Annotated in this window: 41 protein-coding genes, 3 pseudogenes and 1 CRISPR repeat array (2 of these 45 running past the window's edge); of the genes and pseudogenes, 25 read left to right on the forward strand and 19 right to left on the reverse strand. The window is 41.7% G+C overall.

The genetic code is table 11. The features are described 5' to 3' along the window. From B7709_RS05895 to B7709_RS05905, 3 genes are all read right to left on the reverse strand, one after another. Positions 1–568 carry the 5' portion of a sugar ABC transporter permease gene (locus B7709_RS05895; protein ID WP_001065641.1) on the reverse strand. 275 nt of this gene lie to the left of the window's left edge, so the window shows 568 of its 843 coding nt (coding positions 1–568); it begins with the start codon at positions 566–568; its stop codon lies beyond the left edge, outside the window. A gap of 1 nt (position 569) precedes the next feature. Beyond that, a complete protein-coding gene (locus B7709_RS05900) occupies positions 570–1,862 on the reverse strand; it encodes a carbohydrate ABC transporter permease (RefSeq protein ID WP_162279164.1) in 1,293 nt (430 codons plus the stop codon). Positions 1,863–1,986: 124 nt separating this feature from the next. Further along, the gene (locus B7709_RS05905; protein WP_084972074.1) at positions 1,987–3,255 is read right to left on the reverse strand and encodes an extracellular solute-binding protein; all 1,269 of its coding nucleotides are present in this window, start codon (positions 3,253–3,255) and stop codon (positions 1,987–1,989) included. A gap of 479 nt (positions 3,256–3,734) precedes the next feature. On the opposite strand from B7709_RS05905, the gene malQ reads away from it, so the two are divergent. Continuing rightward, positions 3,735–5,252: a 4-alpha-glucanotransferase gene (malQ, locus tag B7709_RS05910; RefSeq protein ID WP_084972075.1), complete on the forward strand. Its 1,518-nt coding sequence runs from the start codon at positions 3,735–3,737 to the stop codon at positions 5,250–5,252. Positions 5,253–5,276: 24 nt separating this feature from the next. After that, complete coding sequence (gene glgP, locus B7709_RS05915) at positions 5,277–7,535, forward strand: glycogen/starch/alpha-glucan family phosphorylase (protein ID WP_084972076.1); 2,259 nt, start codon at positions 5,277–5,279, stop codon at positions 7,533–7,535. A 70-nt stretch (positions 7,536–7,605) separates the two neighbouring features. Here the strand turns inward: glgP and B7709_RS05920 are convergent, their stop codons facing one another. Both B7709_RS05920 and tyrS read right to left on the reverse strand, forming a co-directional pair. Further along, on the reverse strand, positions 7,606–8,454 hold the full coding sequence (locus B7709_RS05920) for a putative RNA methyltransferase (RefSeq protein WP_084972077.1): 849 nt from the start codon (positions 8,452–8,454) through the stop codon (positions 7,606–7,608). A gap of 53 nt (positions 8,455–8,507) precedes the next feature. Continuing rightward, a complete protein-coding gene (gene tyrS, locus B7709_RS05925) occupies positions 8,508–9,764 on the reverse strand; it encodes a tyrosine--tRNA ligase (RefSeq protein ID WP_084972078.1) in 1,257 nt (418 codons plus the stop codon). 140 nt (positions 9,765–9,904) lie between these two features. Here tyrS and pbp1b point away from each other — a divergent pair, with 140 nt between their 5' ends. The 6 genes from pbp1b to B7709_RS05955 all read left to right on the forward strand — a co-directional run bounded on the left by pbp1b (position 9,905) and on the right by B7709_RS05955 (position 16,516). After that, positions 9,905–12,328, forward strand: coding sequence for a penicillin-binding protein PBP1B (pbp1b, locus tag B7709_RS05930; protein ID WP_084972079.1), 2,424 nt, complete (start codon positions 9,905–9,907; stop codon positions 12,326–12,328). Positions 12,329–12,407: 79 nt separating this feature from the next. Then, on the forward strand, positions 12,408–13,319 hold the full coding sequence (locus B7709_RS05935) for a DMT family transporter (protein ID WP_084972080.1): 912 nt from the start codon (positions 12,408–12,410) through the stop codon (positions 13,317–13,319). An 84-nt stretch (positions 13,320–13,403) separates the two neighbouring features. Continuing rightward, the gene (gene dapD, locus B7709_RS05940; RefSeq protein ID WP_084972081.1) at positions 13,404–14,102 is read left to right on the forward strand and encodes a 2,3,4,5-tetrahydropyridine-2,6-dicarboxylate N-acetyltransferase; all 699 of its coding nucleotides are present in this window, start codon (positions 13,404–13,406) and stop codon (positions 14,100–14,102) included. 68 nt (positions 14,103–14,170) lie between these two features. After that, positions 14,171–15,301, forward strand: a complete 1,131-nt coding sequence (locus tag B7709_RS05945; protein WP_084972082.1) for an N-acetyldiaminopimelate deacetylase — start codon at positions 14,171–14,173, stop codon at positions 15,299–15,301. Between the two features lie 11 nt (positions 15,302–15,312). Beyond that, positions 15,313–15,852 (forward strand): 5-formyltetrahydrofolate cyclo-ligase, encoded by a 540-nt coding sequence (locus B7709_RS05950; protein WP_084972083.1) that lies wholly within the window; start codon positions 15,313–15,315, stop codon positions 15,850–15,852. Then, positions 15,836–16,516 (forward strand): rhomboid family intramembrane serine protease, encoded by a 681-nt coding sequence (locus B7709_RS05955; RefSeq protein ID WP_084972084.1) that lies wholly within the window; start codon positions 15,836–15,838, stop codon positions 16,514–16,516. The genes B7709_RS05950 and B7709_RS05955 overlap by 17 nt, the downstream gene beginning before the upstream one ends. 48 nt (positions 16,517–16,564) lie before the next feature. Next, positions 16,565–18,382: a CRISPR direct-repeat array (repeat unit 36 nt; unit sequence GTTTTGGAACCATTCGAAACAACACAGCTCTAAAAC). Positions 18,383–18,472: 90 nt separating this feature from the next. On the opposite strand, the gene csn2 is transcribed toward B7709_RS05955, so the two are convergent. The 6 genes from csn2 to B7709_RS05985 all read right to left on the reverse strand — a co-directional run bounded on the left by csn2 (position 18,473) and on the right by B7709_RS05985 (position 26,083). Continuing rightward, the gene (csn2, locus tag B7709_RS05960) at positions 18,473–19,135 is read right to left on the reverse strand and encodes a type II-A CRISPR-associated protein Csn2 (protein WP_084972085.1); all 663 of its coding nucleotides are present in this window, start codon (positions 19,133–19,135) and stop codon (positions 18,473–18,475) included. Beyond that, positions 19,125–19,469, reverse strand: a complete 345-nt coding sequence (cas2, locus tag B7709_RS05965; protein WP_084972086.1) for a CRISPR-associated endonuclease Cas2 — start codon at positions 19,467–19,469, stop codon at positions 19,125–19,127. Before cas2 ends, csn2 begins: the two co-directional genes overlap by 11 nt. Continuing rightward, positions 19,466–20,332, reverse strand: coding sequence for a type II CRISPR-associated endonuclease Cas1 (cas1, locus tag B7709_RS05970; protein WP_084972087.1), 867 nt, complete (start codon positions 20,330–20,332; stop codon positions 19,466–19,468). The genes cas2 and cas1 overlap by 4 nt, the downstream gene beginning before the upstream one ends. Next, the gene (cas9, locus tag B7709_RS05975; RefSeq protein ID WP_084972088.1) at positions 20,332–24,441 is read right to left on the reverse strand and encodes a type II CRISPR RNA-guided endonuclease Cas9; all 4,110 of its coding nucleotides are present in this window, start codon (positions 24,439–24,441) and stop codon (positions 20,332–20,334) included. Before cas9 ends, cas1 begins: the two co-directional genes overlap by 1 nt. A 746-nt stretch (positions 24,442–25,187) precedes the next feature. Then, complete coding sequence (locus B7709_RS05980) at positions 25,188–25,646, reverse strand: DUF3021 domain-containing protein (RefSeq protein ID WP_084972089.1); 459 nt, start codon at positions 25,644–25,646, stop codon at positions 25,188–25,190. Beyond that, positions 25,643–26,083, reverse strand: a complete 441-nt coding sequence (locus B7709_RS05985) for a LytTR family DNA-binding domain-containing protein (RefSeq protein ID WP_084972090.1) — start codon at positions 26,081–26,083, stop codon at positions 25,643–25,645. The genes B7709_RS05980 and B7709_RS05985 overlap by 4 nt, the downstream gene beginning before the upstream one ends. A 204-nt stretch (positions 26,084–26,287) precedes the next feature. Here B7709_RS05985 and mutL point away from each other — a divergent pair, with 204 nt between their 5' ends. Beyond that, positions 26,288–28,237: a DNA mismatch repair endonuclease MutL gene (mutL, locus tag B7709_RS05990; RefSeq protein WP_084972091.1), complete on the forward strand. Its 1,950-nt coding sequence runs from the start codon at positions 26,288–26,290 to the stop codon at positions 28,235–28,237. A gap of 327 nt (positions 28,238–28,564) precedes the next feature. Beyond that, entirely contained in the window at positions 28,565–30,334 is a 1,770-nt protein-coding gene (locus tag B7709_RS05995; RefSeq protein ID WP_084972092.1) for a glycoside hydrolase family 13 protein, read from the forward strand. A 298-nt stretch (positions 30,335–30,632) separates the two neighbouring features. Here B7709_RS05995 and B7709_RS06000 read toward each other — a convergent pair whose 3' ends face one another. The 4 genes from B7709_RS06000 to B7709_RS06015 form a co-directional block, all read right to left on the reverse strand. Further along, positions 30,633–35,657: an SIALI-17 repeat-containing surface protein gene (locus B7709_RS06000; RefSeq protein WP_084972093.1), complete on the reverse strand. Its 5,025-nt coding sequence runs from the start codon at positions 35,655–35,657 to the stop codon at positions 30,633–30,635. A gap of 322 nt (positions 35,658–35,979) precedes the next feature. Further along, the gene (locus tag B7709_RS06005; RefSeq protein WP_084972094.1) at positions 35,980–36,276 is read right to left on the reverse strand and encodes a rhodanese-like domain-containing protein; all 297 of its coding nucleotides are present in this window, start codon (positions 36,274–36,276) and stop codon (positions 35,980–35,982) included. After that, on the reverse strand, positions 36,266–37,921 hold the full coding sequence (locus tag B7709_RS06010; protein ID WP_084972095.1) for an FAD-dependent oxidoreductase: 1,656 nt from the start codon (positions 37,919–37,921) through the stop codon (positions 36,266–36,268). Before B7709_RS06010 ends, B7709_RS06005 begins: the two co-directional genes overlap by 11 nt. 20 nt (positions 37,922–37,941) lie before the next feature. After that, positions 37,942–38,250 (reverse strand): rhodanese-like domain-containing protein, encoded by a 309-nt coding sequence (locus tag B7709_RS06015; protein WP_084972096.1) that lies wholly within the window; start codon positions 38,248–38,250, stop codon positions 37,942–37,944. Between the two features lie 176 nt (positions 38,251–38,426). Here B7709_RS06015 and B7709_RS06020 point away from each other — a divergent pair, with 176 nt between their 5' ends. From B7709_RS06020 to rpsD, 9 genes and pseudogenes are all read left to right on the forward strand, one after another. Beyond that, positions 38,427–38,990: a sugar O-acetyltransferase gene (locus B7709_RS06020; protein WP_084972097.1), complete on the forward strand. Its 564-nt coding sequence runs from the start codon at positions 38,427–38,429 to the stop codon at positions 38,988–38,990. Between the two features lie 281 nt (positions 38,991–39,271). Beyond that, positions 39,272–40,506, forward strand: a pseudogene (locus B7709_RS06025) (carbohydrate-binding domain-containing protein). 125 nt (positions 40,507–40,631) lie between these two features. Continuing rightward, entirely contained in the window at positions 40,632–41,396 is a 765-nt protein-coding gene (locus tag B7709_RS06030; protein WP_084972099.1) for a nucleoside phosphorylase, read from the forward strand. 33 nt (positions 41,397–41,429) lie between these two features. Beyond that, a complete protein-coding gene (locus B7709_RS06035) occupies positions 41,430–42,809 on the forward strand; it encodes a TrkH family potassium uptake protein (protein ID WP_084972100.1) in 1,380 nt (459 codons plus the stop codon). A gap of 13 nt (positions 42,810–42,822) precedes the next feature. Then, positions 42,823–43,488 carry a potassium channel family protein gene (locus B7709_RS06040; RefSeq protein WP_084972101.1) on the forward strand — a complete coding sequence of 222 codons (666 nt, stop codon included), beginning with the start codon at positions 42,823–42,825 and terminating at the stop codon, positions 43,486–43,488. 161 nt (positions 43,489–43,649) lie between these two features. Further along, positions 43,650–46,184, forward strand: a complete 2,535-nt coding sequence (locus B7709_RS06045; RefSeq protein ID WP_084972102.1) for an SSURE domain-containing protein — start codon at positions 43,650–43,652, stop codon at positions 46,182–46,184. An 80-nt stretch (positions 46,185–46,264) separates the two neighbouring features. Further along, entirely contained in the window at positions 46,265–46,963 is a 699-nt protein-coding gene (locus B7709_RS06050; protein WP_084972103.1) for a response regulator transcription factor, read from the forward strand. Further along, a complete protein-coding gene (locus B7709_RS06055; protein ID WP_084972104.1) occupies positions 46,960–47,994 on the forward strand; it encodes a sensor histidine kinase in 1,035 nt (344 codons plus the stop codon). The genes B7709_RS06050 and B7709_RS06055 overlap by 4 nt, the downstream gene beginning before the upstream one ends. 202 nt (positions 47,995–48,196) lie before the next feature. Continuing rightward, a complete protein-coding gene (rpsD, locus tag B7709_RS06060; protein WP_000092756.1) occupies positions 48,197–48,808 on the forward strand; it encodes a 30S ribosomal protein S4 in 612 nt (203 codons plus the stop codon). Between the two features lie 156 nt (positions 48,809–48,964). On the opposite strand, the pseudogene B7709_RS06065 reads toward rpsD, so the two are convergent. Next, positions 48,965–49,472: pseudogene (locus B7709_RS06065) on the reverse strand (site-specific integrase); the annotation flags it as partial. A gap of 211 nt (positions 49,473–49,683) precedes the next feature. Between B7709_RS06065 and B7709_RS06070 the strand changes: the two are divergent. The 6 genes and pseudogenes from B7709_RS06070 to B7709_RS06090 form a co-directional block, all read left to right on the forward strand. Continuing rightward, positions 49,684–51,405, forward strand: a complete 1,722-nt coding sequence (locus B7709_RS06070) for a hypothetical protein (RefSeq protein WP_084972105.1) — start codon at positions 49,684–49,686, stop codon at positions 51,403–51,405. Between the two features lie 13 nt (positions 51,406–51,418). Next, on the forward strand, positions 51,419–51,595 hold the full coding sequence (locus B7709_RS10125) for a hypothetical protein (RefSeq protein ID WP_164497055.1): 177 nt from the start codon (positions 51,419–51,421) through the stop codon (positions 51,593–51,595). Then, positions 51,595–52,062, forward strand: coding sequence for a hypothetical protein (locus B7709_RS06075; protein ID WP_084972106.1), 468 nt, complete (start codon positions 51,595–51,597; stop codon positions 52,060–52,062). The genes B7709_RS10125 and B7709_RS06075 overlap by 1 nt, the downstream gene beginning before the upstream one ends. After that, on the forward strand, positions 52,059–53,636 hold the full coding sequence (locus B7709_RS06080) for an AAA family ATPase (RefSeq protein WP_084972107.1): 1,578 nt from the start codon (positions 52,059–52,061) through the stop codon (positions 53,634–53,636). Before B7709_RS06075 ends, B7709_RS06080 begins: the two co-directional genes overlap by 4 nt. A 147-nt stretch (positions 53,637–53,783) precedes the next feature. Then, complete coding sequence (locus B7709_RS06085; protein ID WP_084972108.1) at positions 53,784–54,260, forward strand: hypothetical protein; 477 nt, start codon at positions 53,784–53,786, stop codon at positions 54,258–54,260. Positions 54,261–54,591: 331 nt separating this feature from the next. After that, positions 54,592–55,715 (forward strand): annotated as a pseudogene (locus tag B7709_RS06090) (toxic anion resistance protein); the annotation flags it as partial. A 237-nt stretch (positions 55,716–55,952) separates the two neighbouring features. Here the strand turns inward: B7709_RS06090 and B7709_RS06095 are convergent. The 3 genes in view from B7709_RS06095 to sdaAB are tightly spaced (at most 27 nt apart) and all read right to left on the reverse strand, a layout consistent with a single transcriptional unit that may run on beyond the window. Continuing rightward, positions 55,953–56,582 carry an HAD hydrolase-like protein gene (locus B7709_RS06095; RefSeq protein WP_084972109.1) on the reverse strand — a complete coding sequence of 210 codons (630 nt, stop codon included), beginning with the start codon at positions 56,580–56,582 and terminating at the stop codon, positions 55,953–55,955. A gap of 27 nt (positions 56,583–56,609) precedes the next feature. Further along, on the reverse strand, positions 56,610–57,482 hold the full coding sequence (sdaAA, locus tag B7709_RS06100) for an L-serine ammonia-lyase, iron-sulfur-dependent, subunit alpha (protein WP_084972110.1): 873 nt from the start codon (positions 57,480–57,482) through the stop codon (positions 56,610–56,612). An 8-nt stretch (positions 57,483–57,490) separates the two neighbouring features. Next, positions 57,491–57,671 carry the 3' end of an L-serine ammonia-lyase, iron-sulfur-dependent subunit beta gene (sdaAB, locus tag B7709_RS06105; protein ID WP_084972111.1) on the reverse strand. It continues 491 nt past the right edge of the window, so the window shows 181 of its 672 coding nt (coding positions 492–672); its start codon lies beyond the right edge, outside the window; it ends in the stop codon at positions 57,491–57,493.

Consider the following 57,671-nt stretch of genomic DNA (forward strand, 5'->3'; position numbering starts at 1 on the left):
CGATTTGCCAGAAACGGCGGAAGTGTCCTGCACCATCTAGTTTCGCTGATTCATCAAGAGACATTGGCACGGTATCGAAGTAACCTTTCATCAGCCAAGCATTCATCGGAATGCCTCCACCGACGTAGAGGAAGATGAGGAACCAGCTATGGTTAAGGGCGTTTAACATAAGCGCCATAACGAAGAAGGCGGTCAATGCGGCCATGGTTGGCACCATTTGGATGATCAAGAAGAAGACCAAACTTTGTTTACGGGCCAAGAAGTTGTAACGGCTGTAGGCATAGCCAGCTAGTACGATGATACTTGTTTGAACAACCATGGTAATCAATGCGATGATCAAAGTATTGAGATACCAAGTGCCGTATAAGGTTTCAGTAAAGAGTCCTTTAAAGTTATCAAAATTGAAGTCGATGTTAGTATCTAGTTTAAAGGCTGCGACATTACCTGCTTTAAAGGCTGACATGATGGTAATCAAAAGTGGATAGATAATGACAATTGATAGGCCAATCAAGTAGAGGTAAGTGAGGGTTTGAGTCAGTCTACGTTTGAGTTTGATTGAGTTATTCATCTTAGACGTCCTCCATATCAAATGCGTGTAGTTTCTTGAATGCGATCATAGAGATAGAGATGACAATGATTGAGATAATCAAGGTAACAGCTGCCGCCATAGAGTATTGAGGAGATGTACCTGTTGTCAAACGGTAAATCCATGAAATCAAGATATCAGTTGAACCGGCTCCGCCTCCGACAGTACCAGGACCTCCACCATTAAAGAGATACATGATAGAGAAGTTGTTAAAGTTGAAGGTGTATTGGCTAATCAATGTTGGAGCTGCAACAGCTAAGATCATTGGGAAAGTGATGTTACGGAATTTTTGCCAAGCATTAGCACCATCGATGTAAGCCGCTTCGTAGAGGTCGTTAGGAATAGACTGCAAGATACCCAAGGTCAAGACGTAGATGTATGGGAATCCTAGCCAGCCTTGCATCATAATCAAGGCAACCTTAGTCCAAGTTGGATTTGTTTTCCAAGGGATAAGAGCTCCATCTAGGAAAGGAAGGACCTTAGACAAAAGAGGCAAGACTTGGGTGTTGATGGCTCCGACACTATCATTAAACATGTTTGAGAATGTCAAGATAGTGATGAAGGCTGGAACAGCCCAAGGAAGAAGGAAAATAACACCAAAGATACGTTTTCCTTTGATAAATGGTTGGTTGGCAATGATTGCTGTAAAGATACCAATGACAATCTGCAAGGTAGAAGCAGCCAAGGCCCAGATAATGGTCCAAGAAAGAACGGAACCAAAGGCTGAACGGAAGGTGCTCAAGCTCCAGATATTTGTGAAGTTCGTCAAACCAACCCAGTCCAACAATTTGTTTGGTGGCAAGTGTTGGAAGTCGTAGTTGGTAAAGGCAATCATCAAGGTTACGATAACAGGGAAGATAATCGCAAATGTCATCGCTACATACGATGGGATGATTAAAAGGTATGGGAATCCATTCTCATAAATTCCTTTAATCATGTCCTTGAAGGTACGAGCTACAGGAATTCCGTTATTGATACGTTTAGCAATTGTATGTGCATCTTTGATATTAAAGATATAAAAGAGTAAGTAAACGACAACAAAGATAGAATGGAAAGCACCACGAATCAGCATGAAAAGTGAATTATCACGACCAGCCTTTTCACCAAGTGTGATCAAATTGCTCAATTCAGGGCTTGCAAGTGTTAGAAAATACAGAACAAATAGAACAGTAACACCAAGAAAAATAAATCCTTTAGCTTTTTGTTTGTTATAGATTTGTCCTAAACCAGGAATGATTGACAGCAAGGCTGCTTTGCGAGGCTGTTGTTTTTCCATGATTACTCCTTTCATAGGATGCGAGATAAAACTCGGATTCGATTGTAAGATACGTGCGTATGATAATAGGCGTATCTATAAATTCAAAGGGGGATTTTGTTTCCACCCCCCTTGAACAAATCAATTATTCACCAAATTTTTGTTTGATTGTTTCCTTGATCAATGTTACAGCATCGTTAGCAGCTGTTTTTGCATCTTTCTTACCACTTACAGCTTCAAAGAGCATTGTTTTCGCTGGATCCCAAACAGCTGACATTTGTGAGATGTTTGGCATTGGTTGAGCGTTCTTGAACTGTTTGATAACAGATGTTGTCAACTCATCGTTTTTACCTTCAGCATAAGTACGAGCTTCAGTATTAGCTGGGATTTCGTTAGTAGTATCGTAGAATGCTTTTTGTTGTTCAGTTGATACAAGGAAGTCTACAAATTTTTGAGCTCCTTCAAGGTTCTTAGTGCTTGCTGGGATAACCCAAGCCTTACCACCACCAAATGTTTCATAGTTTTTACCGTTTGGAAGAGTTGGGATAGTCGTAACACCGTAGTTTACTTTAGCATCTTTGAATGCTTGAGCTTTCCAAGGACCATCGATGATAGCAGCAGTTTTGCCTTCTTGGAATTGAGTCTGGATTAAGTTTGGAGCTCCTTCAGTATCTTGCATACCTTTAGGCCATTTTTCATACCAAGATTTAGCATAGTTGATAGCTGTAATTGAACCTTCGTTTGCAAGTCCGATATCTTTAGGATCTTTACCGTTTTGACCAAATACATAACCACCATTACCAGCAAGGAGTCCGTATGCGTAGTAGAAGTTTGTCCAGTCAGCTAGGAAGGCAGTAGTTTTGCCATCTTCACCAGCGAAAGCGTATTTGCTGTCTTTAGCAAGGTTTTCCAAATCAGCAAATGTTTTAGGAGCTTCTTTGAGCAAATCTTTGTTATAGTACAAAACGAGTGATTCGATAACAGCTGGAGCACCATAGACTTTACCACCGACAGTTACAAGTGATTTTGTTTTATCGTCTGTCTTTGCACCGTCGCTAAGAGTAACTTCTGAAAGTTGTCCGTCAGTACCAAGGCTACCTACACGGTCGTATGGAGCCATCATAACGTCAGCAGCTTTACCAGATTGGTTGTCAAGTGAAAGGTTATCAAGACCACCCATTTGGTCACCTGTTTTGATAGTAACTTTTACGCCGGATTCTTTTTCGTAAGCTTTTGCAGCAGATTCAGCGAAGGCTTTATATTGGTCTTCAACGTAGAAAGTAAGTTCTTTTGCTTCTGAAGAGCTAGTATCAGCAGCTTTGTCAGCAGATTTGCTTCCGCAAGCTACCAAGAGCAAGCTAGCGAGAGTAGCAGTTCCGAGCACAGCAGCGCTCTTCATGAATTTAGATGACATAGTGTATTCCTCCTAAAGAATAACAAAAATAATTTGATGAGAAAACGCAAACGTTTTCTTTTACGAACCTAGTATAACACAAATAGAAAACGGTTGCAAGCTTTTTTAGAAAAATTTTTAAAAAAATTTTAAGGTTTCAAATTTTTATCAATGCATTTATATAGGTAAAAACTTCAACTTTTAGGTTTTCTTGCTTTGAAAATATCTAAGGGAAACGATTGCATTGATTAGGCTGATTTCTTAGCAAAAATGAGGCTGTTTTTTATTTCAACTATCTTAAATTAGAAAAACTTTATAAGAAAAGTGTTCGTTTCATAAAATAACAGTGGAACCAAGATCCATTCAAAGAAAAAGAAATCAAAAAAAAGTTTCTAAAACCGCTTGCATTTGTTTTTGAAATACGTTATACTTAAACCGACGCAAACGTTTGCGCCTTGATTTGCGCAACGTTTTATTACAAAAATACATGAGGTGCTATTATGAAAAAACGTCAGAGTGGTGTGTTGATGCACATCTCTTCTCTTCCAGGAGCTCACGGGATTGGATCATTTGGCCAAAGCGCCTATGATTTCGTTGATTTCTTGGTTCGTACCAAGCAACGTTACTGGCAAATCCTTCCTCTAGGAACAACTAGTTATGGAGATTCTCCATACCAATCATTCTCAGCCTTTGCTGGGAACACACATTTTATCGACCTTGACATCTTGGTAAAGCAAGGCTTGTTGGAAGCTAGCGATCTTGAAGGTGTTGACTTTGGAAGCAATCCAGCAGAAGTTGACTATGCTAAGATCTATTATGCACGTCGTCCTCTTTTGGAAAAGGCGGTCAAACGTTTCTTGGAAGTGGGAGATGTCAAAGCGTTTGAGAGATTTGCTCAGGAAAACCAATCATGGCTTGAACTCTTTGCTGAGTATATGGCGATTAAAGAGCATTTTGACAATCTAGCATGGACAGAATGGCCAGATGCAGATGCTCGTGCTCGTAAAGCTTCAGCACTTGAAAGCTACCGTGAGAAATTGGCAGACAAGTTGGTTTACCACCGTGTGACTCAATACTTCTTCTTCCAACAATGGTTGAAATTGAAAGCTTATGCTAACGACAACCACATCGAAATTGTTGGAGATATGCCAATCTATGTTGCGGAAGATTCAAGCGATATGTGGGCAAATCCACATCTCTTTAAAACAGAAGAAAACGGAAAAGCGACTCACATTGCAGGTTGCCCTCCAGATGAGTTTTCTGCGGATGGTCAACTTTGGGGGAACCCAATCTATGACTGGGAAGCAATGGACCAAGACGGCTACAAATGGTGGATTGAACGCTTGCGCGAAAGTTTCAAGATTTATGACATCGTTCGTATCGACCACTTCCGTGGTTTCGAATCTTACTGGGAAATTCCTGCTGGTTCCGATACAGCAGCCCCTGGTAAATGGGTGAAAGGTCCTGGCTACAAGCTTTTTGCAGCCGTTAAGGAAGAGCTTGGTGAGCTAAACATCATCGCAGAAGACCTTGGTTTCATGACAGATGAGGTTATCGAGCTGCGCGAACGTACTGGCTTCCCAGGGATGAAGATTCTTCAATTTGCCTTTAATCCAGAAGACGAAAGTATCGATAGCCCACACTTGGCACCTGCCAACTCGGTTATGTACACAGGAACACACGATAACAATACGGTCCTTGGTTGGTACCGTAATGAGATCGACGATCCAACTCGTGAGTATATGGCGCGTTACACCAACCGTAAAGAGTACGAAACAGTGCCACATGCAATGCTTCGCACAGTATTTTCATCCGTTAGCTTCATGGCCATTGCAACTATGCAAGATTTGCTAGAACTAGATGAGTCAGCTCGCATGAACTACCCATCTACTCTTGGGGGAAACTGGTCATGGCGTATGACAGCAGACCAACTCACACCAGCTGTTGAAGAAACTTTGCTTGACTTGACTACAATTTATCGCAGAATTAATGAAAATTTGGTAGAATTAAAGAAATAAGACAATATCAGGAGACACAAAAACATGTTACCATTAAACGAATTTGTACAAAAACGTTACAATAAAACTATTGCAGAATGTAGCAATGAAGAGCTTTACCTTGCTCTTCTCAACTACAGCAAGCTTGCTAGCAGTCAAAAACCAGTCAACACTGGTAAGAAAAAAGTTTACTACATCTCAGCTGAGTTCTTGATCGGTAAACTCTTGTCAAACAACTTGATTAACCTCGGCCTTTACGACGATGTCAAAAAAGAACTTGCAGCTGCAGGTAAAGAGTTAATCGAAATCGAAGAAGTAGAATTGGAACCATCACTTGGTAACGGTGGTTTGGGACGTTTGGCAGCCTGCTTTATCGACTCAATCGCTACACTTGGTTTGAATGGTGACGGTGTTGGATTGAACTACCACTTCGGTCTTTTCCAACAAGTTCTAAAAAACAACCAACAAGAAACGATTCCTAACGCTTGGTTGACTGAGCAAAACTGGTTGGTTCGCTCAAGCCGTAGCTACCAAGTGCCATTTGCACACTTCACATTGACATCTACCCTTTACGATATCGATGTACCTGGTTACAAGACAGAAACTAAGAACCGCTTGCGTTTGTTTGACTTGGATTCAGTTGATTCTTCTATCATCAAAGATGGTATCGACTTTGACAAGACAGATATCGTTCGCAACTTGACACTCTTCCTTTATCCAGACGACAGCGACAAGCAAGGTGAATTGCTCCGTATCTTCCAACAATACTTCATGGTTTCAAACGGTGCGCAATTGATCATCGACGAAGCAATCGAAAAAGGAAGCAACTTGCATGACCTTGCAGACTACGCAGTTGTACAAATCAACGATACTCACCCATCAATGGTGATCCCTGAATTGATCCGTCTTTTGACTGCGCGTGGTATCGAGCTTGACGAAGCAATCTCTATCGTTCGTAGCATGACTGCCTACACTAACCACACCATCCTTGCTGAAGCCCTTGAAAAATGGCCTCTTGAATTCTTGGAAGAAGTGGTTCCTCACTTGGTACCAATCATCAAAGAATTGGACCGTCGTGTGAAAGCAGAATACAAAGACCCAGCTGTTCAAATCATTGATGAAAACGACCGTGTACACATGGCTCACATGGATATCCACTACGGATACAGTGTTAACGGGGTAGCAGCCCTTCACACTGAGATCTTGAAGAACTCAGAGTTGAAAGCATTCTACGACATCTACCCAGAAAAATTCAACAACAAAACAAACGGTATCACATTCCGTCGTTGGCTCATGCATGCCAATCCAAGACTGTCTCACTACTTGGATGAGATTATTGGAGAGGGATGGCACCATGAAGCAGATGAGCTTGAAAAACTCTTGTCATACGAAGACAAGGCTGCTGTCAAAGAAAAATTGGAAAGCATCAAAGCTCACAACAAGCGCAAATTGGCTCGTCACTTGAAAGAACACCAAGGTGTGGAAATCAATACAAACTCTATCTTTGATATCCAAATCAAACGTCTTCACGAGTACAAACGCCAACAAATGAATGCTTTGTATGTGATTCACAAATACCTTGACATCAAGGCTGGTAACATCCCTGCTCGTCCAATTACAGTATTCTTTGGTGGTAAAGCAGCTCCTGCCTACACAATCGCTCAAGACATCATCCACTTGATCCTTTGCTTGTCAGAAGTGATTGCGAACGACCCAGCAGTAGCTCCACACTTGCAAGTCGTAATGGTTGAAAACTACAACGTTACTGCAGCAAGCTTCCTTATCCCAGCATGTGACATCTCAGAACAAATCTCACTTGCTTCTAAAGAAGCTTCAGGTACTGGTAACATGAAATTCATGTTGAACGGAGCTTTGACTCTTGGTACTATGGATGGTGCTAATGTGGAAATCGCTGAGTTGGTTGGCGACGAAAATATCTACATCTTTGGTGAAGATTCTGAAACTGTTATCGACCTTTACGCAAAAGCAGCTTACAAATCAAGCGAATTCTACGCTCGTGAAGCTATCAAACCATTGGTTGACTTCATCGTCAGCGACGCTGTTCTTGCAGTAGGTAAGAAAGAACGCTTGGAACGTCTTTACAATGAGTTGATTAACAAAGACTGGTTCATGACTCTCCTTGACTTGGAAGACTACATCAAGGTGAAAGAGCAAATGTTGGCTGACTACGAAGACCGTGACGCATGGTTGGATAAAGTTATCGTTAACATTTCTAAAGCAGGATTCTTCTCATCTGACCGTACAATCGCTCAGTACAACGAAGACATCTGGCACTTGAACTAAGATTCTTTACACGAGACTATAAAACAAAACGCATCTTAAAAAGGTGCGTTTTTTGATTATGTAGATACGTTTACAGTACTTTCCCAACCAGAATCTCTGCTTCAATGGTAATCTCTGTCAGTTGGCTCCAGTCAATCTTGGTATGGTCGACGTGAAAGAGAAGAGGCGTCATGCTGATTAGGGCTTGGCGTTGCTCTGCTGTGATGGGTTTGGTCAGGGAGGCTATCTGACTAGATTGGATGCTGAAGTGTTCCTGGAAATGTTTCTTGATATCTTGGTTGGAATAATCCTTCTTTGTCAGTTGGTCCTGCGCCATTTGGCGGATTTCTTTGAGGTGGTTTTCAGTTGGGATGACCTTGATCAAGATACCGTCTTTGGATAAAACGCGGTGAAATTCTCCATAATTGGCAGGTGAGAAGATATCAAGTAGAATATCCATGCTAGCGTCTTTTATAGGAAGGCGAGCTAAGTCGCCGACGAACCAATTGACTGCCCAGTTGGGTTCACTCTTAGTAGCGATTTGGACCGAGTCTTTTGAGATGTCAAAGGCATAGAAGGTTTTATCAGAGTGACTTTCTTGGAGTTTACGAGAGTAGAAGCCTTCGCCACAACCGATATCCAAGACAGTTTTTGCGGATGGATTAGTTTCTAGTAAGTCCGAGACACCTTCTAAAATAGCCTGATAAAATCCAGCTTCTAGGATTTGTTGTCGGTTTTGAAAGTTTTCCTTGTCGTAGTTGGTAGATTGCTTGATTTGCGGTGCCAGATTGACATAGCCGAATTTTGCTAAGTCAAAAGAATGGCGGTTGCTACACTTGAGACTAGTCTCTACCAAGGTGAGGTTTTCTTGACAGATAGGGCAGGCAAAGGCAGTCGCAGTAGCAAAACGTTGAAGTTTGGGTTTGAGGTTTGTATTCATAGTTTTAGTCTAGCAAAAAAAGAACTGGATGGCAAATGCCTCCAGTCTATTTTTTAATATGTAAGGACGAAGTATTTCTTCTTACCACGGCGGATAACGGTGAGTTCATTTTCAAGTTTGTCTGCGTCACTCAAAACATAGTCCAGGTCTTGGATGCGGTCGCCGTTGACATAGATAGCTCCGTTTTGAACATCTTCGCGAGCTTGGCGTTTTGAGTTGACAACGCCACCTGATACGAGGATTTCGACGATGTTGAGGTTTTCGTCAGCTTGTACTTGGTAGTTTGGCACTCCACGAAGTCCTTGTTTGAGTTCTTTGACAGAAAGGTTTTTGATGTTTCCAGCAAAGAGTTGCTCCGTAATGTTAAGGGCTTCTTTGTAGGCTTCTTCTCCGTGTACAAGTGTTACGACCTCACGAGCCAAGACTTTTTGAGCTAAGCGTTCGTGTGGAGCTGCTTCAAATTGTTTACGAATGTCTTCGATCTCATCAAGTGTCAAGAAAGTAAAGATCTTCAAGAAACGAACAGCGTCAGCATCCATGACGTTCATCCAGAATTGGTACATTTCGTATGGAGAAGTCTTTTCAGGGTTGAGCCAAACGGCGTTTCCTTCTGATTTACCAAATTTCTTACCAGTCGCATCTGTGATAAGGGGAACGGTGATAACGTGGCCTGTCTTGTCAGCCTTACGACGAAGCAATTCAGTACCAGCTGTCATGTTTCCCCACTGGTCAGAACCACCGATTTGAAGGGTAACATTGTGCTCTTGGTTAAGGACATAGAAGTCATACCCTTGCATGATTTGGTAGGCAAACTCTGTGTAAGAAATCCCTGTTTCAATTCGTTTCTTCACTGACTCCTTGCTCATCATGTAGTTGACGGTGAAGTATTTTCCGACATCACGGAGGAAGTCAATGAAGCTGATGCTGCCAAACCAGTCGTAGTTGTTGACCATGACAGCTTTATTTTCACCGTTTTCAAAGTCAAGAAAGCGAGAAAGTTGTCCTTGGATAGACTTGACCCAGCCATCCACCGTGTCTTTTGTTTGGAGACTACGCTCAGCATCTTTGAAGGACGGATCTCCGATGAGACCTGTAGCACCGCCAACGAGCGCATAAGGTTTGTGACCTGCTAGTTGTAAACGACGACTGGTCAAGATTGCGACAAGGTGACCGAGGTGAAGGCTATCAGCAGTTGGATCGTAGCCGGTATAATAAGAAACTTGACCTTCTTCTAGGGCTTTACGCAAAGCTTCTTCATCAGTCGTTTGAAAAATCAAACCACGCTCTTTTAGCTCATCAAAAATGTGCATATGTCTTTTCTCCTTTTTAAAATATTGTTTCTACCTATTGTATCACAAACTTGGGCAATAGCCTAGTGGAATAGGGAAGAAAGTGGCTATTTTATTGAAAGTTTCCCTTTTATGGTATAATAAAGAAAGTGAGGACATTCATGGAAAAAAGAAACAATGAAGTAAAAACGGTAATAAACCAAAACAAATCAAGAAAAAAAGTCGCAGATTCAAGTGTCTTAGGCGGATTTAGAGTAGCCTCTATCCTTGCCAAGATTTTGAATGGCTTGAAAGTGACCTTTAATACGCTTTTCGTCTTGGCTGTCATAGGTGGATTTTTTGGGGCTGGAATAGCTATAGGTTACGGTGTCGCCTTATTTGATAAGGTCTCTATCCCTCAATCAGAGGAGTTGGTTAATCGGGTCAAGGATATTACCTCCATTTCGGAGATTTATTATGCTGATGGGAGCACCATTGCTTCAATTGAGGGTGATTTATTGCGCACTTCAGTAGCATCGGATGCTATATCTGATAATCTAAAAAAAGCCATCATTGCGACGGAGGATGAGCATTTTGCTGAGCATAAGGGGGTAGTTCCAAAGGCTGTTATTCGTGCAACTTTAGGAACGCTTGTGGGATTGGGTTCATCCAGTGGTGGCTCAACTTTAACACAACAGGTCATCAAACAGCAGGTGGTTGGAGATGCTCCGACTTTGACTCGTAAGGCGACAGAAATCATAGATGCTCTTGCCTTGGAGCGTGTCATGAGTAAGGACGAAATTCTGACAACCTATCTGAATATTGCTCCTTTCGGTCGCAATCATAAGGGTCAAAACATTGCAGGTGCCCAGCAAGCTGCAGAAGGAATCTTTGGTGTTAATGCTTCGGACTTGACGGTACCTCAAGCGGCTTTTATCGCAGGCTTGCCGCAAAGCCCGATTAGTTATTCCCCTTATGAATCTGACGGAAGTTTGAAGAGTGATGAGGATATGGCCCTCGGTTTAAAGCGTGGGAAAGATGTCCTCTACAATATGTATCGAACAGGCGCCTTGAGTCAGAAAGACTATGAGCAGTATAAGTCTTATGATGTACGAAAAGATTTCTTACCATCAGGTAGTGTGAGTACTGCTTCACGTGATTATCTTTATTTTGCAGCTCTATCAGAAGCCACAGATCGGATGTATGACTATCTAGTTGCGAGAGATCATGTCTCTGCTCAGGAGTTAAAGAATGAATCCATCCAAAAAGCATATCGTGAGTTGGCAGCTAAGGAAATCGAAAATGGTGGTTATAAAATTACTACTACCATCAATAAAAAAGTTCACACAGCTATGCAGAATGCAGTGGCAAATTATGGCCGATTGCTAGATGATTCGACAGGCCAGCCTGAGGTAGGAAATCTCCTTATGGACAATCAAACGGGAGCTATTCTTGGCTTTGTCGGTGGCCGTAATTATCAGGAAAATCAGAACAATCACGCTATTGATACCAAGCGTTCTCCAGCTTCAACCACTAAGCCTATACTGGCCTATGGTATCGCGATTGACCAAGGTTTGATGGGAAGCGCAAGTATCTTATCAAACTATCCGACAAACTTTTCAAACGGCAATCCCATCATGTATGTCAATAGTCCTGGCACAGGGATGATGACCTTGGGAGAGGCCCTCAATTATTCATGGAATATCCCAGCCTACTGGACTTATCGCACACTTCGAGAGAAGGGTGTTGATGTCAAGGGTTATATGGAAAAAATGGGTTATGAAATCCCAGAATATGGTATTGAAAGTCTGCCGATGGGTGGGGGGATTGAGGTTACAGTTGCCCAGCATACCAACGGATATCAGACCTTGGCTAATAATGGAGTCTATCATAAGAAACATATGATTTCCAAGATTGAATCGACGACGGGTCAAGTGATTTATGAATATAAAAGTCAACCTGTTCAAGTTTATTCAAAAGCGACAGCGACCATCATGCAAAGTCTACTTCGTGATGTCATTTCATCTCGAGTTACGTCAAGCTTTCAGACTGATTTAGCCTCTATCAACCCAAGTCTGGCTCGTGCTGACTGGATTGGAAAGACTGGTACGACCAATGAAGATGAAAATATGTGGCTCATGCTTTCTACACCTCGGTTGACTCTAGGTGGTTGGATAGGACACGACGACAACCGACCGCTAGCTAAGGGGGCTGGTCATTATCGAAACGCCAATTATATGGCTCACTTGGTTAATGCTATCCAGCAAGCCGAACCTGGAATATGGGGAAATGAGCGCTTCAATCTCGATCCAAGTGTGACAAAATCTCAAGTCCTCAAATCGACAGGGGAGAAAGCAGGCAAGGTCACAATCAATGGCAAAGAAGTCACCGTTTCAGGTTCTACAGTAACGAGCTATTGGGCTACTAAAGAAGGGGCGCCAGTAACCACTTATCGCTTTGCCATCGGAGGGAGCGATGCCGATTATCAAAATGCTTGGAAGAGCATTCTAGGAAGTTTACCGAGTCTTCCTAGCCCAACTCTTCCAGGTTCAAGTGGCCGTTCTGGAACAAGTTCATCAACTCGCTCAAATCAATCAAATCGATAGAATAAAAAGTAGCAGGTTTCATTTAATATTATGTTTCGTGCTACTTTTTTCTTTGTCGGTTTCGTGTTACAATAAGAATATGAATCATTATCAGAAAAAGATTGTTAAGGGAACACTATACTCGCTACTCTCAGGCTTAATCTGGGGAATTTGTGGGATTTTAGGGGAGTATTTTTTCACTCATTATCCAGTGTCTTCTGGATGGATTACTTCTATGCGTTTACTAGTGGCGGGGAGTTTGGTTTTAGGCCTATCTGCCTTTCAGTTGCGCACCCGATTATTGGACATTTGGCGTGATAAGAGAAATTATCTACCTTTTTTAGCCTATGCTATTCTAGGTATTTTTTCTGTGCAGTTTTTCTTCTATCTCTGCGTTGAGTATTCAAATGCGACGACGGCGACCATTTTGCAATTTATCAGCCCTGTTTTTATTTTGTTTTACAATCGCATTGTCTACCAGAAAAAGGCCTCGATTACAGCGATTCTCTATGTTTTAATTGCCATGTTAGGTGTTTTTTTGATGGCTACAAAAGGAGATTTATCCAAGCTATCAATGACGCCTCTGGCTTTGGTGACAGGGCTACTCAGTGCTGTAGGGGTCATGTTCAACGTTATCCTGCCTCAGCGTTTTGCACGTGACTATGGTTTTGTGCCAACCGTTGGTTGGGGGATGTTGTTAGCAGGTGTTTTTAGCAATTTTCTTTATTCTGTTCATCAGATTACCTTTCAACTTGATGTGACGAGTTTTTTGATTTGTTTTACTATTGCTGTGTTTGGAACGGCTTTTGCTTTCTTCCTGTCTATGAAGGCCGTCTCTCTCGTTTCTCCTCTGGTCGTCTCTGTAGTGAGCGCTAGCGAGCCTCTCTCTTCAGCTCTATTAAGTGTTCTTTTTCTGGGATTGGTCATGGATGGTTTTTTGGCTTTAGCTATGGTGTTGATTATCGTTCCAATGATTTTCTTATCCATAGAAGAAGCAAAACAAGCCAAGTAAAGATGCTTATTTGATAGTTGAGGCTTCAAATTTGAAGCCTTTTTTGGTAGAATAGGTATCATTATAATGAACCAGGAGGCGCCTATGACTGCCACAAAAATGAACGCTCAAGAAATTATCCAATTTATCGCTAATGCTGAAAAGAAAACCAGTGTCAAAGTAACCTTTGAAGGAGAACTCGCAACTGCCGTGCCCAGCTCTGTTGTTAAACTAGGGAATGTCTTATTCGGGGACTGGAAGGATATCGCTCCGCTTCTCGAAGGCTTGGTTGAAAATCAAGACTATGTTGTTGAGCAAGATGCTCGTAATTCGGCAGTTCCCTTGCTAGATAAACGTACTATCAACGCTCGTATCGAGCCAGGTGCTATCATCCGCGACCAAGTGGAAATTGGTGACAATGCTGTTATCATGATGGGAGCTGTCATCAATATCGGAGCAGAAATCGGTGCTGGTACCATGATTGATATGGGTGCCATCCTTGGTGGCCGTGCCATCGTTGGGAAAAACAGCCACGTTGGTGCAGGTGCAGTTTTGGCAGGTGTGATTGAGCCAGCCAGTGCCAATCCAGTTCGTGTCGGAGACAATGTTCTCATTGGAGCTAATGCAGTGGTTATCGAAGGTGTCCAAATCGGTAGTGGTTCAGTTGTCGCTGCAGGAGCTATCGTGACTCAAGATGTCCCAGAAAATGTGGTGGTAGCAGGTGTTCCAGCTCGTATCATCAAAGAAATTGATGCCCAAACCCAACAAAAAACAGCGCTAGAGGATGCGCTTCGTACCTTGTAATTGTAAAAGTAAAAAAAGAGGCGGAACCCTTTTTCCAGCCTCTTTCTGCTATATCGGAGGATAGATAGATGTTAGATTTGATTCAGACTCGACGAGATTTGCACCAGATTCCAGAGATTGGCTTAGAAGAGTTCAAAACTCAGGCATATTTGCTGGAAGTGATTGAGAAATTGACTGCGGGCAAGGATTTTGTTCAGGTTCGTACGTGGCGGACAGGTGTTTTGGTTTATTTGCAGGGAAGTCAGCCGGAGCGGACCATTGGTTGGCGGACAGACATTGATGGTCTCCCTATCCTTGAACAAACGGGACTACCTTTTTCTTCCCAACACCAAGGTCGTATGCATGCTTGCGGACATGATTTTCATATGACCATTGCCTTGGGCTGTCTTGAGCACGCCCTGGAGGAGCAACCAAAGAATAATCTGCTTTTTCTGTTTCAACCTGCTGAAGAAAATGAAGCGGGTGGCATGCTCATGTATGAGGATGGCGCTTTTGGGGACTGGCTACCAGACCAGTTTTATGGACTCCATGTTCGCCCGGATTTGAAAGTTGGCCAGATTGCGACCAACACCCATACACTCTTTGCTGGGACTTGCGAGGTGAAGATCCGTTTCAAAGGAAAAGGTGGCCACGCAGCCTTTCCGCATGAAGCCAATGATGCTTTGGTGGCTGCTAGTTACTTTGTGACCCAAGTACAGTCAGTGGTCAGCCGCAATGTTAACCCAATCGAGGGAGCAGTAGTGACCTTTGGCCTTTTCCAGGCTGGAACCACCAACAATGTCATCACAGATACAGCCTTTTTGCATGGAACCATTCGCGCCTTGACCCAGGATATGAGCCTACTAGTACAAAAAAGAGTCAAGACAGTCGCAGAAGGGGTTGCAGCAGCCTTTGATATGGAAGTCGAAGTGGAACTCAAGCAAGGAGGCTACCTTCCTGTTGAGAACAATCCAGCCTTGGCGCGTGAACTGATGGACTTCTTTGAAGAAAAAGAGGGAATCGAGTTGATTAATATCGAGCCTGCTATGACTGGCGAGGACTTTGGCTATCTCCTTTCAAAGGTGGATGGCGTTATGTTTTGGCTGGGTATTGATAGTCCCTATGCTCTTCATCACCCTCAGATGAGCCCCAAGGAAGAAGCCTTAGCTATTGGAGTGGATGCGGTCTCTAGCTTCCTGAAAAAGAAAGTAGCAGAGTAGAGGTGTTGTCTATGAAATCGGAATTACGTAAGCAAGTCTTGCAAGAAATGAAGGTCATTCCTCAGAAGCAAAAAAATACTATGGATCGAGCTCTAACCGATCGACTTTTGCACCATCCTTTTTACCAAGAAGCCAAGGTCATCGCAACCTACCTCTCTTTTCCGCATGAGTTTCAAACGCAGGGACTGATTGGCCAGGCACTAAGAGATGGCAAGAAGGTTATGATACCTAAAACCTATCCCAAGGGGCGTATGGAGTTTGTGGTTTACGATCCGCAACAGTTGGTAAAAACTTCCTTTGGTTTATTGGAACCCCAAGGGAACTTGGAAGTGGTGGATGCCTCTCAGATTGATTTGATTCATGTTCCGGGGCTGGCTTTTACAACAGAGGGATATCGGATAGGATATGGCGGAGGCTACTACGACCGTTATTTGGAGAATTTTGCTGGGCATAGCCTGAGTACAATCTATCCTTGTCAAGTTCAAGAATTTAACTCGGAAGACCATGATATTCCCGTCCAGGAGGTACTAATCGATGAAGGAAATCTTTGATAAACGTTACCCTGTGACTAGTTTTTTTCTCCTAGTGACTGGCTTTGCATTTCTACTGATGCTGATTACTACGGGGATTAACTTTGATCAGGCAAAAACTCTGTTTCAGTTTGGAGCTATGTATGGACCGATTATTCGCCTGTTCCCAGAGCAGATTTGGCGCCTTTTTTCAGCTATATTTGTGCATATCGGTTGGGAGCATTTCATTGTTAACATGCTTTCTCTCTACTTTCTTGGACGACAGGTGGAGGAGATTTTCGGATCCAAGCAGTTCTTTTTTCTCTATCTCTTATCAGGAATGATGGGCAATCTCTTTGTGTTTACTTTCACACCGAAAGTCCTAGCAGCAGGAGCATCTACCTCCCTCTATGGACTATTTGCTGCGGTTATCGTTTTGCGCTACGCAACTCGTAGCCCCTATATCCAGCAGTTAGGACAATCCTACCTGACTCTTTTCGTGATAAATATCATTGGAAGTGTTCTGATTCCAGGAATCAGCCTAGCAGGGCATATCGGTGGCGCAGTAGGCGGGGCTTTGCTAGCAGTCATCTTTCCAGTTAAATGGGAGAGAAGAATGTACAGCACCAGCCAGCGAATCGGAGCAATCCTACTTTTTGTCGCACTAGCCGTTTTCCTTTTCTATAAAGGAATGAGCTATGTGTAGGGTTGGAATAGTTAAAAAGCTACTCAAAAAATGAGTAGCTTTTTATGTAGATTGGAACCATTCGAAACAACACAGCTCTAAAACCAACCATACTTAAGAAATCATCAATATCATGTTTTGGAACCATTCGAAACAACACAGCTCTAAAACTGACGTTCTTCCCTCAACAAACCTGATATTGTTTTGGAACCATTCGAAACAACACAGCTCTAAAACGCAACTGAAGAAGATAGCAAGAAACTTGAAGTTTTGGAACCATTCGAAACAACACAGCTCTAAAACTTACTGTTCTTATTTTCGTTTCGTGTTCTTGTTTTGGAACCATTCGAAACAACACAGCTCTAAAACACCCTGTAAGAGGTCAAACAACAGGGACTTGTTTTGGAACCATTCGAAACAACACAGCTCTAAAACCTAGGTTTATCCTTTTCCGGACTCTTCAATGTTTTGGAACCATTCGAAACAACACAGCTCTAAAACCAACGATGAAACTTTTGCAGAAATTACACAGTTTTGGAACCATTCGAAACAACACAGCTCTAAAACTTGCGATGACTCTTCTGACGAATCAGTATGGTTTTGGAACCATTCGAAACAACACAGCTCTAAAACTTATCTGCTGAGAAGGCAACTTTATAGATAGTTTTGGAACCATTCGAAACAACACAGCTCTAAAACGAAATCTTCTATATCCTTGCGTTTTATCTTGTTTTGGAACCATTCGAAACAACACAGCTCTAAAACCATTCAGCTTTTGAAACTGAAGAAGAAAAAGTTTTGGAACCATTCGAAACAACACAGCTCTAAAACATACTATTTTCAAACAACAAAAACAGATTGGTTTTGGAACCATTCGAAACAACACAGCTCTAAAACTTAGAAACAAGATTTTCAACCTCTACTACAGTTTTGGAACCATTCGAAACAACACAGCTCTAAAACGAGAATTTCGCAAAAGGGAAGTTAGCTATTGTTTTGGAACCATTCGAAACAACACAGCTCTAAAACCATATAGAAATTGTGTACGAGTATGACAAGGTTTTGGAACCATTCGAAACAACACAGCTCTAAAACAGGCAAACAGACCTGTAAACATGAGTTATTGTTTTGGAACCATTCGAAACAACACAGCTCTAAAACTGTAGACGTTGCAATTCTTGCCCGTGGTATGTTTTGGAACCATTCGAAACAACACAGCTCTAAAACAACATATTATCTTCTAAAATCCTTTCGTTTGTTTTGGAACCATTCGAAACAACACAGCTCTAAAACAACATTTTAGGTGGCGATGGAAATGCTACTGTTTTGGAACCATTCGAAACAACACAGCTCTAAAACTAATAAGCACATTCTTCTCCTTGTCTAAAAGTTTTGGAACCATTCGAAACAACACAGCTCTAAAACGTTGCTTTCCTTATCTCAGCTAAGTCTATCGTTTTGGAACCATTCGAAACAACACAGCTCTAAAACTTGAGTCAATTCGATATTTAAGGTCTTCCTGTTTTGGAACCATTCGAAACAACACAGCTCTAAAACGGTAATAGTCAACCCTTTTTATCAAAAAAGGTTTTGGAACCATTCGAAACAACACAGCTCTAAAACACAGTTTCGCCATTTTGTTTCCTATCCCAAGTTTTGGAACCATTCGAAACAACACAGCTCTAAAACACGTGAAATTGTATATGGATCTTCATAAATGTTTTGGAACCATTCGAAACAACACAGCTCTAAAACGCTTAGTTGCTGGATAATGAAAAAAATATAGTTTTGGAACCATTCGAAACAACACAGCTCTAAAACGTACAGCTTTCTTCAGTAAGTAAACTTCGTGTTTTGGAACCATTCGAAACAACACAGCTCTAAAACCTCGTAGAAAAATTTTTCTCACGAAATTTCGTAATCGCGCCATTCGTCCCAGCCAGACTTCAGCTCGTCAGGTTTCAATTGTTACTCTTATTATACCATATTTTCAGGGTTCAAGAAATAATCAGAATCCAGCACATACTGTGGAAAATCATAGACTTTCCGAGGTTCGACAAATAAAACCCTTAGTTGATTGAGTTGGATATACTCTATCAAATTTACTAACTCATCCTTTGATAGATAGGCGGATGCATTGATGAAAACAAGGAGCTTCTTTTTCGAAAGATATTTAAAAACCTGGACAATTTCTAGCATCTTTTCAAAAGGTGTATCACTCAGGGTTTCAACTTTGACTCCAAGTGCATCGATCAACTCTAGAATGGTAATTTCATCATACTCTAGGTCTAACTCGTTTTCCAAACATTCAAATGCCAGCAATTCTGTAATCGTAGCAACCAACTTTTCAATCATGGACTTGACTTCGGGCTTGTCATTGAGTTGATTTTCTAAATCAGTATGTATCAGCTTAAGCATGGCAGGTGAGTTGAGATTGTATCCTAAGACATCCGTTATCACTAGTAACTCGGACTCTTTCAGTGCTTTTAGATTTCTATCAAACAACTTCAACTCCCCATCATCAGTATATTGGTAGAACTGCTTGACAATGGTTGAAAAGGTAAACTGGTCTTCCAACACTAAAAAAGTTGCATTTTCAATAGCTAATGGTTCATCCAATAGTGAGAAATTAATCTTCATCTCTAGGCTCCTCTCCTAGAAAGACCAAGCGTGCGTCGGAGTTTGCTACGCTGGTATTTCGCTCGCCATTTAAGTAAATCATGCGAGAAAACTGCTTTTCTGTAACGGTTAAGAGAGTAATGTTCCCTTTTTTAGGGTTATGAATTTTGAGTCGCTCAATCATAGCATTATTAGCAGAGTTGTTGAGTAAGAGCTTGCTATAGATGGAGAATTGGTGCATGATAAATCCCTCATCTATGAGGAACTTCCGAAATTTCCGATAGGCCTTGCGTTCCTCAGCTGTATCAACGGGCATGTCAAACATTAAAATCATACGCATATATCGATAGCTCATATCCTAAACTCAGGAACTCCTTTCTCGGGTTGATTGAGAGCTTGGATGACTTTCTTAGTATAGTCACTGACGATATTGGTCAGATACATATCCTTTCCATTATAGTGGAAGGTGTCTGAGAAAATAGTGAAAAGTTCTCGCTTGATTTTGACAAAAGAACTGTTTCGATTTTCATAGACAATTCTATCAATAATCGGACGAAAAGGCTCCATAATATCGCTGGCTAGGTTGAATTGATTAAACTGATTAGCATGTTTCAATCCAAACTGAGTCATACAGCCAGACAAGACAATCTCACGCGCAAACATACTCAAAATCAAGGTGTAGCCGTAGTCCAAGGCAGCATTGATATCACCATCTTGCTCACGACTGAAATCATTCCCAAACAAGGTGTTGAAATAAATACGAGCTGCGTGCCCTTCGCGGTTACTAGGATCAAACAAATCCAAACCATGATAGAGATCGATGACGGACTGGCTCTTTTCCAGAAAACCACAAGTCCCCAGATAAAAAGCTTGATTGAGAATTTTTTGTGCAATGATGGTTGTCCAGATTTCCGCCTTTACATCTTCATTCCAAGCTATTTGACGAGAGAGTTGTAAACTGGAATCATGCCGACCGTAGTAAGGCATTAAGTATGCCGTTGGCAAGCGTTTATCATCACAAAAAATGACCAGAATATTTTCATCCACCAATCGCTTAATCAACATGGTTGAGAGTACAATATCTGTCGTCTCCAAAAGTAAGATATCCACCTCGGACAGGTGAATTAACTCTGTCCGAGAGGCATCTTTAAAAATCAAGTGATTGTTCTTGTAAGAGAGTTTAGAGTGTGTATTGACAACAACGGTTCTCCATCCCATTAGTCTTCTCCTATTTTACTTAAGTCAACCCGAGTCTCATAGAGACCAGTGATAGATTGGTGGATGAGGGTGGAGTTGAGGATTTCAGATACAGTTGTGTATCGTTTTCGATCAACATCTTTGTCAAAAAATTTAAAGGCAGCAGGAGCACCCAAAGCAGTGAAGGTCAACAAATTGATAAATGAATTTGCTAGGATTTCTATATCTGCCTGCTCATTGTCTGCATATAAATTCTTGATTTTCTCCAGATTCGCTTCAGCGTGGACATATTTTTGAGAGAACTCAGATACAAGATTTAATAAATCCTGAAATTCATTTCGGTGTTTCTGAATATATTTCAAATGCTCTGGTTCGTCTAGTCTATGAATGTTTTTAGCATGGTAGAGCAAGGTTGTTAAATATGCTGGAAGCACTATTTCATTACCTTTTTGAAGTTCTTTCGCACTGGCAAGCATACGTCTGCGCCCATTTTCCAGTTCAAACAAACTATATTTAGGCAGGCAGAGGATATTTTCTTTACGTACATTATGATAGCCTTTATTTTCAAGGAAAGTTATTGGATTATCCTCAAAAGCGTCTTTCTCCATGATGGTAATACCAACTAGAGTCTTGACAGTCTTCAGTTTTTTCGCTTTCCCTTTTTCGATATCAGCTATGAGCAGGATCGAATAGGCGATAACGGGGCTATCAAATCCCCCATATTTAGTAGTGTCCCAAAGAATATCCTTTGTTTTTCGAGGGATTAGCTTATCAGAATTTCCTTTAGGAAGGATGGACTCTTTAGAAAAGCCACCTGTTTGCTCTTCCCTCTTCTTCACAATATTCACCTGCGGAAGTGAAAGTACTTTTTTGATTGTAGCGAAATCTTTTTCCTTATTCCAAGCGATTTCTCCAGTATCCTTGGAGTATTCGATATTCTCTCTTTTTACGGTAGTTCCGTCTGCGTAATGCACCTCTTCTTTAAAGAAGTTCAACAAGTTTGAGTAGAAGAAATACTTTTCAGTTGCTTTTTCAACTTCTTTAGGATCTTTGGATCTGGAGATGTATCTCTTAAGATCGTACTTTTGATAGTCACCATAGACGAATTCAGGCTCTAGTTTAGGATATTTCTTAAGGATAGCCTTAGCAACTACTGCATTTAAATAGGCATCATGTGCGTGGTGGTAGTCATTAATTTCCCGCACCTTGTATAACCTAAATTCTTTACGGAAGTTGGAAACTAGATTGGATTTCAAAGTGATGATTTTGACAGAACGGTTCTTCTTATCCTTCACAGTCACTTCTGTATTGAAGCGAGCATCCAAAATCTGAGCAACATGTTTTGTGATTTGCCTTGTTTCAACTAGTTGGCGTTTGATGAAGCCAGCTTTGTCATGTTCTGTCAAACCACCACGTTCAGCCTTAGTCAAATTATTAAATTTACGTTCTGAAATCAATTTGGAATCCAATAATTGTTGCCAAAAAGCTTTTCTTTTTTGAACAATCTCTAAACTTGGAACATTATCAGATTTACCACGATTATCCTTTGAGCTAGTCAGGACACGGTTATCGAGCGAATCATCCTTTATAAATGCCTGTGGAATGATGTGGTCAATGTCATAGCTGCTCAGTTGGTTGATGTCAAGAGGTTCCCCAGTGTACATATCCTTCCCGTTTTGGAGATAGTAAAGGAAGAGACGGTCGTTTTGAAGTTGAATATTATCTGTTGGATGTTCTTTTAATATATTTGAATCAAGTCCACGTGCTAAATTTTTTAGTGCATCTTCAATGCGCTTATATCTTTGTTGAGAATTCTTTTTCCCTCTGGCAGTTGTCTGATTTTCTCGTGCCATCTCAATCACAATGGACTCGGGAGCATGGCCCATAACCTTGACAAGTTCATCAACAATCTTGATACTTTGTAAAATTCCCTTTTTAATGGCAGGGCTTCCTGGAAGTTCTTGGACAACTTGCTTCACATCGTCTATCTTACCGACCACTTGTGCTTTTTGGATAATTTCAGTGAAAGAAAGTTCATCATCTTTTATTAACTGCATAAAGTTACGATTGCTGTAGCTGTCATCAATTAGATAATCAAGAATCGTTTTGCCGCTTTTTTTATCACGGATACCGTTAATCAGCTTGGCAGAGAGTTTTCCCCAACCAGTATAGTGTCGACGAGTTAGTGCTTTGATTACTTTTTCATCAAAGATGGAGTCATATTGAGCAAGGCGTTGCTTAATCATCTCACGATCTTCGAAGATAGTGAGCGTGTGGACGATATTTTCAAGAATCTCTTCATTTTTAGGGTCATCCATAAACGCTTTATCCTTGATAATTTTGAGTAAATCATGATAAGTAGATAGACTGGCGTTAAATTGCTTTTCAATTCCTTTTAGTTCGATTCCATCATATCCATCAACAGTGTGTAGATAATGGACGATGGCTTTTTCAGTTACTTTTCTTTTCTCTTTGAATAATTGATTGACGATTTGCTTCTTCTGCCCACTATCAAGGAATTGATAGTCTCTCAATCCTTCTGCAATAAATTTTACTTTTGTTAATTCATTATAGACAGCAAATGTTTCATACAACAGGCTGTGCTTAGGCAGAACTTTTTCTTCTGGCAGATACAAGTCATAGTTAGTCATCTTATTGATGAAGGTTTCTGCAGAGTTTGCCTTATCAACAATTTCTTCAAAGTTCCAAGGTCGGATTGCTTGGTCAGAATTTCGAGTAAGCCAAGCAAAATCACGATTGCCACGAGCCAATGGGCCAACGTAGTAAGGAATACGGAAAGTCAAGATTTTCTCTATCTTTTCTTTATTTTCCTTCAGGAATGGATAATGTTCTCCTTGCCGACGGAGAATGGCATTCATTTCTTGAAGATGAATTTGATGAGGAATAGAACCATTATCAAAGGTGCGCTGCTTTCTCAAAAAATCTTCGCGTTCAATTTTATCAAGGAAATAGTCTGCCCCTTCGAATTTAGAGAGAAGATTTTTGATATATCTGTAAAATGCTTCTTGTGTGGTCTTGCCATCGACATACCCAGCATACCCATCTTTAGATTGGTCAGAAAAAACTTCAACATATTTTTCTGGAAGATTGTTTCTGATGAATTGTTTTAAAGCTGCCAAGTCTTCGTCATGTTCTTTGAATCGTATGACCATTTTTGTTGATAAAGGCGTATGTGGTGATTCGTCTGAAACGATACCTGCTAATAAGATACCATCACTTAGATTTTTCACTGCAGAAAAGAGTTCGATGAAATTTTCTCCGATTAGTACAAGGAGATTTCCAAGATCTTCTTCATAGCTCTCCGATGATATTTGTAATTTAGCATCGTTCTCTAAGCTAAAATTTGTTTTAAAATTAGGTGTCAATCCTAGAGCTAGTCCAATTAAATTACCAAATAAGGTATTCTTCTTTTCACTTGGGTAGTTCTTAAGAAGTTGTTCCTGTTTTTCGGACTTAGGGATGTTAGCAGTTAGAATTTCTGTGACATTCAGTTTGATTTTGGAAAGGGAGGTTTCTTGAACATTATCGTATTCTTCAACGAATTTTTCAAACAGTCCTTGGATGTCATTATTTTGAACTTTAAACTTGGGGTCGTCTATCAAAAAATGTCCGCGGTATTTAATCATGTGAGCAAGAGCTAGATAGATCAAACGCAAATCTGCTTTTTCATTTGATTCTGCCAGCTGCTTTCGCAAATGATAGATAGTTGGAAATTGCTTATGGTATTCTTTTTCTTCTGCCAAGGTAGCAAAAATAGGATATTTACTTCCTCTCTTATCCTCAGGAATTAAAAAGGAGTCATCCAATCGATGAAAGAAACTACTATCCACCTTGCTCATTTCCTCAGCAAAGATTTCTTGAAGATAGCGAAGACGATTTTTCCTGCGAGTATAGCGACGGCGTGCGGTTCGTTTGAGACGTCTATCTTCGGCAGTAGTCCCCTCATCAAACAATAGAGCCCCGATGAGGTTTTTCTTGATAAATCGTTTATCGGTATTGCCCAAAACTTTCATCTTTTTCGATGGAACTTTATAATCGTCAGTGATAACGCTCCATCCGACGCTGTTAGTTCCGATATCAAGTCCGATAGAGTAATTTTTGTTTTCCATATATACAAACCTCCTTTGAATTAAGTTATAATTTTAAAAAAACTAAGAAATGAGAGCTTTGATTAAGTCAATGCAACCTTTCATAAACTTTACTAACTCAGTTAGAATAGCTAAATGAACTTTAGTAAATTTAAACTTTTTCAAAACTATCTCCTTAAAATACAACTACATTTAAATTGTAGCATTTCTAATGGGAATTTCAATAAAATGAATGCTATATTTGTAGAAATCTGTTAGAATTAGTAATGAGTTGTATTTTAGTTTTAGAACTGTATTGTTTCAAATAATACTAAACTAGATTTTTTCAAAAATTTCCAGCAAGTTTTAGAGCTGTGTTGTTTACAGCTTTAAAATAGTTTTTTTATCGTATCTGTAAAATAATTTACATTTCACTTGATAATCTTTGATAAGTATAGTACAATGAAGTTGTTGGAACCATTCGAAACAACACAGCAAGTTAAAATAAGGCTTTTGTCCGTACACAACTTGAAAAAGTGAGCACCGATTCGGTGCTTTTTATTTTATTATACTAATTTATTGTACTCTTATTTTTGTTAAAAAACAAATATTTGTGTAGCGCTTTCAAGTATGGTTGGGAAAGGAAATGATTGTTGTCTGTTTTGATTAAATGATTATGCAGAAAATAAGTGCCCCAGTTAGTATAGAGTAAGCAAACGAGCCTCAAAAATTTCATTTTGAGGCTCGTAATGATTTATTGTGAAGAATCTGTTTTCATTCATCGTCTATTACTTTTTATGGGTCAAGAGTTGATTGATGTGGTCCACTTTTTTAGCTTCTCTTTTATAGAGGATAGTCCAGATGATGAGGTAGACGATAGCAAACTCTGGAATGAGCTGGAGATAGAAGGTCCAGTGGAAGGGGAACCAACCTGCCAGAGTTGCTAGTGGGACAAAGCCGGCTAGCATGAGTAAGAAATGGGAAAGCGTCGCACGGAGCAAGCTCCAGTCATGATTGAATAAACGACCGCCAAAGCTAAAGAGAATTCCGATAGCTGACCAGATGACCATACAGTAGAGCAAGACCAGGGCACCGTGAATCTGATGTTGCACCATCACTTGTCCGATCAGAGAATCGGGACTCAGTGGGGCGTAGGTATTTGGTGCATAAATGAGTGAAAAGATGATAGAGAGGATGAGGCCGATAAGTACACCGGTAGCTGCATCGTGAAATACTTGTTTTTTCATAGTTCTAATTTCTCCTTGATGGTTTTTAGGTAACGGCGAGAAGAGTAGGTGAAGCTTTCGTTTTTGAGAAAGATTTCGACCAGACCGTTAGGGGTTAGCTTGAGATGAGAGATAGCGTCAATATTAACGATTTCAGATTGGGAAATTTGGATAAAAGTGGTCGGCAGAATTTCAAGAACCTGATAGAGACGCAAATCAATGGTGTAGGTCTGAGATGCAGTTTCTGCTAGAACCTTCCGATTTTCGATATAGAAGCGTTGTATCTTACCAATCTTAACTAGATAGACCTGATCCTCGATTTTTCCTTTGATTGTTTCTTTTTGGTCAAGATTTTCTGCGAACTCGATGACTTTCTGGACTTTTTCGGTCGGCTGAGGAGTTTGGACAATCAGTTTTTCCTCCTCGTAAGTCTCATTAATCTGTAGTTCTACTTTCATAAATTTCCCTCCTTTTCAGTTATACAAAGTTGTGATCACTTCCTGTACACTTTTATTAAACACTATTTTATTTTCAAAAACAAGAGCTTTTGTCTATGTGGAGAGATTTGGAGTCTATGTGGTATTTGCTTTTTCTGGTAGCATCTGAAATATGGTATAATATAATCAATTTCTAGGAAAATAGATACAGAAAGGGGCTGAAAGATGTCTCACATTATTGAATTGCCAGAGGCGCTAGCAAACCAGATCGCGGCTGGAGAGGTTATTGAACGTCCTGCCAGTGTAGTCAAAGAGTTGGTAGAAAATGCCATTGACGCTGGTTCTAGCCAGATTATCATCGAGATTGAGGAAGCAGGTCTTAAGAAGATCCAAATCACAGATAATGGCCATGGAATTGCCCATGATGAGGTGGAATTGGCTCTACGCCGTCATGCGACCAGTAAGATAAAAAATCAAGCAGACCTTTTTCGGATTCGGACGCTCGGTTTTCGTGGCGAAGCCCTGCCCTCTATTGCTTCTGTCAGTGTCTTAACTCTGTTGACAGCGGTGGATGGTGCAAGTCATGGGACCAAGTTAGTCGCTCGAGGGGGAGAAGTCGAAGAAGTCATCCCAGCGACTAGTCCTGTAGGAACCAAGGTTTGTGTAGAGGACCTCTTTTTCAACACGCCAGCCCGCCTCAAGTATATGAAGAGCCAGCAAGCGGAGTTGTCCCATATCATTGATATTGTCAACCGTCTGGGCTTGGCCCATCCTGAGATTTCCTTTAGCTTGATTAGTGATGGTAAGGAAATGACACGAACAGCAGGGACTGGTCAACTGCGCCAAGCCATTGCAGGGATTTATGGTTTGGCGAGTGCCAAGAAGATGATTGAAATTGAAAACTCTGATCTAGATTTCGAAATTACAGGATTTGTGTCTCTACCTGAGTTAACCCGAGCCAACCGCAACTATATCAGCCTCTTCATCAATGGCCGTTATATCAAGAACTTCTTGCTCAACCGTGCTATTTTGGATGGTTACGGAAGCAAGCTTATGGTGGGCCGTTTTCCACTGGCTGTCATTCACATCCATATCGATCCTTATCTAGCAGATGTCAATGTGCATCCGACCAAGCAAGAGGTGCGGATCTCTAAGGAAAGAGAGCTGATGGCGCTAGTTTCAGAAGCTATTGCAAAGAGTCTCAAGGAACAAGCCTTGATTCCTGATGCTTTAGAAAATCTTGCCAAGTCGACCGTGCGCAATCGTCAAAAGGTAGAGCAGACCATTCTCCCACTCAAAGAAAATACGCTCTATTATGAAAAAACAGAACTCTCAAGACCTAGTCAAGCTGAGGTGGCTGATTATCAGGTTGAATTAGCTGAGGAAGGGAAAGATTTGACCTTATTTGCCCAGGAAACCTTGGCCCAGCTGACCAAGCCAGCAAAACTACATTTTGCAGAGAGAAAGCCTGCTAACTACGACCAACTAGACCATCCAGAGTTAGATCTTGCTAGCCTCGATAAGGCTTATGACAAGCTGGAGCGAGAAGAAGTATCCAGTTTCCCAGAGTTGGAGTTTTTCGGGCAAATGCACGGGACCTATCTTTTTGCCCAAGGGCGAGATGGTCTCTATATCATAGACCAACACGCGGCTCAGGAACGGGTCAAGTACGAGGAATACCGCGAAAGTATCGGCAATGTTGACCAGAGTCAGCAGCAACTCCTAGTACCTTACATCTTTGAGTTTCCTGCGGATGATGCCCTTCGTCTTAGAGAAAGAATGCCTCTCTTAGAGGAAGTGGGCGTCTTTCTAGCAGAGTACGGAGAAAATCAATTTATTCTACGTGAACATCCTATTTGGATGGCAGAGGAAGAAATCGAGTCTGGCATCTATGAAATGTGTGACATGCTGCTCTTGACCAAGGAAGTTTCTATCAAGAAATACCGAGCGGAGCTGGCTATCATGATGTCCTGCAAGCGGTCTATCAAGGCCAATCATCGTATCGATGACCACTCAGCTAGACAGCTCCTTTATCAGCTCTCTCAATGTGACAATCCATATAACTGTCCTCATGGACGTCCTGTTTTGGTGCATTTTACCAAGTCGGATATGGAAAAGATGTTTCGACGTATTCAGGAAAATCATACTAGCCTCCGAGAGTTGGGGAAATATTAAGAGTGGGGGCTATTTTGCAGAACTATCGTGTATAAATAAAATAAGATTCCTGTTTCTAGTAAAGGTGAGACAGGAATCTTTTAATATACTTACAAAATCATGTGGTTCGAAGGCTACTGGTGTTAATGAAGTGAATCAGGTGCTAAAAACAGTGTAACGGTTTAGCAGGAAGAGCCGCGGTTAAAGTAGGTTGATCTAGGTACTTTGAAGAAGAGCTGGGAAAGAGAAGCGCTTGCAAAGGTAGTTGTAAAATAGTATACTAGGATTAAGCTATGGAATCGTTTGCATAGAATCGAAATGATAAAAGAAAATTTAGGAGACAAAACAATGGAATTAACAGCCATTTACCATAGACCAGAGTCGGAGTATGCTTATCTTTATAAGAATAAGACAATGCACATTCGTATCCGAACGAAAAAGGGGGATATTGAATCAGTTACCTTGCATTATGGGGACACATTTATCTTTTTAGAGGAGCATTATGAAGCATGTAAGGAAATGGCCAAAGTTACCTCCGATGCTTTGTTTGATTACTGGCAAGTGGAGGTTACAGTTGGCTATGCGCGACTCCAGTATCTCTTTGAGATTAAGGATAAGCAAGGCCAAAGCATCTTGTATGGCGATAAGGGATGTGTTGAAAATACGCTAGAAAACCTTCATTACGAGGGGAATGGCTTTAAGCTTCCTTATATTCATGAAATTGATGCTTGTCATGTACCTGACTGGGTTTCAAAGACGGTCTGGTATCAGATTTTTCCAGAACGCTTTGCCAATGGTAATCCTTCTCTTTCGCCAGAAGGAGCTCTAGCTTGGGATTCCTCTATCAAACCACAGACGAGTGATTTCTTTGGTGGTGATTTACAGGGCATTATTGACCATCTGGATTACTTGCAAGACTTGGGCATTACAGGCCTTTATCTCTGTCCAATATTTGAGTCTCCGAGCAATCACAAGTACAATACGACGGATTATTTCGAAATTGACCGTCATTTTGGAGACAAGGAGACCTTCCGTCAACTGGTGACAGAAGCTCATCAGAGAGGGATGAAAATCATGCTGGACGCTGTTTTCAATCATATAGGAGACCAGTCTCCACAGTGGCAGGATATTCTCAAACATGGTGAAGATTCCGTTTATAAAGACTGGTTCCATGTTCAAGACTTCCCAGTGACCAAGGATAAGATTGCAAATCCAAGAAAGCTCCCTTACCATACCTTTGCCTTTGCCAGCTATATGCCCAAGTTAAATACGGCAAATCCTCAAGTTAGGGACTATTTGCTAAGAGTTGCGACTTACTGGATTGAAGAGTTTGATATCGATGCTTGGCGCTTGGATGTGGCCAATGAAGTCGATCACCAATTTTGGCGAGATTTCCGGAAGGCTGTCTTGGCTAAAAAGCCTGACCTTTATATTCTTGGAGAAGTCTGGCACACGTCTCAGCCTTGGTTAAATGGTGATGAGTTCCATGCGGTCATGAACTATCCTCTCTCTGATAGTATCAAGGATTATTTCTTGCGTGGGGTCAAGAAGACCAATCAATTTATCGATGAGATCAATGGTCAATCTATGTATTATAGACAACAGATTTCGGAAGTGATGTTTAATCTTCTGGATTCGCACGATACGGAGCGCATTTTGGCTACTGCAAAAGGAAACGTCCAACTGGTCAAGTCTGCCCTAGCCTGCCTCTTTTTACAAAGGGGGACACCGTGTTTCTACTATGGAACCGAGTTAGAATTAGACGGAGGACCAGACCCAGATTGTCGTCGTGTGATGCCTTGGGACCGTGTTTCCGACAGTAATAACATGCTTCATTTTATGAAGAAATTGATTCAGCTTCGCAAGGATGTTTCAAACATTATCCAACATGGAACCTATAACCTGAAAGAAATCAAACCAGATGTGGTATCTCTAGCATGGGATTATGATGGACAAAAAGTCCAAGCCATTTTTAACCAATCAACTGAAAACTATCTTGTAGATCGTGATTCTGTAGTGCTAGCCAGTCATTGTCAAGAAACAGACGAGGGTCTTTCTATTTTACCGAACGGTCTTGCGGTCTGTTATCAAGCTCCTGAAATTTCGTCTAGTATCTGATTTGGAAATAGAGAGAAGTATTTTCTGCTCGATCAACTACAATATAGGCAGATGGTTTTCACGACAATCTAAAAACTGTAGGAAAATTGAAAAGATTGAGTTTTGACTTGCTCAGAACTAGGTCTTTTTCATTTTACCTTACTTTGTTTGCAGAGGTGATAGACGGACAGTCTGTTCCGTCTTTTCTAGACTACCAAGCAAATAAAAAATTGTCCTGCCCTCAGAAGCAAATGCAGCTTTTAGGGGGCAGGACAATGTGATTTCTTCTTATCTTTAGGTGATTTGGATGATGTTTATTTTACTCCTTTTTAGTTTTTACTAAGAAAGTAGCTGTTAAGACCAAACTGAGACCAGCTAAGAAGAGGAGTGGATTTCTTTCTTCCCCAGTTGCAGGGAGTTTTTCTTGATGAACACTATCAGTCGTGTGTACCAGTGCCTCTGTCTCTGTTGTAGTTGGTTTTTCATGTGGGTTTACAACCTCAACAGTTGGTGAGCTTGTAGTGTTGTAGACAACTGCATAAGTACTAACGTTATTGGTCAAAAATTCAAGCATGCCATCTCGGATAGTAAAGTCCTGTGGTTCTAACTCTCTAGTCGGAGTGAGGTAGTAGACTCCTTGCACTTCTCCTGAAACTGGTAAGCGAACTAAGACTTGGTTCTGTAGTTGGACATTGTGATTTTCCTTATTTTTGAGCTGGAAATCATATGCATCGTATGTCTTACCAAAGAGTTCTTGGGCTAGCACTCGTCGGCTTGCTAAGTGGGCAACGTCTTCCAAGTCAGTAGCTCCACCGATGATTTCGACTCCCGTCTTTTTATCTTTCAAGGTGCGCAACTGATACTCAGGTCGAGTGAGGGTTGGAGCAGCCTGATCTCCACTAGTTCCGATAGGGTCAGTGTACTCAGGTTTTTCTACTATTGGAGCTTCCTCTTGCCCTGCGGTTCCGATAGGGTTGGTGTATTCAGGTTTCTCAACAGTAGGAGCTTCCTCTTGACCCGCCGTTCCGATAGGGTCAGTGTACTCAGGTTTTTCTACTATTGGAGCTTCCTCTTGCCCTGCAGTTCCGATAGGCTCAGTATATTCCGGAATTTCAACAGTAGGAGCTGGTTCGTCCCCCTTGCTTGTAGTTGGTTGTTTCTCGTCAACCTTTTTCTCATCCTTTTTAGTAAAGACGGCTACGACAGGACTGCTTGTGGTAGTTCCTTGAATGGCATAAGCTGCAATCGCTTTTCCGATTTGTCGATCAGTACCGTCAGGGATTGGGATTTGAACTTGATTGTCTTGGATTGATAGCACGGTCTGATCCCCACTTGTAACCAGATGCGTTTCGTCCACTTTGCGCAAGACTAGAGGATCTTTGACACCTGGGAAGGTCACAGCGATGGCTTCCCAATCTCCAGATGGTAGGGTTAAGGAAATTTCTTTGTCATTTTCCTTAAGAGGAGCGATACTTGGGCTATCTATACCAACAGCAGGGGCTTTGATGATATCAAAGAAGTCTAGAGAAATTTTCTTGCGACCTTCTGGTGAATCTGGGTCAACACGTAACGTTAGGGTGTGCGGACCGTCAGCAAGGTTTGTAAATTCGCCAATAAAGGCTCTCTTTTCAGTAGCGCCTGAAGTGTAGAAGTCTAGACTTGGCATTTCTTTGCCATCTAGTGTAACACGCGCTCGTCCAAGGGCAAGGCTCTTCAAACCATAGATACGAATACCTGTACCAGTAAAGGAAATAGTTGCCTGAGCTTCTGAAGCTGCACTAGAGTCGCTGTTGTTGATGTCAGCGTATTTTTCCGTACCTCCGTAGAGTTCAGGGTCAGACCAATCCTTAAACTGGGAACCATACTGGATACGAGTGTCGCGATCATCCATTTTCTCAATCGTGTTACCTGCTCCTGATAGGATCTTGAAGTAATCTAATGAAATTTTCGAGCGTTCACTTCCACGTCCTTTGTGCTCACGTTTAACGCTAAGAGTCAATGTATGAGGTCCGTCTGACAATCCTGTGAAGCGGCCGATGAGACTTCCTTTTTCAGTTGCCCCAGCAGTATGAAAATCAAGCTCTCCAACTTCTTTGCCGTCAATTTTAGCAGTAGCAAGGCCTAGTTCGGACGATTTTAGTCCATAGATTTCGATACCAACACCATTGAAAGGAATGGTAGCAGTCACGTCTTCGTCTGTGTAGTCACCTTTTGAAAGATTAGCAAACTTCTCCGTTCCTCCAAATAATTCTGAATCTGCCCAGTTTCCAAAGGCAGCTCCGTACTGGATACGACCGTCTCGGTCATCCATCAATTCACTAGGAGTTTCTACAGTGACCTGTTCAGATACTTGTGTGGAGACTTCGCCCAGCATTGCCTTGACGGTATAAGTATAGGCGAGTTGAGGATTTAGTGATCGGTCGATAAAGTTAGTTTGATTGGTTATAAATTCTCTAGTTGCAGAGGTTTGACTAGATTCATCTTTTACTTGTCTTTGGATGACATAGTGGGTAGCGCCTTCTACTTGGTTGAAGGTGAGTTCGGCAGTGACTCCATTTTGTCGAACTGCTGTCAGACTGGTTACACGACCAGGGAAATGTTCAAAGGTAATGACATCGCCTTTTTGTGTTGCCAGTTGGATGCGGCCATCTTTGAGGACAGTTGCCTTGACAGCTTTGCCATTGACCTTGATTTGGCTGGCTTCGATATTTGGATAGTCTACAACCAAGTCTCCACCGACATTTGAAAGGAAGGACAAACTTTGAAGATTTTTATCTTTCCACTTCATGCTGACTTCGAAGTTACCACGGGCAATCAAACCAGAAACCTGACCGTCTTTCCAAGCATCTGGAAGGGCTGGCAATGGTGCAATATAGCCGGTATGAGATTGGAGGAGCATTTCTGCCATCCCACTAGTTGCCCCAAAGTTTCCATCGATTTGGAATGGTGCGTGGGTATCCCAAAGGTTTTCTAGGGTTGAATACTTGAGCTGTTCAGCGAGTAAGCGATGGGCACGGTTACCGTCCAAGAGACGAGCCCAAAGGTTGATTTTATTAGCCTTAGACCAACCAGTACCACCATCTCCGCGATGGTTGAGGGTAGCACGCGCAGCCTCTAGGTATTCAGCTTGGTCCTTGCTAAAGAGTGTACCTGGGAAGAGACCAACCAGATGGGAAACGTGGCGGTGGTTATTTTCAATCCCTTCGTTGGTGAATTGCGGACTGTCTTCTTCATACCATTCCTTGATCCGTCCTTCTTTGTTGATGTGAAGGGGTTTTAGTTTGTCAAATTTAGCCTTGACCTCTGTGACCAACTCCTTGTCGACATTCAGATGGTTAGCGACTTCCATGTAGTCATGGAATAGTTGCCAGACTAGTGATTGGTCAAACGTGTTTCCGATGGTGATGGTACCGTGTTCTGGTGAGTAGGATGGAGAAGACACCCAACGGTCACTGGCATGGTCATAGTGCAAGAAGGAGTTCCAGAACTTGGCAGTTTCCTTGAGCATAGGATAAATCTTTTCTTTGAGATAAGTCTCATCCTTGGTGAATTTATAGTAGTCATAGACGTTCTGCATCATCCAGGCATTAGCAGCTGGCGACCAACCCCAATAATAATTCCAACCAGGAGTAGTCCAGCCAAATGGTGTTGCTTGAGTGTGGACCAGCCATCCATTTTCCTGTCCGTCTTTTGACTCGATACCAGCGTATTCCTTGGCAGCGATACGGCCATAGTAACGCATGTCGTCAATGTAATTAATCATTGGCTTGGCTGTTTCAGCAAGGTTGCTCATGTAGGCTGGCCAATAGTTCATTTGCAAATTGACATTGAGGTGGTAGTCAGCGTTCCAAGGTGGATTGTCTACAGCATTCCAGACTCCCTGTAGGTTGGCAGGAAGGGCATCTGTCCGATCACGAGACGAACTAATCAGTAGATAACGGCCATATTGGAAGAAGAGTTCTTCTAGTTTTTGCCCTTTGCTAGGGTTATATCCTTGAAGGGCCTCTTTTGTCGTTTGAGCAGTCTTGCTTCCACCTAGGTTTAGTTTAACGCGATTAAAGAGACTTTGATAATCCTTGATATGGTCCTTTTTAAGTGTCTCGTAGTCTTTGGCCTTAGCGGCTTCTACAATGCCTTTAACCGTTTTTTCGAGGTCAATGTCTTTTCGATAATTGGTTTTTGGATTTTGAGCAAAGTTAGTTTTGGCGCTGAGATAGAGAGTCGCATAGCTTGCACCTGTGACGGTTAGAGTCTCATTCTGAACAGTGACTTTTCCGTCCGTTTTAATTCCTAAATAGGATGCAAATTTGAGTCCGTTATCTTTGACAGTCCCTTTTAGAAGGATTCCATTTTCATCTGTAGTGACATGACCGTTCTTATAGTTGGAATATTCCCAAGAGTAGTTGCCATTAGCAAGTAAGTCCTCTGTCAAGCTATTCCAAAGGGTAAAGTCAAGCGTCTTGTTTCCTTTTTTGGTTAAGTGGGTCACGGTGACATCATCAGGATAGCTGGAGAAGGTTTCGCGTTTGAAGGTCGTCCCATCTTGGGTATAAGAAGTAGTCGTAGTAGCTTCTGTGATATCCAAACTGCGGTGATAGTCTGTTACAGTATCAAGCCCTTTCTTCTGGTTATTAAAGACCATGAATATATCCCCAAAGGCTAGGTAGCGACCATACTGGGCGTTGTTTGGTCCAACTAGATTTTGTTCAGCTAGTTGTTTGGCTTTTTGGCGGTCTCCATCTTCGAGAGCTTTACGAATCTCTGCCAAGACCTTATAGCGCTCCTTGTAGTTCCCTCCGTTATAATCGGTACTATCAGGTTGGGGACCTCCTGACCAGAGGGTCTTTTCGTTATACTGAATTCTCTCTTCGCCAATTAGACCAAAGACCTTGGCTCCCATCTCGCCATTTCCGACTGGAAGGGCTTGTTTTTCCCAACCATCATAGGAAGGAGCTGTTGGCTGATCATAGTTGAGTTGATAGTTTTCTTGCTTTGTCACAGGTAGCTCGGTATTTTTATTCTCCTTATTTTCTTTAGCTTCCACAATGGCTTCTTCACTAGCTTGACGATTTGTTGTCTGAGTCTCCTCGGTTGCTTTGCTTTTGGGAACTGGATTCTCAGCTAGAGGTGGCTCTGTAGTCTCAGTAGCTTCAACTGCTCTGGGTTCGCTATCAGGCTTAGTGCTAGTTTCGACTGAGGTGTGTTCAGTTTGTTTGACCTCAATACTATCAGCGGAGACAGTGTGGCTGGCTAGAAAAACAGCTCCCAACAAAACAGAAGCAGTCCCAACTGTCAGTTTGCGGATGCTGTAGCGACAGGATTTCTCCCAAAATCTTTTATCCATAGGAATCTCCCTCTTCTTTCTTGTAAGCGTATACATTTTTATTTTTTAAAAAAAACTTACAAAAAATAAGTTATTTATTATTGTTTATGTTCTTAATATAGCAAAATAGTCAAAATAGTGCAACCTTTTTGAGAGAGATTTGTATAAATTGCTTCAGTTTTTCTTGCTTGTATCCTTGTGGGAGAGTGAAGGTCAGCTATCCAGAGGGGGAATTGTATTGATAACGGCACTAACGTGGTCAATACAAAAAGCCCGTATTCTAATCCTATGTGAGGATTTGGATACGGACTGATTGCTGAGACTGATTTTAAGTAACTTTGACTTATTCTACTTGACCGGGCCAAGCATTCATACCACCTTCTACATTGGTAACGGTGAGGCCTTGGGCGCTGAGAAATTGACAGGCAGAGGCGGAACGTACTCCCCCTTGACAGATGACATGGTATTCATGGTCAGGTTTGAGTTCTTTGTAGCCTTGCTCCAGGGTGCTTAAAGGCAGATTTTTGGCACCTGGTACATGTCCTGCTTGGAATTCATGTACTTCACGGACATCGATAAGATCTAGATTTTCATGTTGATATTTTTCATAAAAGTCAGCCATGCTGATATTAGTTACCATATTCTACTCCTTCTGGGTTAGCCATTTTGTATAGTGAATAAGCGCCGTCAAGGTTTTGGACGGTAAATCCTGCTTGCTTGAGGATACGCTCTGCGATATAGCTGCGCAAACCACTGTGGCAGCTAACGATGTAAGCTTGGTTCTTGTCTAGTTCATCCAAGCGTTCCCGTAGTTCGTTTAGGGGGATGTGGATAGTATCGACTCTGAGTCGACCACTCTGGAATTCACCACTTGTCCGTACATCTAAGAATTTCTTACCAGTAGCCAGTTCGTCTTCGAGCTGGTACCATTGAATATTGTCGCTTAAACCTTCGATTAGGTTCAAGGCTGCGTAACCCAGCATATTGACGGGATCCTTGGCAGAGCCAAATGGTGGCGCATAGGTAAACTCCAATTCTGGTAAATCAAAGACGGTGAGATTTCCTTTGACAGCAGTTGCTAGGATATCAATTCGCTTGTCAACACCTTTCTTCCCAACTCCTTGGGCACCATAGATTTTTCCAGTGGTCGGGTCAAAGAGGAGCTTCAAGGTCATATCAGTAGCGCCTGGATAATAACCAGCGTGGTCTTTTCCGCTGACATGAAGCGCCTTGTAAGGAAGTTGATTCATGCTAAGGATACGTTCGCTGAGACCAGTCGAAGCAGCTGTCATATCAAAGACACGAACGATCGCAGTGCCGATACTGCCCTTGTTGGTACGACCGAGTCCTGCGATGACGTCCGCTACTTGGCGTCCCTGACGATTGGCGGGAGAAGCTAGAGAGATGAGAGCGTCTTGGCCCGTAATCTCTTGCTTGACGACGATGGCATCGCCAACTGCAAAAATATCTTTTTGACTGGTTTCATAATGTTCATCGACCAAGATTCCACCACGAAGTCCCAGTTCAATCCCCGCAGCTTTTGCCAGTCCGTTTTCAGGTTCAACACCGACAGAAAGGATGGTGAGGTCAGAAGTGATCTTTTGACCGTTTTCGAGAACGATGATTTTTCCTTGGTCTTCAAATCGAGTCGCTGACTGAGAAGTGATAACGCGGGCGCCGTTTTTAACCAATTCTGCTTGGACAAAGGCCGCCATTTCCTGATCTAATGGTGGCAAGACATGGGGTGCTTTCTCAACGATAGTAACTTGCAATCCACGTTTCGCCAGGTTTTCAGCCATTTCAAGCCCGATAAATCCTGCACCGATAACGACAGCTTCTTTTGGATGATTGTCCAAGGCTGCCATAATTTCATCGAGATCGGGAACATTGCGAAGCGTGTAGGCGTTCTTAGCTTCTGCCAAGCCTTCAATGGTAGGAACAAATGGTTTAGCTCCTGGGGAGAGGATCAACTTGTCGTAGCTTTCTGTGAATTCCTGTCCATCATGGCGTACGGTCACAGTGCGCTCTGCTGGCGAAATGCTGATGACCTCATGGAAAGGACGAACATCCAGATTAAAGCGTGCTTTGAGACTTTCAGGAGTTTGGACCAATAAACTATCACGGTTTGCAATTTCTCCTGAAACATAGTAAGGAAGTCCGCAGTTTGCAAAGGAAACAAAGGGACCTTTCTCAAAAATAGTGATTTCAGCGTCTTCCATGAGACGTCTGAGACGGGTTGCTGCTGACATTCCGCCTGCAACTCCCCCGACAATGATAATTTTCATTGACTTTCTCCTTTATACATCTAGATGACCTTACCTGTCCAAGCACTCATACCGCCTCGGACATTGATGACATCGTAGCCTTTTTTCTTTAGCTTCTTCGCAGCTAGTTTGCTTCGCACACCAGAATGGCAAATGACATAGAGTGTTTCTTTTGTCTCAGGTGTGTAAGATCCGATTTCGGTTAGAGGGACATTCTTGGCATTTTTGATATGACCTCTGCGGAATTCTGTAGGTGTTCGAACATCCAGTAGCTGAATCGGTTCTCTGAGTTTAGCTTCTAACTCGCTGGTAGAAATACTGTCAATTTTTGTAAATAATAAGTGAAACATAGGCACCTCCAAATATACCCTTATGGGGTATATTAAACCATGAAGTAAAGCTTTTGTCAAGCAAGTTGTTTTGAGTTGGGATGGGGATTTGTTTTGAGAGACTGGAAAGCAGGCTATTCTTGACCTTTCAAAGTCTTTTTGATATGATGGCCTCAAAGTAAATATGAGGTGCTAAGATGACCAGTGAATACCAGAAAATGATTGCAGGGGAACCCTACCATCCGTTTGACCCTGAGTTGCGTGCGCTCGCTCAGACTGCACGCCAGAAGCAGGCGGATTTCAACCAGGAGCTAGACCCCTTGAAAGGGGCGGATATTATCAAGACTTGGTTTGGTTCAACTGGGGAAAATCTCTATGTTAATCCACGTCTGGTGGTCGATTATGGAGTCAATATCCATCTAGGGGAAAATTTTTATTCTAATTGGAATTTGACCATGCTGGATGTTTGTCCGATTCGCATTGGTAACAATGCCATGATTGGCCCCAATTGTCAGTTTTTAACCCCACTCCATCCACTGGATCCGTATGAACGCAATTCAGGGGTCGAATACGGCAAGCCCATCACCATCGGAGATAATTTCTGGGCTGGAGGTGGCGTCATTGTCCTTCCTGGAGTGACACTAGGAAATAATGTCGTCGCTGGAGCAGGGGCCGTGATTACCAAGTCCTTTGGAGACAATGTTGTCCTAGCTGGGAATCCTGCGCGTGTTATCAAGGAAATACCAGTAAAAGAAAACTAAAAAGAACAGCCCAGGCTGTTCTTTTTATGAACTCTAATCTTATAAATTTTTCTTCTTTTTGGCTTTCTTGGTCAAGGAGACATGGCACTGGGGATGTTGGTTTTAAAAACTATTAAATGCATTTTAGTACTCTCAAATTGTTTCTAGCAGTCCTTTCTAAAAAATTACTAGGCGAAATCTAATCCAAACTAAATAAGGAAACTTTCAGAAAAGTTTTAGTTTCGTTTCAGAAATCTTCTGTAGACTGTCTAGCTATATCATACGAAGGAGAGGAAAAAGGTATGAAATCAAAAAAATGGTCCTACTTGCAACGAGTTTAACGGCAATGGTGCTGATGGCAGCATGTGCCCAGTCAACAACTACATCTAATACCAATGCAACGACAAATAATGCAACAACAACTTCAACAAAGGCAAATCAAACTTCCTATTTTACAGAAAAGGACTATGATACTTCTTATGATGAAAGCACAGCTTCTAAGATTGAGCTATCTGGCTCATCTGCAAACGTCTCTGGAGATGGGGTAGCAGTCTCTGGTTCAACAGTGACTATCACAAAATCTGGAACCTATGTGATTTCAGGTCAGTCTGACGGAGTTCAGATCAAGGTCGAGGCAAATAAGTCAGTAGATGTTCACCTAGTCCTAAAAGGTGCGACCATGACCAATACCAATGCAGCGATATCTGCGACATCGGCTGACCATGTCTACCTGACTCTGGCAGAAGGAACCACCAACAGTCTCTCTGACTCAAGCTCGAACAGTGACGAAAAAGCCGACGCAGCTCTCTTTTCTAAGGTGGATTTAACCATCAACGGGAAAGGAACTCTTAATGTAGAAGGAAAGAAAAATAATGGTATTAAGGCTAACGATACCCTCCACATCACGGGTGGAACCTATAACATCACAGCAGTTGGCGATGCCTTTAATGTCAATGATGAACTCAACATCACTGGTACGACCATGACCATCGATGCTAAAGAAGATGGAGTCAAGGTGGACAATGATGAAGATACTTCAGTCGGAACCATGTACCTATCTAACAACAACATCACCGTTACAGCAGGAGATGATGGCATCCACGCATCAGGTGATTTGGTTATCGATAGTGGGACCTACACCGTCAAAAATTCCACAGAAGGACTTGAAGGGAAGTCCATCACTATCAACGGTGGCGATATCAACATTTACGCGACAGATGATGGTGTCAATGCAGCCAACAAAAATGCCCAACAAAGTGAAATCTTCTTTACCATGAATGGTGGAAACCTGACAGTAGAAGTTGGTCAAGGGGATACAGACCCAATCGACTCAAATGGGAATATCACTGTCACAGGCGGAACCATTAAAATGATTGGTCCAACAGGTTTTGACTTTGATGGAACTGCGACCTACACAGGTGGGGACATCTATCTCAACGGTGAAAAGCAAACGGAAATCGTCAATTCTATGCCTGGAGGCGGTGGGCCGAATGGAGCTCCTCAAGGTGACGGTCCAGTCCCTGGCGGACAAGGATAAGCAAAATTCTCCTTTCTCGAGAGAGAAGGGAGATTTTTGTGTTGTTACTAGAGGAAATGTAAAGACAACTCCTTGACACTCCGTCAGTTTTTGATACAATAGTACAAAATTAGAGGAGGTGGGCGATGATTCAGAAGCATGCGATTCCCATTTTAGAGTTTGATGATAACCCCCAAGCGGTCCTTATGCCAACACATGAGGGGTTAGACTTGAAGTTGCCAAAGAAGTGTATCTATGCATTTTTGGAGGAGGAGATTGACCGCTATGCTCAGGAAGTAGGGGCGGACTGTGTTGGTGAGTTCGTTTCTGCCACCAAGACTTATCCAGTCTATGTCCTCAACTACAAGGGCGAGGAGATTTGTCTGGCCCAGGCGCCTGTGGGTTCTGCCCCAGCGGCCCAGTTTATGGATTGGTTGATTGGCTATGGTGTGGAGCAAATCATTTCCACTGGAACTTGTGGAGTCCTAGCTGATATAGAGGAAAATGCCTTTCTCGTCCCTGTTCGCGCTCTGCGAGATGAGGGGACCAGCTACCACTATGTAGCGCCTTCTCGTTATATAGAGATGCAGATTGAGGCGATCTCTGCCATTGAGCAAGTCTTGGAACAAAGAGGCATTCCTTACGAGGAGGTCATGACCTGGACGACAGATGGTTTTTATCGAGAGACGGCTGAAAAGGTTGCCTATCGCAAGGAAGAAGGCTGTGCTGTTGTGGAGATGGAGTGCTCGGCTCTTGCGGCAGTAGCCCAGCTACGTGGGGTTGTATGGGGAGAGTTGCTCTTTACCGCAGATTCATTAGCAGATCTAGACAACTACGACAGTCGTGACTGGGGCTCAGAAGCTTTTGATAAGGCCCTTGAACTCTGTCTTGCCATTGTGCACCACATGTGAGTGTTCTTACTGTTTTTATGGTAGAATGTAATTATGTTATTCAAATCTTTTTTGGAAAAAATCAAGACGACATTGGGACGGTTATCGCCAGCCCGTCGCATCTTTTTAAGTTTTGCCCTAGTGATTCTCTTGGGTTCACTCCTTTTAAGCCTCCCCTTTGTGCAAGCAGAAACGTCACAAGCGACCTACTTTGACCATCTCTTTACGACCGTGTCCATGGTCTGTGTGACAGGGCTCTTTACCCAGCCGGTGGCCTCTACTTACAATATCTGGGGCCAGTTGATCTGCATGATCTTGATCCAGATTGGTGGTTTGGGGCTCATGACCTTTATCGGAATCTTTTATATCCAAGGCAAGCAAAAGCTCAGTCTTCGTGGCCGTGAGACCATTCAAGAAAGTTTTAGTTATGGGGAAACTCAGTCTCTAAAGGACTTCATCCGCTCGATCTTTCTGACGACTTTTCTGGTGGAAGGGCTCGGTGCCTTTCTCTTGAGTTTCCGCTTTATTCCTGAATTTGGCTGGGGGCGAGGGATTTTAACCTCTATCTTTTTGGCCATTTCAGCTTTCTGCAATGCTGGATTTGATAATTTTGGAAGTACGAGTTTGGTAGCCTTTCAAACGGACCCCTTAATCAATCTAGTGATTGCAGGTTTGATTATCACGGGTGGGCTAGGATTTATGGTCTGGTTTGATTTAGCGACCCAGTTTGGGAAAAAGAAAAAACGCCGCCTGCGTTTCCATACCAAGTTGGTTCTCTTTCTAACGGCGGGAATTTTGCTCTTTGGAACAGTATCGACTCTCTTAATTGAGTGGAACAATCCTGGGACGATTGGAAATCTTAGTACTCCAGAGAAACTGCTGGTTAGCTTTTTCCAGACCGTCAGCATGAGAACGGCTGGCTTTGCTTCAATTGACTACACCCAGGCTCGACCAGTTACCTTACTGATTTACATCTTGCAGATGTTTCTGGGCGGGGCACCTGGAGGGACAGCAGGGGGGCTCAAGATCACGACCTTCTTTGTCTTGTTGGTCTTTGCTCGTAGCGAACTATTGGGCTTGCCTCATGCCAATGTAGCTCGGAGAACCATTGAACCCCGAACTGTGCAAAAATCTTTCAGTGTCTTTATTATCTTCTTGCTGACCTTCTTACTGGGCTTGATTTTACTAGGGATAACAGCAGAAGGAAATCCACGCTTTATCTACCTCATGTTTGAGACCATTTCAGCCCTTGCGACAGTTGGGGTAACGGCAAATTTAACACCAGAGTTAGGTAAGTTAGTCCTTAGTATCGTTATGTTGCTGATGTTTATCGGCCGTATTGGCCCCTTGACACTACTGGTCAGTGTAGCAGAATATCAGCCAGATAAGAAAGATTTGATTCACTATATGAAAGCAGATATCACCATTGGATAAGAAAGGAAGAACGATGTCAGATCGGACAATTGGAATTTTAGGTTTGGGAATTTTTGGGAGTAGTGTTTTGGCTGCCCTTGCCAAGCATGATATGAATATCATTGCTATTGATGACCACGAGGAGCGCATCAATCAATTTGAACCGGTGTTAGCGCGAGGGGTAGTTGGCGATATTACGGATGAAGACCTTCTTCTATCGGCTGGGATTGACACCTGTGATACCGTAGTCGTCGCAACGGGTGAAAATCTAGAGTCCAGTGTTCTTGCGGTTATGCACTGCAAGAGTTTAGGAGTGCCGACCGTCATTGCCAAGGTCAAAAGCCATACAGCTAAAAAAGTTCTAGAAAAAATCGGTGCGGACTCGGTCATCTCACCAGAGTTTGAAATGGGGCGCTCATTAGCGCAGACAATCCTCTTTCATAACAGCGTGGATGTCTTTCAGCTGGACAAGAATGTTTCGATTGTCGAGATGAAAATTCCCCAATCGTGGACTGGTAAAAGCCTCAGTCAGTTAGATTTACGTGGGCGATACAACCTCAACGTACTAGGTTTTCGTGCCTATGAAAATGCTCCTCTGGATGTCCAATTTAGCCCCAATGACCTCTTGAAGCCAGACACCTATATCATGGCAGTCATTAATAACCAACATTTAGATACCCTAGCAGAGCTGAGTGAGTAGAAGAGGAAGGACAACTATTTTTTCAATAACTATTGAGTCAATATCAATATAAGTATTTTATAAGAGGGATTTAAGAAAAATTTTAACTTTTTCTTAATCCTTTTTAATTTTAGGAGATTATACTAGAGTCATCAAAAAAAGAAAGTTCTGAGGAGAATCCTATGAAATTCAATCCAAATCAGAGATATACTCGTTGGTCTATTCGCCGTCTCAGTGTCGGTGTCGCTTCAGTTGTTGTAGCCAGTGGCTTTTTTGTCCTAGTTGGTCAACCAAGTTCTGCACGTGCTGATGTCGTCAATCCGACTCCTGCCCAAGTCGTACCAGACGCTGCTTCGGTGAGTGAAAAGAGTAACTTACCAGCAGAGGTTCTCAAAAAAGCAGTTGATGTAGCTCTTCCTTCAGAACAGTCTATTCCAACACCTAAAGCAAGTGTGGATACGACAAGCTCTTCAGAAAAAGCGGACGTAACTGCTAAAGAGCCGGAAGTAGCGCCAAAAGAAGAAGTGCAAGCACAACCTGACTCTAAGAAACAAACAGAAGATGCAGTTAAACCTGTGGAAAGTCCTGCGTCTACAGTTTCTGGACAAGAACGTGAAGCCAGTGAAGCGCAAGCAGCAACTACTCCAGCTGAAGTGCAAAAAGGTGTGGCTGACAATACCAAAGATACAGTAGATGTCCCAGCTTCTTACTTGGATAGAGCTAATTTCCCAGGACCATTTACAGCTGGTGTCAACCAAGTCATTCCATACGAATTCTTCGCTGGTGACGGCATGTTGACTCGTCTTATCTTGAAAGCATCAGACAAGGCTCCATGGTCAGACAATGGTTCAGCTAAAAACCCCGCTCTTCCACCAGTAGAAAAATTGGGCAAAGGCCTCTACTTCTATGAAGTAGACTTGGCAGGCACTCAAGGAAAATCAGATAAAGAGTTGCTTGACCTCTTGAAACAAAACGGTACGCAAAGCTATAAAGCTACCATCAAAGTGTACGGTGCGAAAGATGGCAAGCCAGACTCGAGCAATCTTGTAGCGACAAAAGATTTGGATGTCAACTTGAATGGCTTGACTACCCCAGCTGAAGTGCAAAAAGGCGTGGCCGACAACACCAAAGACACAGTAGATGTTCTGGCTAGCTACCTTGACAAAGCTAATTTCCCAGGCCCATTCACAGCTGGTGTCAACCAAGTCATTCCATACGAATTCTTCGCTGGTGACGGTATGTTGACTCGTCTTATCTTGAAAGCATCAGACAAGGCTCCATGGTCAGACAACGGTTCGGCTAAAAATCCCGCTCTCCCACCAGTAGAGAAATTGGGCAAAGGCCTTTACTTCTATGAAGTAGACTTGGCAGGCACTCAAGGAAAATCAGATAAGGACTTGCTTGACCTCTTGAAACAAAACGGTACGCAAAGCTATAAGGCTACCATCAAAGTGTACGGTGCGAAAGATGGCAAGCCAGACTTAACCAATCTTGTAGCGACTAAAGATTTGACTGTCAATTTGAATGGTTTGACCACTCCAGCTGAAGTGCAAAAAGGCGTGGCCGACAACACCAAAGACACAGTGGATGTTCCAGCTACTTACTTGGATAAAGCCAATTTCCCAGGCCCATTTACAGCTGGTGTCAATCAAGTTATTCCATATGAATTCTTCGCTGGTGACGGCATGTTGACTCGCCTGATCTTGAAAGCCTCTGATAAGGCTCCATGGTCAGACAACGGTTCAGCTAAAAATCCAGCTCTCCCACCAGTAGAGAAATTGGGCAAAGGCCTTTACTTCTACGAAGTAGACTTGGCAGGCACCCAAGGAAAATCAGATAAGGACTTGCTTGACCTCTTAAAACAAAACGGCACTCAAAGCTATAAGGCAACCATCAAGGTGTACGGTGCAAAAGACGGCAAGCCTGACTTAACTAATCTGGTAGCGACTAAAGATTTGACTGTTAATTTGAACGGCTTGACCACACCAAATCAGGTTAAAGAGTCTGTTGTTAACAACATCAAAAATAGCATTGATGTTCCAGCTAGCTACCTTGATAAGGCTAATGTTCCTGGACCTTTCTTGGCCGGTGTCAACCAAGTTATTCCATACGAAGCTTTTGGTGGAGATGGTATGTTGACTCGTCTCTTGTTAAAGGCCTCAGACAAAGCCCCATGGTCTGACAATGGAACAGCGAATAACCCAGCGCTATTGCCACTTGAAGGCTTGGCTAAAGGCCAATATTTCTACGAAGTAGATTTGAATGGCAACACGACAGGCAAAGAAGGACAAGCCCTTCTAGACCAACTTCGTGCCAATGGCACTCACACTTACCAAGCTACTGTCAAAGTGTATGGTTCTAAAGATGGAAAACCAGATTTGACCAATCTTATCGCAACTCGTCAAGTAACGATTCAGCTTCGTGGAAAAGAAATGGCGACAACACCATCTCAATCAGGTCAGATGAATACGAAGCCTTCTGAAACAGGCTCTACAGGCACGACTGAGGGTATGATGGGTACAAATCACCATATGTCAGATATGAAGGTTGATCAACCAGCTTCTAGCCCAATGGCTAATATGATGAAAAAAGATGATAAAGCGATGCTACCAAATACTGGGGAAGCTCAAACGGCTACAGCTGGCCTTGGTATCTTTGGTCTAGCCTTGGCAGGCCTTATTGGACTCTTAGGTTTGACAACCAAACGAGAAGATTAAGATTCAAATCACTTAAACATTAGAGAAAATAGTGTTATACTAAAGCAAGTATAACACTGTTTTTATCAAAGGAGTGTCAGATGAAAAAGACAATTTTGCTGGTTGATGATGAGATAGATATTCTAGATATTCAAAACCGCTATCTTTTACAGGCAGGATACGATGTTTTGATTGCCCATGATGGTAAAGAGGGATTAGAGCTTTTCAGAAAAAAATCTATTGACCTCATCATCACAGATATCATGATGCCCAATATGGACGGTTATGATTTTATCAGTGAAGTTCAGTATATCGCTCCGGATCAACCCTTCCTCTTTACAACTGCTAAGACGAGCGAACAGGATAAGATTTATGGATTAAGTTTGGGGGCAGATGATTTTATAGTCAAACCCTTTAGCCCACGCGAATTGGTTTTAAGAGTGAATAATATCTTGCGTCGCCTTAGTCGCGGAGGAGAGACAGAACAGATCGAGTTTGGTGACTTGGTAATCAACCATGTGACTCATGAAGTTCGCATTGGGGATCAACCTTTGGAATTGACAGTAAAATCCTTTGAACTTCTATGGATATTGGCTAGCAATCCTGAGAGAGTCTTTTCAAAGACGGAACTTTACGAGAAGGTATGGCAAGAGGACTATGTGGATGATACCAATACACTCAATGTGCATATCCATGCTTTGAGGCAAGAGTTGAGCAAGTATACGAATTCAAATACTCCTGCTATCAAAACTGTTTGGGGTTTGGGCTATAAGATGGAAAGACCAAGAGGTAGAAAATGAAATTAAAAAACTATATTTTAGTGGGGTACCTAGTTTCGACTCTGCTAACGATTTTGATCGTTTTCTGGGCAGTCCAACGAATGTTAATCGAGAAAAGTGAAGTTTACTTTCTAGTTGGAATGACCTTGATTGCTAGTTTCATCGGCGCTGCAGTGAGTATCTTTCTTTTGTCTCCTGTGTTCTCTTCTCTGAAACATTTGAAAAAACAAGCTCAGGATATAGCTGGCAAGGATTTCAGTACAGAAATCGAAACCAAAGGCCCATTAGAATTTCAAGAGCTGGGCCAGGCTTTTAATGACATGTCCCACAATTTGCAGGCCACCTTTCAATCACTTGATGAGAGCGAGCAAGAAAAGAGAATGATGATTGCGCAGCTCTCTCACGATATTAAAACTCCCATTACCTCCATTCAGGTTACTGTGGAGGGAATTCTAGATGGAGTGATCAAGGAAGAGGAGCGACTTCACTACTTAACCACGATTGGTCGGCAAACCGAGCGCTTAAACAAGCTAGTGGAGGAGTTGGATGTTTTGACTCTTAACACACAACCTCAAGATACTGCTACTGAAGAAGTCGAAGAGGTATTTTTAGATCAATTGCTGATTGAGTCAATGAGTGAATTCCAACTCCAGATTGAACAAGAGGAGCGGGATGTTTACATTCAAGTGTCACCTGAGTCGGCGAAAATCAAGAGCCATTCTGACAAACTTTCTCGCATTCTGGTCAATTTGTTAAACAATGCCTTTAAATATTCAGAACCAGGAACCAGAATCGAGGTTCTTGCCCAATTAACAGAACAAGAGCTGACAATCAGTGTGAAAGACGAGGGTCAGGGGATCCTTCCTGAAGATTTGGAAAAGATCTTTAAACGACTTTATCGTGTAGAAACTTCACGCAATATGAAGACAGGTGGACATGGATTAGGTCTTGCGATTGCACGAGAACTAGCCCATCAGCTTGGTGGCGAAATCACAGCAGAAAGTCAGTATGGCTTAGGAAGCAAGTTTACATTCAGCCTCAATTTGAAATAAAGCCGTAAATTCCCTTTACAAATCGAGCTTTTCATGGTACAATAGCCTTTGTGTGAAATAGCAGCAGGAAAGCATGAAGCTCGTCAACAGGTGTCTTATGACAAGTAACCTTGGCTGTTTAGGCGAAGGGCATCTGCACGAATCAGGGCTCTCTAAGTGACTATTTCCACCGAAATATTATTTATATCAGGAGGACATACATATGTCACGTTATACAGGACCATCTTGGAAACAAGCTCGTCGCCTTGGCCTTTCACTTACAGGTACAGGTAAAGAATTGGCACGTCGTAACTACGTACCAGGACAACACGGACCAAACAACCGTTCTAAATTGTCAGAATACGGTTTGCAATTGGCTGAAAAACAAAAACTTCGTTTCACTTACGGTGTAGGTGAAAAACAATTCCGTAACTTGTTCGTACAAGCTACAAAAATCAAAGGCGGAATCCTAGGTTTCAACTTCATGCTTCTTTTGGAACGTCGTTTGGATAACGTTGTTTACCGTCTTGGCCTTGCGACTACTCGTCGTCAAGCTCGTCAATTCGTAAACCACGGTCACATCCTTGTTGACGGAAAACGCGTTGATATCCCATCATACCGCGTAACTCCAGGTCAAGTGATCTCAGTTCGTGAAAAATCATTGAAAGTTCCAGCAATCCTTGAAGCAGTAGAAGCTACTCTTGGACGTCCAGCATTCGTATCATTCGACGCTGAAAAATTGGAAGGTTCATTGACTCGCTTGCCAGAACGCGACGAAATCAACCCAGAAATCAACGAAGCGCTTGTCGTTGAATTCTACAACAAAATGTTGTAATATTTTATTGAATAAGATAGGCTGTAAAGCCTTGAAACTAAGCACTTTAGGCCTCTATCCTAGAGTGCTTTTTTTAATTTTACTACCCTTTTAGTTACCCATAACTAATTTTAGGTATAGTAATAGGGTAGCCCCAAAATGGGACACCCTTATTATTTATAAATTGCTGATGGCTGCCTCAAAGATTGAGACGGCTTTTTTAGCTCCCTCTTTGGTAGCATGGACATAAGTATTCAAGGTCATTGAGATATTAGAGTGACCTAGTCTATACTGTAAATCTTTCGCCTCTATGCCAGCGTATAGCATGATTGTAGCGTGAGTATGTCTAAAACCATGGAAACTAATATCAGGAACCCCAGCATCCTTAAAGTGACCTTGTAGCCTCTTTCTTAGCAAACAAGCGTAGGCGTATTTTGTGGTAAAAGGAGTAAAGACAATACTCTCAGACCTTCCTAGTTGCCATGACTGGACTTGTTGGCGTTTTTATATTGCTTGAGCAGGGAAACTGTAGCCTTATCTATGTCAATTTCTCTTAGACCTGCCTTAGATTTAGGCGTGTTTGTTTCCTGGTATCTATTGAGAGTCTTAGATATGCTGATAGTGCTTTTTTAAGATCAATATTAGACCACTCAAGAGCTAAAGCCTCATCGATACGGCAACCGATTTCTATATACCAAAAATATCTATCGAGTAACTATAAAGTCAGCGCGAATCAAATGCTTTCGCTTCTTTCTTATGGTAAGTTGAATTAATAAAATAATTATGATATTCTTTTTCTATAAGGAAAAAATTAAAATGATTATAAGATAGTTTATTTAGAAAATTAGTCAAAATTTTTCTAATTAATTTAGAAATCATTAACAGGGGGGGATAGTATGGCTGAAAAAATAATACAACAGGCTGATCTTAGAACTATAGAGAATAACTTACGCTCTATTCATGAAAATTTACAAATCATTGATGCCAGAGTTGACACAACTAATGAAAATCTTCAAATCGTATATGATGAAATCGGGAGTTTAGCACAGGAATTTCACGAGTTTGTGAACCTCCAACAAAAAGCTAATCGACTTGGGCAAGCTGAAACTAGACTGGTAAAAATCCGACAAGAAATTGAAAAGAAATATGGACATTATGATATTGTTCGTCGTACTACAACAGGAATTTTACAAGCTGATGATTTAGGGATCGTTAAAAAAGAGACAATTAGTACTGCAACAGAAGAACTAATGATTTCAACTCCAGGTTACTGGCTTGCTCCGTGTTTAGTCGCATTAGCTGCATGGATAAATGATCAACCTGAATTGGCGGAAAAAGCAGTTAAGGAAGGGATTAGGCGAAATGATGAAAAGACTTCCCTTTTCTTTGCATTAATTTGTAGAAGAGCTAATAGGAAGAACGCGTGCCTTAAGTGGACGCAACGTTATCTAGCTAATCAAGATGAAGAAAATCTCGACAGAAATTCTATAGTTATCTTAGATGCTTTTGCGAGCGGTCTTTTAGGAGCCGATACAGAAGGAGTCATCTCACGTCAGATGAATGAGTGGCTCAGTCGGCTTGAAGATAAACCAGGTTTTACTGAACGACAAACAGAACAATGGTCCGAAGCGATTAATCTGAAAAGAATTAAATTAGACGAAAATTTATATCCTAATTTGAGGAGATATAGTAGTAGTTGGCCTGTTCTTGAGGATATCTTAGAAGGAGCTTATCTTCATGAACAAATGCTAAACTATTTAACTGATATTTTTGAGAAAAAAGGGTCTACAGAAAGCGTCAAAGAACAATTAGATGATATTTTAGACACACTTGTGACTGATTTTGATAACGAGGAACTAGCTCTTCGAAAACAAGAAAAATTCGAGCAGTTTGTGGTTGACTTCGGAGGAGATGACAACCGTGCTCATCAAAACATGGATATTGAGGTGACTGCATTTGAAACCCATAAAGACTTCACCCAGTTGCTTACCGATGCAGCAATGAAACCTGAATCTTCTAACTCAAGTATATCAACTCAAAAATTTGCACTGGCTCTTTCTCGTGATTGGGTAACAAACGCTTATAATGACGTTACTGCAAAAAATCGCATGAAGATTCCTTACGAAATTGAAATAAATGTGGATACTTTTAATGATAAATCAACAGATGGCCAAAACGAAAGTGAATTAATTGATAGATTTAATTCTCAGATTGACTCTGAAAAAGAACAAACTTTGTCAAACTACTTCCCAAGTTTATTTGATAAATTCCTTTTGTATGGTGGTATAGCTATCGGAGTAATCGGTTTAATGATGATTTTTGGGAATATTTTCTTAGGTTTAATAGCTATTATAGCAGGGATTTTTATGGTTCTTAAGCATAAATCTAATATTGAAAACATTGAAACGAGTCGCAAGAAAATTGAAGAACAATACGAGAATAAAAGAGTGAATGGTGAACAAATTATAAGAGCTACTCTAGCTGAAATTGTAGACTTTAGAATCGAATTCGCAGAGAAAGATGCTGAAAGCACTAAAGTTCTTGACTTCCTTGAACAAATAAGGCCTGAACAATATGTAAACAAATTGACATCATCTAATAGAAAGATTAAAATTTGAGGAGGTAATTGACATGGATGAAAAATCTAAAGGCGATAGCAAGCTATCATCTAATAACACCACTCCATTTAAGAGCATTAATACTGAAGGGGCTAATACTGAAGAAACTGTGAGCGTGTTTGCTGAAGGACTCCCTTCATGGGATATCGTGCCTCCACAATTGCTAGTCAGAAGGAAACGGCAAAAATAATGAATAAACCACAAACATATGCAGAATGGGTAAATGTCTTAGCTATTTTTAAAAACAAAGATGATGATGAAGCTGTTTTAAAAATGATGAAATCTGGGACTATCGAATGGCAATACGGTGTAGCAGAACGATTCTCTACAAAGTTAATTGATGCTGTTAATTACCGTATGAATGTAGCTTCAGATAAGTTTCAAAATGATTTACTAAAATCCCAAGGATACGAGGGAGCTATTATTCAAGCAATTCTTTCTTTGAGAAAAGAAATGGCGTTCTTAGCTGAAGCAATCAATCTTCCTGCAATTCCGGATAAAGAGCGACAACACTACCTAAATCTCGTTATAGAACAAGCTAATAGTATGCAAAAATCTTTAGAAGAATCTGCAAAACAGGACCGAAGCGGGAAAATGTTAAGTATTATTAGAAATCACAAGGTTAATTCTTTTTTAATGAAGGTGAACAGTAAATGAGTGATATAGTAAAAAGCAAAGAACTTCTTACAAGATATTCACTTGCAAGAATTCCTTTTATTGCTATCAATACCATAGAGCCAAGCAGAACATTAGATATGTTAAAGGAAATATCTGAAGAATTACAACTTCCGTTCAACGTACATACTCTTACCAAAGGTGTGTATGATCTTAGTTCTGGTAAGAATGTTAACGATGATAAATCTGTTTATGGTGCAATAGATTACATGACGGACCAAATGCAAAAGAAACAATACCAAACTATTGTACTGACAGAAGTTCCGGATCTTAGTAATGAAAATAGCGATTCTAAACAAGTCTTAGCACTGGTCAATCTAGCCAATGAAACTGGAGGCGTTGTAATAGTTTTTACCAATACCCCTATTTGGAATCAACTTCAACGTCAAGGTATGATAGTAAAAATAGATTTACCTAACGAAGAGGAAATGTACTCAATAATTCAAGAATACATTGACGACTATCGAAATGACATCCAGATTGAATGGGACAACTCCGATATTCGAGAAGCTGCTGCAGCTCTTAATGGGGTAACTAGAATTGAGGCGGAGAACGTTATCGCAGCTTTGATTGCAAATAAGTGCATAAGAAAATCTGATTTAGATGAGATAAGATTTGCAAAAGATCGCCTATTCTCTGATATCTCTGGTCTAGAAAAAATCGTTGTAGATGATTCTGTGAAGGATGTCGGAGGGCTTGAAGGATTAAGGAAATGGCTTAACGAAAAGAAAGAACTGCTAACTCCCGAAAAGAAAGATATGTTACGTGAGAAAGGTTTGCAACCACCGAGAGGAATACTCCTAGTAGGTGTCCCGGGATGCGGAAAATCTTTATCTGCTAAATCAATTTCCGCTAACTGGAAACTTCCACTATATCGTTTAGATTTTGCAACGGTTCAAGGAAGTTATGTAGGCCAGTCTGAACAACAACTTAAAGATGCTTTGACTACAGCTGAGAATGTATCTCCGTGTATTTTGTGGATTGATGAGATAGAAAAAGGATTGTCTGGAGCTACTGGTGGAGCTAACGACGGTGGTGTATCCACCCGTATGGTTGGGCAATTCTTGTTCTGGATGCAAGAATGTAAAAAGCAAGTTTTTGTAGTTGCAACAGCAAACGATGTGTCTATGTTGCCATCAGAGCTTCTCCGTCGAGGAAGATTTGATGAGCTATTCTTTGTTGATTTACCTACTGCAGATGAGCGTAAAGAAATACTTGCTTTGTATTTTAAAAAATACTTAAGTCTAGAATTTAAAGGAGATTTTTCTGATAATATCATTCAAATAAGTGATGGTTTCACCGGCGCGGACTTAGAATCGACAGTTAGAGATTTAGCTTACCGATCTATCGCTAATAACAATTTTATTCTCAATGAAGAGAATATCATGACTGCTTTCAATAATGTAGTCCCACTCTCTCAAACTAGCCCAGAAAAAATTGAGGCTATTAGAGATTGGGGGAAAGAAAGAGCTGTTCCTGCATCTGGAAAACCAATCGGTGGAGAGGGACTTGTTCATAAACAAAGTGGACCTAAAACAAGAAAAGTACTTGTTTAATAAGTTCATTATTGGGACACGGTAACTGTAATTTCAGTTTCGTGTCCATTTTTATAATTCTTTAAATGAAGATCTTTTTTGGGAGTACCATTAAAAGGAATCGTAAATTGCAAAATATAACTTATAACACAATTAGGAGAAAAATAGATGCCTAAACCAATGTTAAATCCATACCAATCCCAAAAACAAACAAGCCATATCATGACTTCTAACTTAAAACAACCACAGATAGATAAATTGAGTTTAGATAGGCTTCTAAGAAAATCACGGTCTAAAGAATATATGGATGCTATTCAGCAACTAGATGCCGGAGGACATGTTCACAATCATAATAAAGTAAGTGAAATTATTAATACAATTAAGTCAGAATTTCCAGAGGTGGAGATGAATGGAATTCTCTTAGGGCTTGTAGCAAAATGCTATTTAGGAGATTCTTATGAAGCACACACTCTTGATTTTATTGGAGAAATTATCGAACATTACAAACGAGGAGAGACGTTACCGAAGGGACTTGATAAAGCCAAAAGTATAGCTATACATGGGGGGTATGATTTTATCGAGGTTTATACGGATTGTTGTCGAGCTATTAGTTCAAATGGTGCCGTATCAGTTATAAAAGATTGATTATGTATAGAACGTAGCTTATGTATGGTAGAGAAAATTTTATAAATAATTGTTAATTAACCTAAAAGGGATCTTATTAGGTAACAGGAAATTCAATCTCAATGCCAAGAGAATTACTGTATTATCTTCATGGTAAAATTATCAGAAATAGCTTGAAATAATTAGTTTGTTTTTCTCTCATAACAGTTTATCTATTCCCTATATAATAAAAATTAGTAGTATGAAAATATAGCTCTATAATGGAGGATAAAACATTTGTCACAAGTGCGCTACATAGCTAGTGGTTTGAGAATACCAGGGCTCAGACAGTCTTGTCGCCCCTTTATTATAGCTAATCTCTGAACAGCAAGAGGGAATCAAGGTGCGCGTGCCCCAGTTAGTGGATCAGTTTGTCACAAACCAAAATGCTCTCTTGGATTTTGGTCAATCAGCGGTGGAAGGTATCAATGGAACGGTTAATCGTATCTTGACCGAGCAGAAGAAACTGCAAATTCCTCAGGTGGATGACCTGCTGAAAAACACCAACCGTGAACTCCAAGGTTTTGTAGCCAAGTACAAGAATGCTGAAATTGCAGAATTGGAAGAAAAGCCAAACTTTTTGCAAAAATTGTTTAAAAAGAGTCAGAACAGTCTGCAAGAATTTTATTTTGACTCAAAAACAGTTGAGCAAAAGTTAGATGGTATGGCTGCTGCTGTAGTCAAGCAAGAAGATGTGCTGGCGCGAAATATTGTTTCTGCTGAAATGCTGATTGAGGATAATACCAAATCTATTGAAAATCTAGTGGGAGTAATTTCCTTTATCGAAGCCAGTCAGGCAGAAGCTGGGGATCGTGCTGCAGGATTGAAGGCTCAAGTTGACCAACTAGATACAAGTACGGTAGAATATCAAACCAAATCCCAAGAATTAGATCGTATGGCTGAAGTGTCAATACACTGGAACAACAACATACAGAGTATGTTAGCCGCCTTTACGTAGCTTGGACGACGACTCCACAGATGCGTAACCTCGTCAAAGTTTCATCGGACATGCGTCAAAAATTGGGTATGCTTCGCCGCAATACCATTCCAACAATGAAACTCTCGATTGCCCAACTTGGTATTTTGCAACAATCAATCAAATCAGGTGCCGTGGCGGATGCCATTGTCAATGCCAATAATGCAGCCCTTCAGATGCTAGCTGAAACTAGTAAGGAAGTGATACCGCAGATAGAGAAAATTGCCCAAAGTCCAACAGTAGCTGTCGAATCGGTGACCAAGCTAGCTGAAAGTCTCGTCGCTCAAAATCAAGGCATCGTTGCTGCCATTGAGTTGGGACGCCAGAAACGTGCTCAACTAGAAACAACCATCGTTGAGTCAGCTGCAGTCATTAACGATTCTGTTAAACTTCGCGATGAAAAAATTATTCAAGCCCTTCTGGACCAAGGAAAGGCCGCTCAGAAAGAAGTACAAGAATAACAGAGATGTGGACAAGACCAGTAGATGGGAGTCAAGATAAGAGGATAATGTTTAGGTAAATAAAGGGACCTTTTGTGCCCTCTAGTGGCCGCTCGACTCCTCAGAGTACTGGTGGGTGTATGTTGCGAATCTGTTAATCTGTTTTTCCGTTTCATTCTGGTCATTTACTAAGGATGACCCTATATAAAAAAATACTCCTCAACCTAGTTTATTAGTGTTAGGAGTATTTTTATATGATTAGAGCTGGCTAATGATATCATCAATGGTATGGGCAATCCAGTCAGGATGATAGCTGAGTAAATCAGCCTCCTCTCCAAATCCCCAAGTGACAGCGAACTTTTTAATGTCAGTTTCTTGTGCTCCGATCATATCAAACTTGGTATCCCCAATGATAAGGACTTGACCTGCAGGGAGTTGATGCGTTTGCAAGGCATAACGGATAACATCCGCCTTGTGTGGCGTTTCAGGACTAGAACCATAAATGCCATCAAAGAAATGATGGATTCCCAGATTCTTGGTCATATCATGGGCAGTAGGAGTATTTTTTGTTGTAGTGATATAAAGAGGATAGTTTTGCGAGAGCTTTTGGAGTAATTCCGTTATTTTGGGGAAAAGTTGTGCTTCGAGGATCCCTTTTTTCTTGTAGTAAGAACGGTAGGTTTGAACAGCTTCCGAGATTTGTTCTTTTGGAAGGCAGGTCGCAAAACTACTTTCAAGTGGCGGGCCCATAAAACCACGAATGGTTTTGGCATCAGGGCTTGGAACTCCTAGCTCTTTAAAGGTATGGGTAAAGGCATTGTGAATCCCGAGGGAACTGTCAACCAGAGTTCCGTCTAGATCAAAAAAGATTGCTGAGATAGAGGGCATAGTTTCTCCTAATAGATATAGATAAGCTTATTCTCCGAAGATTTCTTTTTGTAGGCGACGGCCAGTAGGGGTGGCTGCGAGTCCACCTTCAGCCGTTTCTCGGAAGGCAGTTGGGAGGCTGGATCCGACTTGGTACATGGCATCTATGACTTCGTCAACAGGGATCTTAGACTCGATACCGGCCAAGGCCATGTCTGCTGCGATAAAGGCAAAGCTGGCTCCCATGGCATTGCGCTTGACACAGGGAACTTCAACCAAACCAGCGACGGGGTCGCAGATGAGGCCTAGCATATTTTTAATGACAAAGGCGATGGCTTGACTAGCCTGATAGGGGCTTCCACCTGCAGCCAAGGTCAAGGCTGCGGCACTCATGGCAGAGGCAGAGCCAACCTCGGCCTGACAGCCACCTTCAGCGCCTGAGATAGAGGCGTTGTTTGCGATAACCAATCCAAAGGCACCCGCGGCAAAGAGGAAATCCAACTGTTCTTCGTGGCTGAGGTCAAGTTTTTGAATAGCAGCAGTGAGAACGGCTGGCAAACAACCAGCACTTCCTGCGGTTGGAGTGGCGCAGACCAAGCCCATTTTAGCGTTGTGTTCATTGACCGCGATGGCATTTCGGGCAGCTGATAGGATGGTAAAGTCAGACAAGGCCTTGCCACTTTTGAGATGGCGATCTAGCTTGGCTGCATCGCCACCCGTTAGGCCACTACGGGATTTGTTTTCACTAAGGCCAAGCTCGACAGAGGCTTTCATAACTTCTAGATTGCGCTCCATGAGGAGGAGAACTTCATCTCGGCATCGGCCGGTCAGTTCATATTCTGTCGCGATCATGAGTTCTGCGACATTTCCTTGGAAGTCTAGATCCGCCTGCTCGACCAATTCTTTGATAGAATAAAACATGTTTCCTCCTACTTAAAGAAATTGACATTGTGGAGATGAGGGATTTGTCGGATTTCTTCAATCGCCTCTTCGCAACTTCGACTATCGACTTCGATAATCATAATGGCTTTTTCTCCAGCTTTTTCTCGAGTCACATTCATCTGAGCGATGTTGATATCGAAACGAGAGAGGGCTTCAGTAACATGGGCA

Origin of the sequence: Streptococcus oralis subsp. dentisani (assembly GCF_002096335.1) — a bacterium.
Classification (GTDB): domain Bacteria; phylum Bacillota; class Bacilli; order Lactobacillales; family Streptococcaceae; genus Streptococcus; species Streptococcus oralis_Z.

What these genes read in the sequence shown, in the direction of transcription:
- B7709_RS05900 (WP_162279164.1), bottom strand. Translation starts at nt 1,862, where the DNA reads ATGGAAAAACAACAGCCTCGCAAAGCAGCCTTGCTGTCAATCATTCCT.
- B7709_RS05905 (WP_084972074.1), bottom strand. Translation starts at nt 3,255, where the DNA reads ATGTCATCTAAATTCATGAAGAGCGCTGCTGTGCTCGGAACTGCTACT.
- malQ (WP_084972075.1), top strand. Translation starts at nt 3,735, where the DNA reads ATGAAAAAACGTCAGAGTGGTGTGTTGATGCACATCTCTTCTCTTCCA.
- glgP (WP_084972076.1), top strand. Translation starts at nt 5,277, where the DNA reads ATGTTACCATTAAACGAATTTGTACAAAAACGTTACAATAAAACTATT.
- B7709_RS05920 (WP_084972077.1), bottom strand. Translation starts at nt 8,454, where the DNA reads ATGAATACAAACCTCAAACCCAAACTTCAACGTTTTGCTACTGCGACT.
- tyrS (WP_084972078.1), bottom strand. Translation starts at nt 9,764, where the DNA reads ATGCACATTTTTGATGAGCTAAAAGAGCGTGGTTTGATTTTTCAAACG.
- pbp1b (WP_084972079.1), top strand. Translation starts at nt 9,905, where the DNA reads ATGGAAAAAAGAAACAATGAAGTAAAAACGGTAATAAACCAAAACAAA.
- B7709_RS05935 (WP_084972080.1), top strand. Translation starts at nt 12,408, where the DNA reads ATGAATCATTATCAGAAAAAGATTGTTAAGGGAACACTATACTCGCTA.
- dapD (WP_084972081.1), top strand. Translation starts at nt 13,404, where the DNA reads ATGACTGCCACAAAAATGAACGCTCAAGAAATTATCCAATTTATCGCT.
- B7709_RS05945 (WP_084972082.1), top strand. Translation starts at nt 14,171, where the DNA reads ATGTTAGATTTGATTCAGACTCGACGAGATTTGCACCAGATTCCAGAG.
- B7709_RS05950 (WP_084972083.1), top strand. Translation starts at nt 15,313, where the DNA reads ATGAAATCGGAATTACGTAAGCAAGTCTTGCAAGAAATGAAGGTCATT.
- B7709_RS05955 (WP_084972084.1), top strand. Translation starts at nt 15,836, where the DNA reads ATGAAGGAAATCTTTGATAAACGTTACCCTGTGACTAGTTTTTTTCTC.
- csn2 (WP_084972085.1), bottom strand. Translation starts at nt 19,135, where the DNA reads ATGAAGATTAATTTCTCACTATTGGATGAACCATTAGCTATTGAAAAT.
- cas2 (WP_084972086.1), bottom strand. Translation starts at nt 19,469, where the DNA reads ATGAGCTATCGATATATGCGTATGATTTTAATGTTTGACATGCCCGTT.
- cas1 (WP_084972087.1), bottom strand. Translation starts at nt 20,332, where the DNA reads ATGGGATGGAGAACCGTTGTTGTCAATACACACTCTAAACTCTCTTAC.
- cas9 (WP_084972088.1), bottom strand. Translation starts at nt 24,441, where the DNA reads ATGGAAAACAAAAATTACTCTATCGGACTTGATATCGGAACTAACAGC.
- B7709_RS05980 (WP_084972089.1), bottom strand. Translation starts at nt 25,646, where the DNA reads ATGAAAAAACAAGTATTTCACGATGCAGCTACCGGTGTACTTATCGGC.
- B7709_RS05985 (WP_084972090.1), bottom strand. Translation starts at nt 26,083, where the DNA reads ATGAAAGTAGAACTACAGATTAATGAGACTTACGAGGAGGAAAAACTG.
- mutL (WP_084972091.1), top strand. Translation starts at nt 26,288, where the DNA reads ATGTCTCACATTATTGAATTGCCAGAGGCGCTAGCAAACCAGATCGCG.
- B7709_RS05995 (WP_084972092.1), top strand. Translation starts at nt 28,565, where the DNA reads ATGGAATTAACAGCCATTTACCATAGACCAGAGTCGGAGTATGCTTAT.
- B7709_RS06000 (WP_084972093.1), bottom strand. Translation starts at nt 35,657, where the DNA reads ATGGATAAAAGATTTTGGGAGAAATCCTGTCGCTACAGCATCCGCAAA.
- B7709_RS06005 (WP_084972094.1), bottom strand. Translation starts at nt 36,276, where the DNA reads ATGGTAACTAATATCAGCATGGCTGACTTTTATGAAAAATATCAACAT.
- B7709_RS06010 (WP_084972095.1), bottom strand. Translation starts at nt 37,921, where the DNA reads ATGAAAATTATCATTGTCGGGGGAGTTGCAGGCGGAATGTCAGCAGCA.
- B7709_RS06015 (WP_084972096.1), bottom strand. Translation starts at nt 38,250, where the DNA reads ATGTTTCACTTATTATTTACAAAAATTGACAGTATTTCTACCAGCGAG.
- B7709_RS06020 (WP_084972097.1), top strand. Translation starts at nt 38,427, where the DNA reads ATGACCAGTGAATACCAGAAAATGATTGCAGGGGAACCCTACCATCCG.
- B7709_RS06030 (WP_084972099.1), top strand. Translation starts at nt 40,632, where the DNA reads ATGATTCAGAAGCATGCGATTCCCATTTTAGAGTTTGATGATAACCCC.
- B7709_RS06035 (WP_084972100.1), top strand. Translation starts at nt 41,430, where the DNA reads ATGTTATTCAAATCTTTTTTGGAAAAAATCAAGACGACATTGGGACGG.
- B7709_RS06040 (WP_084972101.1), top strand. Translation starts at nt 42,823, where the DNA reads ATGTCAGATCGGACAATTGGAATTTTAGGTTTGGGAATTTTTGGGAGT.
- B7709_RS06045 (WP_084972102.1), top strand. Translation starts at nt 43,650, where the DNA reads ATGAAATTCAATCCAAATCAGAGATATACTCGTTGGTCTATTCGCCGT.
- B7709_RS06050 (WP_084972103.1), top strand. Translation starts at nt 46,265, where the DNA reads ATGAAAAAGACAATTTTGCTGGTTGATGATGAGATAGATATTCTAGAT.
- B7709_RS06055 (WP_084972104.1), top strand. Translation starts at nt 46,960, where the DNA reads ATGAAATTAAAAAACTATATTTTAGTGGGGTACCTAGTTTCGACTCTG.
- rpsD (WP_000092756.1), top strand. Translation starts at nt 48,197, where the DNA reads ATGTCACGTTATACAGGACCATCTTGGAAACAAGCTCGTCGCCTTGGC.
- B7709_RS06070 (WP_084972105.1), top strand. Translation starts at nt 49,684, where the DNA reads ATGGCTGAAAAAATAATACAACAGGCTGATCTTAGAACTATAGAGAAT.
- B7709_RS10125 (WP_164497055.1), top strand. Translation starts at nt 51,419, where the DNA reads ATGGATGAAAAATCTAAAGGCGATAGCAAGCTATCATCTAATAACACC.
- B7709_RS06075 (WP_084972106.1), top strand. Translation starts at nt 51,595, where the DNA reads ATGAATAAACCACAAACATATGCAGAATGGGTAAATGTCTTAGCTATT.
- B7709_RS06080 (WP_084972107.1), top strand. Translation starts at nt 52,059, where the DNA reads ATGAGTGATATAGTAAAAAGCAAAGAACTTCTTACAAGATATTCACTT.
- B7709_RS06085 (WP_084972108.1), top strand. Translation starts at nt 53,784, where the DNA reads ATGCCTAAACCAATGTTAAATCCATACCAATCCCAAAAACAAACAAGC.
- B7709_RS06095 (WP_084972109.1), bottom strand. Translation starts at nt 56,582, where the DNA reads ATGCCCTCTATCTCAGCAATCTTTTTTGATCTAGACGGAACTCTGGTT.
- sdaAA (WP_084972110.1), bottom strand. Translation starts at nt 57,482, where the DNA reads ATGTTTTATTCTATCAAAGAATTGGTCGAGCAGGCGGATCTAGACTTC.